We start from the raw sequence: 57,671 nt of genomic DNA, 5'->3' as shown, positions 1-57,671 counted from the left end.
GAGGATCCGGACAGCCAGACGGAACGGCGGAACAGGTGGGACAGGAGCGCCCGCGGCGACCGACGGGTCTTGATCCAGAGAACACCGAATCCGATCACGGCGGCGGCCAGGAGGTAGCCGACAAAAATGCGCTTTGTCGGATCGATGAAGAGACCCGCGAACTGTTCGAAATAATCCGTCGCGACTGTCGGCATGGCTGCCCGAAGTAAAACCTGCGCCGGGGCCTATCCCCGGCGCAGGGCTATTGGGTTTAGTCGTTTTCTGCGCTGGCGCCGCCACCGAGCGCGTCGGCCAATCCCGCCATGTCGCCCATGACGTCATTGTTGCGCGCCGTGATGCCGAAGGCGTCGACCATCAGTTTCTGAGCCTTCAGCATGTGCAGCATGTATTCACCGATAGCGGAGCCCTGGTCGCGCAGGTAGTTGCCGTCACTGTCGACGTCGACGACCTGGCTGGCATTCGGCAGCAACGGACCGAAACCGATCAAACGGTTCAGGCGGGATGCGACCTCACCCAGGTTTTCCTTGCCGCTCTGCAGCGCCAGGCTGAAGCCCTTCAACTCACCCCAGTGCTTGATGTAATCGGCCATGACTTCCGACGTATCCCCGCCGGACTCGACCACGGCCTTGAGCTTGGTCAGGTCCTTGTAGACCGACCCGGCATATTTGAAGACCGCTTCTGCCAGGACCTTTTCCCAGTTTGCGGCGATCACGGCGGCATGGCCACGCAGTTCCGCACGCTGGTCGTCGGTCAGCTTCTCGCCATTGGCGGCGGTGATCAGCTTGCGTCCGTCCAGGAAGGCCTGAACGATGCTGTGCAGATAGTTGGTGGCGTTTTCCTTGCCCGCCGTCGATCGGTCGAAGCCGGCCGCATAATAGGCCGGTCCGAACGCCATCTCGGTCTTGAGGTCGATGACGCCGTCCTTGTTGTAGTCGGCATCGGCGAAGGCCTCTTCCTTCATCTTGGCGATGGCGTAGACCTGATCCGCGGTCAGCGTCAGCGTGTGCGCCGGCGCACCGAAATAGCCGAAACCTTCGTCCCAGGAATGCTCCTTGCCGGTATAGGCAGCGCCTTCACTATAGGGCTGGTCGTTCGGCTTCTTTTCCGCCGACAGGTTCTCGTCCAGGTAACCATCGACGACCTGGTTGTAGAACACCGCGCCCATGATGAATTTGGAGATCAGCTGCGGATAGTTGTACCCGTTATCCAGGTCGACACCGCCATCCGCCGCAGCGGCCTTCTCGATCCAGAAATTGACCAGTTCTTCGCCGGTCAGATTGTTCGGCATGCCGGTGACGGTGCCACCATAGGTCTTGCCGGACAGGTTCGTATCGCTGAGTTCGCCGATCGTGGTCTGCTTGATCACGAAGGCGCCCTTTGTGGCCGGCGCGATGATTGCGCGATCCGCGCCCTTGCCAGAATAATAGGCGTTCAGCACGGCCAGCAGATCGGCATCGGCTGCGCCATTGCCCTTACTCGCCAGTTTCTTCAGCGAGTCGTGCAAAACGTGACGGCCGATCTGGCCGGAATAGGAAACCGACGTCGTCTTGTCGCCGGAATAGCCCTTAACGGTGATCGGGAAGCCGGCATACACCTTGTCGTCCGCCAGCGCGGAGCCGGCCAGCAGCGTCATGGTCAGGGCGGCAGTACCCGCAAAGATTTGCTTCCTCATCTCGTCCCTCTCTGTCGGATGGGTTGACCCTCGCTAATGAGAGTCATTAGCACCGCCCCTGCTTAATATGCCGCCCTCCCCCTTGCAAGGAGAATGCGTCGCAATTTCAAGAAATATGTTCCGTGACGGAATCTGTAGGCGCTCGCCCCCAATTTCGAACAAGAAAAACCCGCCCGCACCGGTCTCGGCGCAGGCGGGTCAGTCGGGTACTCACCAGGAGGAACGGAAACTCCTATTCTGCGGCGTGTGCGACCGGCCGAAGGCGGTCCATGGCCTGGCGGTCGGCGGCGACATGGGTCGCGACACCGTCCCGCTTCGCGCGGGCATAAATCTGTGAAAGGGTGTTCGCGATGCCGCCGATATGGTCGAAGGCCGCCTTGCGATCGAAAGTCGGACCTTCGTGATAGATATGGATCACCCCGCCCGCATTGATGACATAGTCGGGCGCGTAGAGGATGTCCCGCTCGGCAAGGCGGTCGCCATGGCGGTCTTCGGCAAGCTGGTTGTTCGCGGCACCGGCGACGACCTTGGCCTTGATGCGGTCGACGGTATCGTCATTGATCGAAGCCCCCAGCGCACAGGGTGTATAGACGTCGACATCGGCATCGTAGATTTCGTCCAGGCCGACCGCCTTGGCGTTCAGTTCGGTCTCGGCCTTCTGAAGCGCGGCACGGTCGATATCCGTGACCGTCAGTTCCGCGCCGGCCTCATGAAGCTGACGGGCAACATCGTAGCCGACATGGCCCAGCCCCTGGACCGCCACACGGATGCCCTTCAGATCGGTCGCATTCAGACGTTCGCGAACGCTGGCCTCGATGCCCTTGAACACGCCATAAGCCGTACCCGGGGACGGGTCGAAGCCGACCCCTTTCACGCCCCGCACATGTTTCGTTTCCTTGGCGATCTCGAACATGTCGTCCGGGGAGGTGCCGACATCCTCGGCCGTGATGTAGCGCCCGCCCAGGCTTTCGACAAAGCGGCCCATGGCACGCATCATCGCCGGCGACTTGTCGGTCCGGGCATTGCCGATGATCACCGACTTGCCGCCGCCCCAGGGAAGGTCAGCCAGTGCGTTCTTGAAGCTCATGCCGCGCGACAGGCGCAGGACATCCGTCAGTGCCTCTTCATCGGTCGCATAGGCCCACATGCGGCAACCGCCCAGGGCCGGCCCCAGAACCGTGCTGTGAACCGCGATGATCGCGCGCAGGCCGGATTCCGCATCGCTGCAGAAGGCGACATGTTCGTGATTGTCGAAGCTCCCGGATGAAAAAACGCTCATGATGTCCTCCTCGTTCGCTGCCTGAACCGCCGGGACCGCCCGGTCATTCACGGCAAGGCGTGAAATATTATTACTCCCAATATGGTCCTATATCGGGACTTTCGGAAGGCGGAATCGCGGTGACGTGAAAGAAAGACCGAATATCTCGAAGCACTGCCGAAAGGACGAAATCTTCGTGCGTCCGGGGGCATCGAATGATAATTCCGATACCGGAACGACCGAGGGACCGAACCGTGGAAAAGACCCGAATCTGGCTGGATTGCGATCCCGGACTGGATGATGCCGCCGCGTTGTTCATGGCCCTGGGCGCCGCCGACCGGTTGCAGTTGGAAGGCATATCCACGGTCGCGGGCAATGTCGGGATCGCCCCCGTCACACGCAACGCCCGCGGCCTCCTGGCGCTGGCCGGGCGGGAGGACATTCCGCTCCATGCCGGCTGCCCGCGCCCAATGATGTCGTCCCCGGTCGATGCGGCGCATGTGCATGGTTCCGACGGAATCGGCGGCGTCCCCTTGCCGGCCCCCTCCGTACCGCCCCGCGCCGGACACGCAATCGAAGCGATCGATGCCTTCTGCCGGCGCGGCATGACGGGCGCCAGGGGGACACTGGTGCTGACCGGGCCCATGACCAACGCCGCCCTGGCGATCATCCGGGCGCCGGACATGCTGGCGGGCTTGGATCGCATCGTCTTCATGGGCGGTGTTGCCTTCGGGGCGGGCAATGTCACACCCGCGGCAGAGTTCAACTTCGCCTGCGATCCGCATGCCGCAAAGATCGTCCTGGGCAGCGGTGTGCCATGCGTCATGATGGGGCTGGATGTAACCCGACAGGCGGAGATCACCCCGGCACGCATCGCCGCTCTCGCAGCGGCCGGCCCGCCTGTCGGGGAAAGCCTCGCCGCCATGATGACTGCCTATCACGGGCGGGTCGGCAAGCCGGTTCTGCACGACCCCTGCACCATTGCCTGGCTGTTACAGCCGGACCTGTTCTCCGGCTGCGACTGCCATGTCGATGTGGATTGCGAAAGCAGCCTCAATCTGGGTCGCTGTGTCGTCGACCTTCACCGCGTGACGGGCAAGCCGGCCAATACGTCCGTCATGACCCGACTGAACGCTCAAGGGTTCTTCGATCTTATGACGGATTGCGTCGGGCGGATCTAGATCGCCGGAAGCGCTGCATCCCAGTAGGGCATGTCTCCACCGAACCGCTCCCGCATGAACTCGATAAAACTGCGAACCTTGATCGGCATGTGACGGCGTGCCGGAAAAACCGCATACAGGGCCTGTTCCGAAAAGCCGTACTCGGTCAGGAGCGGAACAAGACGCCCCGCGGCCAGATCCTCCCCGCAAACGAATGTCGGCAACCGGCCGATCCCGGCCCCCGCCAGTACTGCGGACAGCAGGGCCTCACTGTTGTTGACGCAATAGCGCGCGGCGGTCGCGACCTGCACGTTTCCCGCAGGGCCGAGCAGGTTCCATTCCCGACCATCGCTTGCATTCGAGTAGTGCAGACAGTGATGCGAGGCGAGGTCCGCCGGCACGCCTGGCGTGCCCATCCGGTCGAGATAGGACGGCGCGGCGCAAAGGACGCTACGGATCGGGGCGATGCGACGGGCCACCAGGCCTGAATCTGCCAGCATTCCGCCACGGAGCGCGATATCGTAGCCGTTGGCCACGATGTCGACCACGGTATCGTCCATGACCATATCGACATCGATCTTCGGAAACCGGTCCAGAAAATCGGGAATAATCGGGGCGATATGCAGGCGCCCGAAGGACATCGGCACGTTCAGGCGCAATCGCCCCTGCGGCGTCGACTGCATCTCGGTAACAGAATCCTCAGCCAGGCGCGCTGCGGCCAAAGCCTCCACCGCATAGGCATAATACCGTTCGCCGGCTTCGGTGAGGCTCAGTTTCCGGGTTGTGCGATGCAACAGACGCACCCCCATGCGCTCCTCGGCCTGGGAAATGCGTTTGCTGACCGCCGATTTCGAGACACCGAGAATGCGGGCTGCTGGCGCGAAACCGCCCTGCTCCACCACGGCCACGAAGACCGGGATCACCCCAATCGGATCATGCATATCATCGTCAACTTTCACTCAACGGTAAAATTCAAAACTGACGGATTATAGTTCAATTAGAAACAACTAAATTCCCTCGCATCGGCCTGACACCAAAGGAGGACCCGATGCAGAGACTCGAGCATATCAATCTGGTTGTCGGCGATATCGCGGCGACCGCCGATTTCCTGATGACCGCGTTCCCGAAATGGCGCATCCGCGGGACCGGGACCCAGACCTGGGGCGGGAAGCCACGTCACTGGTCCCATGTCGGTGACGATGACACATACGTCACCCTGAACGACAATGGCGAAGGCCCCAACCGCGACCTATCCGGACATAGTCCCGGCCTCGCCCATATCGGGTTCGAAGTCGACGATCTGGACGCCGTCCTGAAGCGTCTTCTAGGCGCCGGGTATGAAATCGACATCGACGGTTTCGACCATCCGTTCCGACGTAACGTCTACTTCGTCGATCCGGCCGGCTTCCAATTCGAATTCATCCAGTATCTCAGCGACAAACCCGAGGAGAAGAACCGCTATGACTGACAATCAGACCCGACAACCGGACCGCAACGACCTGGTACATGCCCTCTACAGCACGGTCGACCGTCGCGACGCGCCCGGATTGGCCAGGTTCCTGACCGATACCATCGTGTTTCGCCTGGGAAACCATGACCCGATCGTCGGCCTGAATGCAGTCCTGGATGCAAATGAGGCCTTCTTCAGAACCATTGAAAACATGAGCCATGACATCGCCGGAATCTGGACTGTCGACGAAACGACGATCTGTAACGGCAACGTCCATTATGTTCGCCTTGACGGTTCCAGACTGACCCTGCCCTTTGCAACGATCCTGACCTTCCAGGACGAGCGGATTGCGGATTATCGGGTCTATGTCGATGTGTCGCCGCTCTGACCGTGACGTCAGCGGCCACCCAGCGTCGCATCCAGAAGTTCCAGCCGGTCCTGTCCCCAGAAGCCTTCGCCGTCGAGGGAGTACCACGGGACCCCGAAGCAGCCAGCGGCGAGCGCCGCCTCGCATTCGGCCGTCGCGGCCGCCTGGATCTTCTCGGACTGCGCCTGTTCGACCAGCCCGGCACCGTCCAATCCAAGATCCGTAGCGATGGCTTTCAGTTCGTCCCAGTCCGCCACATTGCGTTCGTCCTGCCAGACGCCCTTCAGGATGGCATGGGACAGTTCGCCGACATCCGCTCCCGCCTCCCGGGCGGCATGGGCGAGATACAGGGCCGGTCGATCATCCGCCGGAAAGAATTTCGGTTCGAAATTGATCGGCACGCCGAGATGCCGGGACCAGCGCTTCAGTTCCACCATGCGATAGGCACGGCGCTCCGGCGGGCGTTTGGCCAGCGGCAGGCCGCCGGTCTTCGGGAATATCTCGGCTACGGTGATCGGCCGGTAGGCGATGGTCGCGCCATGCTTGGCGGCAATATCCATCAACCGCCGATGGCCCAGGAAGGTCCAGGGCGATACATGACTGTAGAAATAGTCGATGGTTCGGGTCATCGGTGTCTGCCTCCCTCGGCATCCGTGTCATTGCTGATGAGTTTCAGATAGGCGGCGGCGATGGCCGCGCACTCGCAATCCGCGCGGCCGTCGATACGGTCTGGACGAAAGCGTCGCTGGAAAGCGGCAATACACTCATTCGCGTCCGGGTCGTAGCCGATCTCGGCAAGCAGTTCCGGCAACGAGCGATCTGTCGGCATGCCCAGATCAGGGAAGACCCCGATCCCGCGCCCTGCCAGATCCCGCCAGGGGAACAGTTCGCCCGGATCGGTCTTGCGGTCAGGTGCAACATCGGAATGCCCGACGATACCCGCCGGCTCGATCGGATGACGGGCCAGTATGGAAAGGCAGAGTGCGCTCAAGCTGTCGATCTGCGCCTCCGGAAAGGTGCGATAGCCGAACTCATGGCCCGGATTCTGAAGCTCGATACCGATCGACAGCGAATTCACATCGCGAACGCCGCGCCAGAAGGCCAGGCCGGCATGCCAGGCCCGCTGCGACTCATCGACGAGCCGATGCAGCGTTCCATCTTCTTCGATCAGGTAGTGCGCGCTGACCTCTGCAGTCGGGTCGCAGAGACGCGCCAGCGACTCCTCCGCGCTTTGCATTCCAGTGTAATGCAGGACGAGCATGGTCGGCCGTTCGACGCCACGGCGGGGACCGAAATTCGGCGATGGCGTGTCGACAACCCGCATCACGACGGTACCTTCGGCTGATGCGGCGCACCGCGCACGGCCTGACGCAGGGTCACAATGCCGACCCCGATCATGACCAGAATTCCACCGACGATCATGTAGGGTGTCAGTGCCTCATCCAGAATCAGGACGCCGCTGGCCACGCCGACGACCGGCAGCAGAAGCGTCAACGGGATGACCCGGCTGATCGGATAACGTTTAATCAGCCCGTACCACAGGCCATAGCCGACAATCACGACCATCACCGACTGGAAGAAGATCGCCCCCCAGCCCAGCCAGGACAGAGTCGACAGAATCTCCCAGTGATTGTCCTCGACCGCGAAAGAGATTGCCAGCAATTGCGGTGCCGCCATGGCCGCCATCCAGCCGTTCAGGGCGAAGGGACCGATTTCACCGATCTGTTTGACCTGAACGGCCGCAACGGCCCACAGGAAGGTCCCGCCGACAACCAGCAACGCCGGCAGCAGCCCCCCCTCAAACCGCGGTTCCCCGGCGATAATGGCACAACCGACGAAGGCGATCACGATGCCCAGAATGCGCCGCCACCCGGGATAGTCCTTGAACACGATTGCCGCCAGGATCACCGCCCAGGGCGTGTTCAACTGGCTCAGCAGCGCGACAGTCGCGGCATCGGCCATCGCCATCGCGTTGAACATCATCGCGAAATGCAGAACCCCCAATACGACGGAATAGGCCAGCAACGGCCGGAACTGACCTTTCGGCCAGCGGATGAAAGGCAGCAGGATCAGCGCCACCACGACGAAGCGCATCGCCATGAACAGAAAGGGCGGTATCTCCTGAACGCCAACTTTTACGACTACGAAATTGAGACCCCAGATCAGAATTACGAAGATCGCCGTCGCGAAATCCAGCGGCTTCATTGCGCCGCCCCGGCGCGCATCTGTCGAATCTGGTCATACGCCGCGTTGATCTTTGCCACACGTTCGTTTGCGACCGTGACAAACTCTTCGGGCATGCCTTTCGCAATCAGCTTGTCCGGGTGATTTTCGACCACCAGCGCCCGATGCGCCTTACGGATTTCCTCGTCACTGGCGCCGGCGGCAACCCCCAGGATCTGATAGGGATCGGCGTTGCCGCCGTCGAGCTGAAGCGCGGTAACCCGTTCGAAGGTCGCGCCATCAAAGCCGAAGATCTCGGATACGCTGCTTAGAAACTCCAGTTCGCCGGGATGGATCACGCCATCCGCCTTGGCGATATGTGCCAGACACCACAACAATTCCTCCAGCACCTCCGGAGAATTGCGGAACATGCCGGCGACCTGTTCGGCATAGGGTTCGAAGCCGCGCGCGTCCTTGCGGGCCTGGTTGAAGACCCGGGCAACGTTCTTCATCTCCGATTCCGGAACCTGGAAGACCTCCTTGAAGGCATCGACCTCGTCCGGCGTCACCACACCGTCGGCCTTCGCCATCTTGGCCCCCAGGACAATGACCGCGATGGTGAAGCCGACTGACCGCTTGGCGCGCTCCGGGTCCGGTTCCTGATCCGGGCGCAAACGGTCGACAAAATGCCCGCCGACGGCCCCGACGAGCAGGCCCAGCGGGCCACCCATCGCAAAGCCGGCGGCACCGCCGACGATTTTTCCCCAGATACTCATGTCGCTTGGTCTATTTCCGAACTTTCCGCAGTGCACACACTGTAGTCATACAGCCCTGAGCGGCAAGCCAAACGGCGATACCAGCCGCGGCATGCGACGCGATTTCCGGTCATGGCCGAACGGGATTCGGATCGCGGCCGACCCGCCCGATGCCCGGTACCAGGATATTCATGTCGAGGGGATCCACACCGACACTGAGGCCGAGAATGTTCAGTTCTACCCCTTCCCGTGCCGCCGCGGTCAGTCCCAGAACGCCGGCCAGACTGAACTGCAATCCGGTATGGCTTGGCGTCAGCGCCGCGAACCGATGGCGCCCCAGATAATCCTTGCCCACGGCCAGCGGCGGCATTTCCAGCTCCAGTTCCGGCACGGATCGCCCGATCCAGGCGATGAAGGTGTTGCTGTTCGGGCCCGGCCAGGCGCGATACTCCCCGGCATAGGGATAATCGGCAATCGCCTGCTCCACCTTGTCGATCAGCCGATCCGTCCCCTCCCCCCGCATGTCGAGAATCAGGCTGGGCGCGGATCCATACCAGTAGCGATCCGGGATGTCCTGCCGGCTGCGTACCTTGTTTCCGGAATACCAGCCGATCACGTGATGCGTCCGGTAGCTGTCGGCATGGGGCCGTTTGGTGGCTATCCAGGTGTGAACCGCGAAAGCCCCACGCCACCCGTAGGCGCGCGCCGCATAGACCTGAATGACAGCCCCGGCCTCGTCCTCCGGTAAGGGGGCCAGCCCGGCGCTGACCCGACTGGCGGTGGACCAGTTCCTCTGGTCCAAATCATTGGAGAAATAGACATAAGCCGGGCCGATCAACAGCAGCAGGACGAGCAGAAGGGCGCGGACGCTCCAGCGCAAGAGCATTTTCAATCCTTTGGTCAGCATGAAGGTCAGTCTGGTCTCCCATTCGACGGAAAAAACGGCATCCCCATGGCAAAACCTTGGATGGCACCGGAAAAATTGAGAAGCCCGAGATCACCCGTCGGGCGTCAATGCCGGATCCCCTTCCTGAACCCGGACGGCACGTATGACCGTTTCCGCCTGACCGTCCGTGAACGGTTCCCCCGGGGCGGCACAATAATAGCCCAGAAGCTGCCGGGTGATCGCGTCACTTTCCGGTGCAACGCCCTGGGTGAAGAGGACGCATATCTGCGGCCCCATCAGAAAGCGCCGCCACAAGACGGGCCCGACGGCATTTCGGCTTTCATACAGAACCTGGAAATCTAGCGACCTGGCCTTCAGGCGATCCCAGTATTGCGCGGCGCCCGACGGCGGCGGGGGCGCACCGATGGGGACATACTCCAGATGCCGGATTTCGATCAGCGACGCCTCCACGGCATTGCCTGGCGGCCCGCGCCATGTCCGCCGACGAAGCAGAAGCGCGTTCTCCAGATCCCGTCGCTCGTCATAGAAGGATGCGCTGTCGTTCAGCGTCGGCAGGTCCATCTGCAACAGGACTGGCGGTGCCGGTACAACGGTCCGATTCGCGGAAAACGTATCCGGGCTTTCCGGATCGAGCGGATTCCAACCAATTTCATCGCAGCCCGGCGCAACCGCGCAAGCCGCTAAAAACAATAGTATTTTAGTCAAATTTTGCATGCTACTATCAGGGGCTCCAACCTGAGGCGCTTGTATCAAACATCCGGGACGCCCAGAGTGAGGTGAGAAACCTTACGAGTCCAGCATGCGGCGCTTTCGGGAATGGGCGACCGGGGTTGGAATTTTCGGAGACGGCCGGGGGGCCGCAAGGTTTTCGAAAGCGGGGCGAGATGGCATGGTCCGGCGTAAATTGGATGGTTCGGCACGGCCTGATCCGACGGCCGGAGCAGGCTGTTCCGGCGAAGGCTGCGACCAACCCGACAATCAAGTCGGCGCCCGCATTGCGGATAGCGACATCGAATTCGAAGGGCACAATGGCCGAACAGGGTACAGTACCGGACCGGAACAATGAACAGGACGCCGCACGTTCGGCGGCGCCCGCCCCCAAGAAACGGGGTGACGCGCGCATCGTCGTCGTGGGCAATCAGAAGGGCGGATCCGGAAAGTCGACAACGACGATGCATGTCATCGCGGCGCTGATGTCCAGCGGCGCGAAAGTCGCCAGCATCGACCTGGATGCCCGTCAGGGGACGTTGTCGCGTTATATCGAGAACCGGCAGTCCTACATGGCGCGTACCGGGACCGAGCTTCCGATGCCGACCCATCGCGCCATCGAACCGTCGACCGTCGCATCGGTCGACGTGGCGCGCGCACATGATGCCCATGCCGTCGAAAAGGCGGTCACCGATCTGTCCTCGCGGCACGATTACATCGTGATCGACACCCCGGGCACGGACAATTTCCTGAGCCGCGTCGGCCATTCCTATTCCGACACGCTGATCACGCCGCTGAATGACAGCTTCGTCGATCTGGACGTTCTGGCCACCATAGATCCCGAGACCTACGCCATGGTCCGGCCCAGCAAATACGCCGAGATGGTGTTTCAGGTGAAGATGCAGAAGGCCCGGCGCGACAAGTCGAACCGGACCTTCGAATGGATCGTCATGCGGAACCGCACCGGCCAGTTGGATTCCCGCAACCAGCGCGCCATGGACGAAGCGCTGGCAAAGCTCAGCGGCCGGATCGGCTATCGCCTCGTCGCGGGGTTTTCCGAACGTGTCATCTTCCGGGAATTGTTCCTGGACGGCCTGACGCTGCTGGACCTGCGCAATCCGGGCACGGATATCAAGATGAACATGTCCCATCTGGCCGCCCGGCAGGAAGTTCGCGACCTGATGGCTGCGATCGGCTTCGACAAGGCGGAAGCCATCGGCGCCTGACGGAACGGCGGCACTTGGCGCCGCCACGCGAACCGTGTTGTTATCCGGCATGTTCGACTATTCCCTGCCAGACGCGACCCGCAAAATTCTCGACGGCTGCCGGATCGTGCCGGTCATGTCGCCTGACGACTCCCTTGGCGACCGGTACTTCAACCCTCTTCCCGCGTATCGGGAAAGCTACCCGCTGACCCACCTCGTCACGCGGGACGACCTGTTCTGGGGCGCGACCAGCGGCACGAACCAGCCATACGTGATCCGTACCGGACTGCCGGATCCCGTTGTCCTGGCCTATACCAACTCGGCCCCGGTCTACGCGTCCTATGCCATCCGTCCCATGACGCATGCGCTGGAGGAAGGCGGACGACGGGTTCGGATCGCCCCGCTGCATCACTATTCGGATTTCCGCTTTCTGGTGCGGGAAGACGGTCAGGCAATCTGGGATGGCACAGAGCCTGACCGGACGGAGCCCTTACGCGCCGCCATCGAAGACGGCCGCTCCTATCGCGTGGTCATGGAAATCGAGGACGGCACCATCCTGTCGCTGCCGGTCGACATTCCGATGTATTTTCCCGGCGACAACAGCCTGAACATAACCACCCATCCCGGGTTTCTGCCGACTTTCTTCGGCGACCCTCAGTCCCTGATCGATGGGTTGGCGGCTCACAACGCCAACATGCTGACCCTCAAGAGTGCGGCGGCGGAATCCGCCAATGTGACCGTGCCCGTCTTTCCGGTCTTCTTCTCCATCCGCTCGGACGGAAGCTATTTCGGCGTAAACGAAATCATGTCCGGTGACCCGAAGCGGTGGTCCCGGGTGAGATTGTTTGCGTATTGACCGTGCGGGACGTGAGTCCCGCACGCACGCATGGCATAATACCGGCATGGCAAGACCCCCGACACGATCCAAGACGTCCGGCACCGAAATCGACGCCTTTCTGGAAAAGGTACGCAATACCCCTGCGCCGGCCACATCCGGGCGCGGCAAGCTGATTTTCGCATTGGATGCGACGATGAGCCGGGAGCCGACCTGGGATACTGCCTGTCAGATTCAGGGCGAAATGTTCGAGGCCACCAGCGCCATTGGCGGGCTGGATGTCCAACTGGTGTTTTTCCGGGGCTTCGGCGAGTGCAAGGCGGGCAAGTGGCAGCCGGATGCAAAGGGGCTCGCCGGCCAGATGAGCAAGGTTCGCTGTCATGCCGGCAGAACCCAGATCGGCAAGATTCTGGCGCATATCAAACGGCAGGCCGAAGCATCCAGAATCGGCGCAGCGGTCTTCGTCGGCGACGCCTTCGAGGAAGATATCGACGCGGTCTGCCATACAGCAGGCGAAATCGGGTTGCTCGGCGTTCCGGTTTTCCTGTTCCAGGAAGGCCCTGACCCCGTGGCGCAGCGGGCTTTCCGGGAGATCGCGCGTCTGACAGGCGGGGCCTGGTGTCCCTTCGACCTGAGCAGCGCAGAGACGCTGAAATCCCTGCTGTCCGCCGTCGCGGTCTATGCGGCGGGCGGCATGAAGGCGCTGGAAGACTATGGCCGTTCCGGTCGAGGTCGCGAGGCTGTCGCGCTGATCGAGCAAATGTCCGGCCGTCGAAAAGGAAACACATCGCGATGAGTTTCTTCTTCCTGGGCCTTGCCGTTCTGGTAGGCGGGCTGCTGTTCGTGAACTGGTTCACCACCGCCAAGCCGAAATCCATTCTCAAGGGGGCCAAGTGGACCGCCCTTGCCATTGCCGTCGGCGTTGTCCTGCTGGTTCTTCTGACCCGCAATTTTCATCTGATATGGGCGGGTCTGCTGGCGCTGCTGCCCTGGATCAGCCGGTTCCGCATGCTACGCAACATCTGGAAGACGATGCGCGGTCCCAGCGCAGGGCAACGTTCGGAGATTTCCTGCCGATTCTTCGACATGCATCTGGATCATGACACCGGCGCGATGGACGGTCGCATTCGCGAAGGACAGTTCGCCGGGGCCCTGCTTTCGGAACTGTCGATGGTCGAGGGGCGATCCCTCTACGAGGAAATCCGAACGACGGGCGATGCCCAATCCCTGCGTCTGCTGGAAGCCTATCTGGACCGGGTGCACGGCGCCGACTGGCGCGATGGCGGGCAACGGCAGGACGCCGGCGACGAACAGGCGTCGGACCGTGCCGACGGCCCCATGACGGAATCGGAGGCGCTGTCGCTACTGGGCCTCGAAGCCGGTGCCACGGAAAGCGAGATCAAGGCGGCACACCGCCGCTTGATGAAGCAGGTTCACCCCGATGCCGGCGGGTCGGCCTATCTGGCGGCCAAGATAAACGCGGCCAAGGATTTCCTGTTGAAGCGACGATGACGGAACAATCGGCCCTTTCCAAATCCTGGTTCCGGACGTTAACATTGCGCCATGGGGGCAGTTCATCGATGCATTTCGTGACAGCAGGTTTAATCACTGAATCAAGCGGTTACCATGACGCCCGATGACCGTTCCGTGACCGCGCAGGGCGATCCCGATGACGATGCCGCCGAGGCGCCACGGGGCAACGGTCCGGCGGTAACGGTCAAGGCTAAAGCCAAACCCCGGAAGGCGGCCAAACGCAAAGCCGGCGCCAAGAAGGCGAAGGCCAAGGCGGCAGCGCAAAAGGCATCTCCCCAGTCAGCGAAACCAACGCCTGCGGATGCGGACCGGCCCGCCCCATCGGCCAGGAAAGACGGCAGGCCCGCGTCGGGCGGCGACGCGCTGCATATCCCCGCGAGCCTTCAGCACATGCCGGCAAACCTCTTCGGCGCTGGCCTAGGGATAGCCGGCTTTGCCACCGCGTGGCGTGAAATGTCGGTTGCTTTCGGCTTCGGCGAAACGCCTTCCATCGTGTTGGCGGGCATTGCCTGCGGGGTTTTTGTCGCACTGGTCGCCCTGTATGGGGTGAAGACCGTGCGCCATTTTGAGGCGGTCAAGGCAGAGATCCGGCATCCGGTACAGGGCAATTTCTTCGCGGCGGCAACCATGACCGCGATGATCCTGACGACAAATCTGGTGACCAGTCTTCCCGCCGCGGCCACCGTGATATGGGCCGTCGCGGCGATCGCCAATCTGGCGGTTACCGCGGTGATCTTCACCAGCTGGATTTCCCGGGATGTCGAGATCAGTCACGTCGCCCCGGTTTGGTTCATCCCGATCGTCGGAAATCTGGTCATTCCCATTGTCGGTGCCCCCCTGGGTTATACCGATATCGGCTGGATGATGTTCGCGGTCGGCTTGTTGTTCTGGGTAATCCTGTTCACGATCGTCTTCTACCGCCTGCTGTTCGAGCGCCAGTTGGAGGGGCCGTTGCGGCCGTCGTTGTTCATCCTGATCGCGCCGCCATCCCTCTGTTTCATAGCCTACGCCGTTCTGAACGGCGGCGTTGTCGACGGGCCGGCGCTCATGTTTCTGGGCATCGCCCTGTTCACGCTATTGATGCTGCTGCCGCAGGTCCCCACTTTGCTGCGCCTGCCCTTCGGCCTGAATTGGTGGTCCTACACCTTCCCGCTGGCGGCCCTTTCCGTGGCGTGCACGCTTTATGCCGACGTCGCCGACAGCGAGACCGCCCGCGTGCTTGCCGTCGCGGTCTTTGCCGTCACCGCCCTTGCCGTTGCGGTCGTAACGGTGCAAACGATCCGCTACATCCTGGCCGGCAAGGTCTTCCAACCGTCCGAACCGACCTTGCCGAAACCCTGATCCGATCCAGATTTCTGACCAACAAGGCCGAAACGCATGCCCCTGTCGACCGCCCGCATCACCGCCCGCATCCTGATCGAGACACAGTCGGTTCTGTTCCGTCCGGAAGATCCGTTCACGTTGACGAGTGGCCGGGCCAGCCCGGTCTATGTCGACTGTCGCAGACTGATCGCCTTCCCGCGCGCCCGACGGCGGCTGATGAAGATGGCAGCGGCAACGATCGAGGAGAAGGTCGGCTTCGAATCCCTGGATGTCGTCGCCGGCGGTGAGACCGCCGGCATCCCCTTCGCGGCCTGGATCGCCGATCACCTGATGCTGCCGATGTGCTACATCCGCAAGAAGCCGAAGGGATTCGGCCGGAACGCCCGGATCGAGGGCAACCTCGAGGAAGGTCAGCACGTTCTGCTGGTCGAGGATATGGCGACCGACGGCGGGTCCAAACTGTCCTTCGTCGAGGGCATTCGCGAAGCCGGCGCGACCTGCGGCCATACCTTCGTGATCTTCCATTACGGCATCTTCCCCGAAGGCGAGAAGATGCTGGCCGATTCCGGTGTCTCGCTGCACAGCCTCGCGACATGGTGGGACGTCCTCGCCTGTGCCAAGGAAGAGGGTTATTTTGCCAAAGGTCAGGCAGAGCAGGTGGAAGCATTCCTTCACGATCCCAAGGGCTGGTCCAAGGCCCATGGCGGCAAGGAGGACTGACGTGGCACGGGAGGCCGAATGGCGACGAATAGGAAGCGTCTTGGCGTAGCGCTGATTGGCGCCGCCCTATCGATGATGCTGGTGACCTCCGGCGCAGCCGCCGCGACCAAGGAGCGGCTGACAATAGGCCTGAGCCAGTATCCGGCAACGCTGAGCCCGGTTTTCGAAACCATGATGGCGAAGGCCTATGTACTGGCCATGACGCGTCGTCCGATCACGGCCTACGATCAGGACTGGGAACCGATCTGCCTGGTCTGTACCGCACTGCCCTCTGTGGAGGACGGCACGGCGGTCTGGAAAACCGCGGAGAACGGCAATCCGGGGATCGCGATTTCCTATACGCTGCACCCTGACGCCGTTTGGGGGGACGGGACGCCCGTCACGACCGACGACGTCCTGCTGTCCGTCGATATCGGCCAGGACCCGCAGACCGGCGCCCTGAATGCCGAGCTCTTTCGGCGGATCGAGCGGGTCGACGTCCAGGACGACAAGACCTTCACCCTGCATCTGAACAAGCGGACCTGCAGTTTCGAGAGCATTTCCGGCCTGGCCCTGCTACCGAGCCATATCGAACGGCCGATCTATGAAGCCGACCCGGAATCCTATCGCCGTCGCACGGCCTATGACGCCGATCCCACCAACCCGGGACTGTGGTTCGGACCGTACCGCATTGCCCGCGTGGCCGTCGGCCAGAGCATCCTGCTGGAGCGCAATCCCGAATGGTGGGGCCCGGAACCGTATTTTGACGAGATCGAGATCCGCGCGATCCAGAACACCTCCGCCCTGATTGCCAACCTGCTGGCCGGAGATATCGACATGATTGCGGGCGAACTGGGACTTCAGGTGGATCAGGCGCTGTCCTTCGAAAGCCGCAACGGCGACGACTTCCAGTTCATTTATCGTCCGGGCCTGGTCTACGAACATATCGACGTCAATCTGGACAACCCGGCCCTGGCCGATCTCCGAGTCCGGCAGGCGCTGATCCACGCCATTGATCGCAAGGCCATCAGCGAGCAATTGTTTCAGGGCAAGCAGCCGGTCGCCCACGGCAACGTCAATCCGCTGGATAAGTGGTACGATCCGGACGTGCCAAAGTATGACTACGATCCGCAGAAGGCCGTGGAATTGTTGAAGGCCGCTGGTTGGGAAGCGGGGGCTGACGGTATCCGGGAGAAGGACGGACAGCGTCTGACGATACCGTTCCAGACGACGGCCGAAAACAAGACCCGCGAACTGGTTCAGCAGGTGATCCAGAACCAGTGGCGTGCCATTGGGATCGAAGCCGAGTTGAAGAACCAGCCGCCGCGCGTCTTCTTTTCAGAGACGGTCACCAAGCGGGCATTTGAAGGCGTGGCGATGTATGCATGGCTCAGCGCGCCCGAATCGGTCCCGTTGACCACCCTGCACTCGAGCCAGATTCCGACCGAACAGAACGCCTGGCAGGGTCAGAACTATCCCGGCTATGCCTCACCTGAAATGGATCAGACGATCGACCGGCTGGAAACCGACTGCGCGGATGAAGATCAACGCGCGCTCTGGTCCGATCTTCAGAAACGGTATGCGGAGGATCTGCCGGTCCTGCCGCTGTATTTCCGGGCGGAACCCTACATTCTGCCCAAGAACCTGACGGGGCTGCGCCCGACCGGCCACCAGTTCCCGTCCTCTCTCTGGGTCGAGGAATGGCGCCTGACGGAGTGACGGCGGGATGTTGAACTACGCGGCAAGACGGCTGGCGGAAAGCCTGCTCGTACTGCTGGTCGTCTCCTTTGTCAGCTATGTCCTGATCGGACTCATGCCCGGGGATCCCGTCGACCTGATGTTCGCGGACGACCCCGAAATTACCGCCGAGGACATCGCCCGCCTCAAGGCGCTCTATGGCCTCGACCGCCCCCTGCTGGAACGCTACGGCCATTGGCTCGGCAACGCCCTGTCGGGGGAATTCGGCTATTCCAGGCTGTATCAGCAGCCGGTCGGAGACATCCTGCTGCCCAGATTGGCAGCCACACTGCAATTGTTGGGAACCAGCACGGTGCTGGCGCTTCTGCTCGCCATTCCTTTGGGAATCTTGGCGGCCTCCCGGCCGAATTCCCTCTCCGACTATGGGATCAATCTGATCAGTTTCGCCGGAATTTCCGTGCCGCCTTTCTGGCTCGCCCTGATGCTGATCGCCTATATCGCGGTTCCCATAAGCTGGGTGCCGGCGGGCGGCACCGCGGAACCCGGTAGCGGCCTGTTGGAAACCTTGCGTTACATGATGCTGCCGGTTCTGGCGCTTACCCTGGCGGAGATCGGCGGTTTCACCCGTTTCATGCGCGGCGCCATGCTGCAGACGCTGGGGCAGGACTATATCCGGACGGCACGGGCGAAGGGCGCATCGGCCCCGCGCCGCCTGTTCGGGCACGCACTGCGCAATGCGCTTCTGCCGATGGTTACGGTCATCGCGCTCAGTTTCGGGACCCTATTCTCGGGCGCGCTGATAACCGAGGCGATCTTCGGCTGGCCGGGCATGGGCGTCATGATCTACGAGGCGATCATGGGCAACGATTACAATCTGGCCCTGATCGGCCTGATGATCGCCACTGCGTTCACCCTGCTGGCCAATATCGCCGCCGACCTGGCCTATGCGGCCCTCGACCCCCGGATCGTCTCACGACATCAGGAGGAAACGTCGTGACGGTCGGCATTCGGCGCAGTACGCGCATCCGGAACCGCTTCCTGGCCAACAAGATGGCCATGGCATCCGGTGCGGCTCTGGTGTTTCTGATCGCGGTTGCCCTGCTGGCCCCCTGGATCCTCGATTTGCTGGGTCTGGACCCGCACGCAACGAACCTCTTCGCCCGCAATCAGCCCGCCGGACCGGGCCATCCACTGGGCACGGACGAGGCCGGGCGCGATATCCTTGCCCGTCTCATTCTGGGAAGCCGCGCTTCGTTGAGCGTCGGGCTGACCACCGCTGTAACGGCCGCCGTGATTGGCACCATGATCGGTCTTGCTGCCGGCTATTTCGGTGGATGGGCGGACCGTCTGCTGATGCGCTGTACAGACGGTGTCATCAGTCTGCCGCTGCTGCCGCTGCTGATCGTCCTGTCGGCGGTCGATCTGAAGAAGCTTGGGCTCGGATGGGTCGACGGCGGCTCCGGGCTGGCACTCATCGTTTTGATCATCTCCCTTGTGGCCTGGCCCACCGTCGCGCGCCTCGTCCGCGCCGAGACGATGAGCCTGAAATCACGCGAATTCGTGGTGGCGGCCAGGGCCCAGGGCGCCCCGCCGCTCTATGTCATCCGGCGCCATATTCTGCCGAACACGCTGTCACCGATCATCGTCGCAACGACACTGTCCGTCGGAAAGATCATCCTGCTGGAAAGCGTGCTGAGTTTCCTCGGCCTGGGCATTCAGCCGCCGACCCCGAGTTGGGGCAATATGCTGACCAATGCGCAGGACTATCTGTTCGCGACCCCCGAATTGGCGCTCTGGCCAGGACTGGCCATCCTGACGGCGGTGATCGCCTTCAATTTCCTGGGGGACGGTCTGCAGGATGCCTTCGACCCGCGACGGGACAGGATGTAATTCTGAAGCGGGCCCTCCTTCTGAGGTTTAGATCAAATGCTGCCTAAACCTTGAGTTTTCCGCCGAATTAACCTATATTTTCGAGTATCCAGATGTCTGATGAGTGCCATCTGGCACTTCACGGTATCAGGGTAGCGCGAACGAAAGGACCAACGGCTCCTTTGGCATTCGCAGAATAATGAGGTGACGGTATGGCCGACATCGGTGGAATTGGCGGATTTAATCCGGGCACGACCCGCAGTTTCTTTGACGCGGAGGCCGCGGCGCAAAGGCGCGCAGAGGAATCCCGGTCTCAGGAAGCCGCCCGGGAAGAGCAGCGTGTAGAGGCTGCGGCCGAGGAAGAGGCCCGGACTCAGGAAGCTGCCGCCCAGGAAGAGAGCGAGTCCCAGGCCGCCCTGGAAGATCAGGAAGACGCGGTTGTCCTGAGCAATGCCGCGCAGGAATTCCTTGTCCGGGCGCAGGACGACGCGCAGCCCGCGAATGATGATGCGACGGTTGGCGGTATCGAGGCCGTGGCTCAGTCCACGCAGGTCGGTGGCGTGAACGGCACCAATCAGCAGGCCGTGGACGAGGAGAACTCAACGACGGTCAACGGCAACCAGGATCAGCAGTCCGAACAGACGCGGGCGCTGGGTCAGTTGGTGGATCAGTTCGCCTGACCGACAGTACGACTACCTGTCCGTTAGATCGCAGATCAAGAAGGGCTCGCTCGATGCGGGCCCTTTTGTTTTCCACGCCTGGTTTGATTTCATAGGTCTGGTTTCATGGGCATGATTTCGCGATCCCAACAGACTGAATCGCGGTAGGCGTCTGGCATCGGCAACGAAACGGAGCCTCTTGGATGGCGCAACTTTTCATGTTTCTGGCAGGGCTCGCGGGCGCCGCAGGCGTCGCATTTTCCGCCATGGCCGCCCATGCGCTTCAGGACACCCTGGCGCCCAAGGAAATCGAATGGATCGAAACCGGCGGAACCTACCTGCTTCTTCATGCCCCTGCCCTGGCACTTTGCGCGCTAATCGGCCTGCGCAACTCCGGCAGGCTGGTGACTGCGGCGGGGGTCCTGTTCAGCATCGGCCTGATCTGTTTCAGCGGCGGCCTTCTGGTCCTCGCCTTGACGGGCTTCCGGCCAGTCATCGCGATTGTCCCCGTCGGCGGCAGCCTTCTGGCTATTGCATGGATCGTGTTCGGCGCCATCGGCCTGAACTGGTTTCGAACCAACCGGAAATCGCAAGAAAATCCTTCCGAATCGGGTGCGAATCGGTCTATCGACTCCACCGGGCAGGTTTAATTCGGAGCGAGGGCAGATCATGGGCTTTTCCAACAATGGAACGCGCAGGCCGAAATCGGCGCGCTGCATTGCATGGGCCGGAACCCTGGCCATTGGACTGACAGCCACAGCTGGCCTTCAGGCTGATGAAATGGCCAACGAAAAAGCCTGCTACGTCCGACATCACGCGATGGAGGCGCAGGGCGACGGCATGAATGGTCCCAGCCCCGACGCGTTGGACGACGCCTATGCCTGCTTCGAGGAGCAGCTTCTGGCCGGTTACGCCCAATCGAAACACGTCCTTGCGCGCATCTTTGGCGAATGGGAGCGCTCCTCCTACGCGCCGTTCAAATACGACGAGATCGGATCCCGCTATCTTGTCGTCTACGGCAATGATCGGGCTGTGGGGGAAGAAACGACCCTGTGGCTGGACCGGGACCTGCCGGTCGGCGCGACCGTAGCGGCCGCCGGATTTTCCATTGCCGAAGACGGCCGGCTGGTGGCCGAACCACTGATGCTCTACGAAAAGATGAGCCAGGGTTACACCTTCGGGCGCGGCAACTGGCGCCAGACCATGATCGGCCCGGACGGCTCTATCATCGGCGTCACGAAGGGTCCGGGAGCCGACGCTCTGACGGTGTGTCAGGATTGCGCAGCCCCCTCTGCGGACCGGATTTACCTGGCATTGCTGAACGACGGCATGATGCCTGCCAACGCGCCCGAGCCGTCGCCGCCGATCACGGAAAACGACCTTTCCGATGGTGGCGCACCGTTGGATCCCGGGGCGATCCTGTCACCGACCGACAGCTCCGCTCCGCTTGATCCACTGGCCCCGCCGCCGGCTTCGAGTTTCGATCCGAACGCCACTCTGCAGCCGGGGATATCTCAGGATCCTCTCGCACCGCTCGATCCGCTGGCCCCGCTGGACCCGTTGCAGCCGCTTGATCCGAACGCGCCGCTCGACCCTCTGGCCCCGCTGGAGGAGAATGAGCAAAGCCTCGAGCCGTCGCTCCAGATCGAACAGGAAACCGCAGCTGCGGAACCGCCCCCTCCGTTGGAAAGCGAAGAAACCATGGGTGAAATGCCCATGGACGACACCGACATTTCCGAGGCGCCGGCCCCCGCGACGCCGATGACCGGACTTGATCTCGAACTGTCGGAAGCGACGGACCCGCTGTTGCCGATCCCGCAATTGGAAGTCGACCCGCCGCCTTTCCTCGAAGATACGGAAAACGGCACGGGGATCTGATCCACCGCGCCGTCTGACCGTCGTTCGGCTTCTTCTACTCCCGCACTATCAGGACCGAGCAGGTCGCCCGCGCCACGACCTTGGACGCGACCGATCCCAGCAGCGCGTGATCCATACCCGGCCGGTGCGACCCGATCACGATCAGATCGGTCGGCACCTGCTTTGCCGTTTCCAGGATTTCCTCCGCCGGGGAGCCGTGCTTCACGATATGCTGTACCTTGATGCCCTTGGGCACGTGGTCGGCCACGAAGGCGTGCAAGCGCTCGTTAGCCTCCTTCAGCGCCTTCTTTTCGTAATCGGCGGGAAAGAACGAGCCGACGATCGTCATACCGAAATCGGGCACGACCGTCATGATATGGAGCACCCCGTCCTGACCGCTCAACAGGTTCAGGGATTCCGGTAGCGCCCGCTGCCAAGACAGGTCCTCGCCGAGATCAACGGCGAGCAGAACGTTCTTGTACATATCCTTCCCTCCCTATGCGGTGGCCAGGGATTTCTGGCGACGCGACTGCAGCAGCGCGACGAAGCCCAGAAGCACAAGCGCCGGAATCCAGATCAATTCCTTCGGCGGTTGATCAGCCGGCACCTTCACATCGACGATCTTCTGATCCCAGTCGAAGACGCCCTGCTCATCGGCCGGGGAATCGAATGAGACATTGTCGATCGTCACATCGTTGCCGTCGATCAGCAGTTCCAGCCCGAAATTGGCAATCCGCTCCTCGCCGGTTTCCCCTTCCGGGACCTCGACGATTGCGGTGAAGGATAGCGGCTCGCCGACGCTATCCAGCCCATCGACCTGGAAGCGCAATTCTGTCCCCGGTTCTGCCCTTTCGAACTGCTCGACGATGCTGCCCGGCGGGACGCTGTTCGTCGGCTCGATGATCATGTCCATCCAGAAGCCCGGTCTGAACAGCGAGAAGGCAATCAGGATCAGCAGCACCGATTCATAAATCCGAGATCGAGCAAGGAAGTAGCCCTGGAATCCGGCTGTGAATATCAACATCGCCGCCGTGGCAACCACGAAGACAAGGACCGCCTCCGTCGGCCCGACGTCGATCAGCAGCAGATCGGTGTTGAAGATGAACAGGAACGGCAGCAGTGCCGTGCGCATGGAATAGAAGAAGGCGACAAAGCCCGTCTTGATCGGGTCCCCGCCGGACACGGCCGCAGCCGCAAAGGACGCAAGTCCGACCGGTGGGGTTACGTCCGCCATGATCCCGAAGTAGAAGACGAAGAGGTGCACCGCGATGAGCGGAACGACCAATCCGTTCTGCTGCCCCAGCGCGACCACGACAGGGGCCAGCAACGACGACACGACGATGTAGTTCGCCGTCGTCGGCAGGCCCATGCCCAGGATGAGGCTGAGGATCGCCGTCCAAATCAGGATCAGGATCAACTGTCCCTGGGACAGAAGTTCCACAAGATCCGCCAAGGCGCTGCCGATACCGGTTTGCGAGACGGAACCGACGATCACACCGGCGGCGGCCGTGGCGATGCCGATCCCGATCATGTTCCGGGCACCGGCGATCATGCCGTCGACCAGATCCCGGACACCTTGCCCAAGCTGGCCGCCGGTCTGTCCGCGGAAGAAGGCAAACAGACTGCGCTGCGTGATCAGGATGAACATCATCAGGGCTACCGCCCAGAAGGCCGACAGGCTGGGCGACTTGCGCTCCACCATCAGCATCCAGATCAGCAGCAGAACCGGCAGCAGGAAGTGCAGGCCCGACATGATGGTCGGCTTTGGAAGCGGCAGAGACACGATCTCGGAATCCGGATCGTCCGGTTCCAGATCCGGATAGGTCGCGCAGATGCGCACCAGGAAGGCATAGACCAGGATCAGCAGCAGCCCGACGATCCAGGGCAGCAGGAAGCCCAGCCCGGCGCCGTCCAGCCCCTGTTCCAGCGCATCCAGCAGATACATCAGGAAGAAGCCGCCGACGATGCAGTACCCGACCACCATCGTGAAGGTCGAGAACACCGCTGCCTTGGTCCCTTCGGACGCGGAAGCGGAAATCCCTTTGCACAGCGCGATGAGCGCGACCAGCGCGACACCAGCCGCCAGCATCAGCTCAGGGGCCGATTGCAGGGCCAGATAGGCATCCGCCAGCCAGGCAACGCCGCCACCGATGGCAACGAACATCGCCGCAGTCATCAGGAAGGACAGTATCTGCAGTTTCACCGGCTTGGCCTCTGTCGCGCGCGGCAGCGCCTGCATGTTCTGCTTCATTGCCTCTAGATGGACGATATAGACCAGCGCGATGTAGCTGATGATCGCCGGCAGGAAGGCGTGTTTAACGACGTCGAAATACGGAATATTGACGTACTCGACCATCAGGAAGGCAGCCGCGCCCATGACCGGCGGCATGATCTGCCCGTTCACCGAGGATGCGACCTCGACTGCGCCGGCTTTCTCGTTGCTGAAGCCGACCCGTTTCATCATCGGAATCGTGAAGGTCCCGGTGGTCACGACATTGGCGATCGACGAGCCGGAAATCAGCCCGGTCATCCCGGAGGCGACGACGGCCGCCTTGGCCGGACCGCCGCGCAGATGCCCCATCAGGGAGAAGGCGACCTTGATGAAGTAGCTGCCCGCCCCGGCCTTATCCAGGAGCGCGCCGAACAGGACGAACAGGAAGACGAGATCGGTCGACACCCCCAGTGCAATGCCGAAGACGCCGGATTGCGACAGCCACTGGTGATAGGCCATCGCACCGAAACTGGCGCCCTTCCATTCCAGCAGCCCCGGGAAATACTCCCCGAAATAGGTATAGAGCAGGAAGAGGATACCAAGGATCGCCAGAGGCGGCCCAAGGCTGCGGCGCGTCGCCTCGAACAGGCAGACAATGCCGACGCAGAAGACGACGATATCGAACGTATTCGGATTGTTGGGTCGGTCGCTCAGGCGGGTGCCGAAGATCTCTCCGACAATCGCCAGATCGGCGGCGAACAGATAGAAGGCCGCGAATGCCCCGGCAATGAGAAGAATCCAGTCCGTGATCGGGATATACGATCGTGGCGACCGCTTGAAGGCCGGATAGGCCATGAAGCAGAGGATCAGGGCCAGGGCCAGGTGGATCGACCGCGCTTCCCGGCTGGAGAAAACCCCGATACCGACTTCATAGGGAATCGGTGAGGCAATCCAGACCTGGAACAGCGCCCACAGGAAGGCAATGATCGCCATCGCCTTCAGAATGCCCTTGTTGGAGGGATTTCGGCCGCCCGTATCGGTGGAGGCGACGAGATCGTCCAACTCCTCCTGGCTCATCCCCGAACCGCTGTTCTGCTCGCTCATGCCCTATTCCCCCTGCTCGACCGACTGCGTTTTGTTTCCCGACGCGTTTCGCGCTTCCAAAAATTGACGAACGAATAAAAAGATGAAGGGGCTGCGGCGCCGGACCGGCTTCGGGCCGGCACCGCAGCGCCCTCCTTATCGGCTACTTGGACAAGGCCGGATTACATCCAGCCCCGTTCCTTGTAGTACTTGACCGCGCCGTCATGCAGCGGAGCGGACAGGTTGTTCGTGATCATCTTCGCTTCTTCCAGGTTCGCGAATGCGGGGTGCATCTTCTTGAACCGGTCGAAATTGTCGAAGACGGCCTTCACGACCTGGTAGACGGTCTCTTCGCTGGTCGCGGTGGACGCAACGAAAGTGGCACCGACGCCGAAGGTGGTGACGTCGTTGTCCGTGCCCTTGTACATGCCGCCCGGAATCGTCGTCATCGCGTAGTACGCGTTGTCGGACGCCAGTTTCTGGACGACGTCGTTGTTGACGTCGATCAGCACGGAATCACAGGTCGTCGTGGCTTCCTTGATGGTGCCGGCCGGGTGGCCGACCGTGAAGACGATCGCGTCGACCTTGTTGTCGCACAGCGCGGCCGCCTGCTCCTTGGAGTTCAGGTCGGACGCCAGCGAGAAGCTGTCCATCGTCCAGCCCATCTTTTCCATCACGACTTCCATCGTCGCACGGGCACCCGAACCGGGATTGCCGACATTGACGCGCTTGCCCTTCAGGTCTTCGAACGTCTTGATGCCGGAATCGGCGCGGGCCACGACGGTGAACGGCTCCGGATGGACGGAAAACACCGCGCGCAGTTCTTCAAAGGCACCTTCCGGGAACTTGTCCGGCGCCGTGCCGTTATAGGCGTGGTACTGCCAGTCGGACTGGGCAACCCCCAGATCCAGATCACCATTCCGGATACCGTTGATGTTCGACACCGACCCGCCGGTCGTGTGCGTGCACTTGATTTCGTGATCCGACGTGCCGCGGTTGACCAGACGGCAAATCGCGCCGCCGACCTGATAGTAAACGCCCGTTTCGCCGCCGGTGCCGATCACGATATTGGTTTCGGCGGTCGCGGCGGTGGAGAACATGGCGGCGCCCATGAGAGCGGCCGTCACGCCCAGCTTCTTGATCATCATGTTATGAACTCCCTTCTTGTAATCACTCTTTGGGTTTCCCTGTACCAGTCTGCGGGTTGCCCCCCGGTTCTCTTTCTCGTTGCGGGTTGGCGCAGTCTCCGCCGCGGCCAACCCCTTTCCACACCCGCCGCCAATCGGCGACGCGCATTCCTTGCGGGCGCGTCAGGCTAGTTCTGCACCAGCCCGACCTCCCTGAAGTATCGCTCCGCGCCGGGATGAAGGGGCGCGGAGAGCCCTTCCGCTACCATCGTCTCCGGCTCCAGCCGTGCCAGCGCGTCGTGCTGCACCTTTACCCCTGCCAGATCGGTAAACACCGCACGCACCATGGCATAGACATCATCGTCGCTTGTCCGGCTGGAGGCGACAACCGTCGCCAGCCCGCCGAAGCTTGGCACCGGCTCTCCCGACCGGCCATACAATGCAAGATCGATCTCGACGGGACCGAAATTCCGGTCATCCGCAAGAATCGCCGCGACTTCCGGCCCATCGACGGGCACCAGATAGCTGTCGCAGGTAAACAATGCTTCGCGAATGGACGCGTTGGGATGGCCGACCATGAAGACGATGGCATCGACCTCTCCGTCGCAGAGCGCCTGCGCCTGGTTGCGGGATGTCAGTTCGGATGCCGAAGCGAAACTGGCCATCGTCCAGCCCAGACCCGCCATCACAGTTTCCATTACGCTGCGCTGACCGGAGCCCGGATTCCCGATATTGACCCGTTTCCCCTCCAGGTCCCGCAATGCGGTGATGCCGGATCCGGCGCGGGCGACAACGGTAAAGGCCTCCGGATGCAGCGAAAACAGGGCCCTGAGATCCCTTTGCGGGGCGCCGGCGAAGGGTCCTTCGCCGCGATAGGCCTGAAACTGAACATCGGATTGGACGATCGCCAGATCCAGATCCCCGTCCATGACGGCGCCGACATTGTAAACCGACCCCGCCGTTGCCTCGACGGAGCATCGAATGCCGTGGTCCTTGCGCTGATTATTGATTACACGGCACAGAGCGCCCCCTGCGGGAAAGTAGACGCCCGTTACGCCGCCAGTACCGACGACCACGAATCTCTGCGCCGCATGGGCGGGCATGGCGAGGGTGCCGACCAGGACAAGGCCGATCACTACCAGCGCCAGAATCCCAGAGATCCGGCATAAAGGGCGGCGGATGCCAAGATGCCCGCCTGCTGCCCAGGCGTTGTCGGCGAGATTGTTCACCCTGTTCCTTACCCGCATTTCTTGCCTCTGAGGTATGTCCCCATGAAGCCAGTTCGCGGTCAATTATCTTCTTCTTGGAAAAAGTATGCCGTGCCGCCCGAATGACGTCAATCGACGCGGACTGCCTGCCGGTAAGGTTGAGAGAGGACGAGCGACTACTGCCCGCCTGCCCCGAGCGCCTGAGCCGCCGCAGGATGCAACGGAGCGAAGGATGACGCGGTCGTCAGGTCCTCGACACGGATTGTTGAAAAGGCCGGATGCGACGCATTCAGTCGGTCCAGCCCCCGCGTGATCGCCGTCGTCAGCGCCCCGACCAACGCCGGGTCGGCATCAACGGTCGTCGCCAGGACCGGTCGCAGTCCGACCGTACGCACCGGCACGGTCTGGCCGGGATAGGTCTTTGCCGGGATGATCACTTCGGCATAGCCAAGCAAGGCGCCCAGCATCTCCGAAACTTCCCCGTCCGCAAAGGAAAGCGGGGCGATCCCGCAGCGGCGCCCGGCCGAGGTCAACAGCTCGGCAGGATGCACGGCCATGACCACAACGGCATCCGTTCGCCCATCGCAAAGCCGTTCAATCGCGTCGACGACGGGTTCACCGCTGGCTTCGGCCAGATCGTCCCGGTCCAGCCCGGCCGCGTCCAGCGCCACATCCGCCATGATACCGCGATAGCTGCCGGAGGGACCGACACTCACGCGCTTGTCCTCGAGATCTTCCAGACTGGCAATCGGTCCGGTTGCCTTGACGAATATTGTAAAGGCTTCGGTATAGAAGGCGGCTACGGCTCGAAGGTCCTCCGACGGGCCGGTTTCCTGGTAGCGGCTGGTGCCATGAACCGCGTGGTGCAACCAGTCGCTCTGCACGATGGCGAACGGCATCTCACCAGAGGTCAGGGCATCGATGGCCGCCGCACTGTCGGACAGGCTGGCGACAGCGCAGGGCTGCGGATTTGCGCCGGTTTCAATCAGCCGGCACAGGGTTCCGGCCATCGGAAAATAAAGCCCGAAAGGCAGCCCGCCGCCGATCAGCAACCGTTCCCCGGCACCCGGAATGGCGAGATCGACGCTCGTCGAAGGCGATTGCGCCGACGCGCTGCCCGCGGCAAGCCCGCCGAGAGCCAGTCCCATGGCCGTCAGCGCGCCCAGCGCCGTTTTCCGAATGCCCAACATCGTTCCCCCTATTTCATCCCTAGTACTTTACGGGCCGCTGCCGGACCGGCGAGTTCCCGCCCCACCAGTTCCGCCTGATTTGCGACCTGCTCGATCAGGGCCGCATTGTCGGGTGCGACCTCTCCATTCGCAAGGTAGAGATTGTTCTCGAACCCAATTCGACTGTTTCCGCCCAGGGCAGCCGCCGTCAGCGCACAGGCCGCTTCCTTGGGCCCGAAGGCGCAAACGGCCCAGTGTACCTGCAACGCCTCATCCTGAGCGGCAGTCAGAAACGGCAGCAGATCCGAGGGTTCGGATGTCTGCCCCTTGCTGTACCGACCCAGCACGTACAGAACGAAAGGCGCCTCATCGGTGATTACACCACGGCGGCGCAGATCGGCATATCGGCGCACATCCTTGTCGTCATACAGAATGTATTGCGGCGCGATACGTTCGGAACGCATCCAATCGGCAAATTCGGCAAAGTCGCGTTCGCTATCGGCATCGGGCACCAGTTCCCGGATTGCCAGTGATACTGCCTCCGGCCGAACGTCACGTACCATCGAACGCTGCTGCTCGGCGGCATAGATGCCGACAGCTTCGGATGTGACCTGAACGATCATTCCGTCCCCGGCTTCACGACGAACCGCCGCTATGGCATCTCGATATAGCTCGGCATCCAGCGTGTGGGTGCCTTCGGCGTTGCGCACATGCAGATGGATCATCGACGCGCCGGCGTCCTGACAGGCCGCCGCGGTTCGACCGATCTCGTCCGCCCCCATGGGCAATGCCGGATGGTCGGCCTTCGTCTTGCGCGCACCATTGGGTGCGACCGCGAGAATCAGCGGTGGCAGACCTGCGGTCTTGTCCGACGAAGACATGGATCAGGTCAGCCCGGCACCGGCCAGGGCATCATCAACCGCACCGCCCAGTTTCTCGACGATTTCCTCGACATGGCTGTCATCGATGATGAAGGGCGGCGCCAGCAGGATGTGATTCCCGAGCTTGCCATCGATCGTGCCGCCGCCCGGGTAGCACATCAGCCCGCGTGCCATGGCATGTTTCTTTATCGCCGCATGAATCTTCAGCGCCGGATCCAGCGGCTCCTTCGTTCCACGGTCGGCAACGAGTTCAAGACCGATGAACAGGCCCCGGCCGCGTATGTCGCCAACATTCGGGTGGTTGCCGAACCGGGCCGTCAGACGCTCCATCAACTGCACGCCCCGCTTTCGAACATTTTCAAGCAGGTTGTCCTCTTCGATCACCTGCTGCACCGCGAGGGCGGCTGCGGCAGCGGTGGGATGCGCCATATAGGTATGACCATGCTGGAAGAAACCCGACCCGTCACGGATCGTGTCGTAGATCTCACGCGTGCAAAGCGTGGCCCCGATCGGCTGATACCCGGCGCCCAGCCCCTTTGCTGTCGCCAAGATGTCCGGCGCAACGCCTTCCTGCTCACAGGCAAAGAGACTGCCCGTCCGTCCCATGCCGCACATGACCTCATCCAGGATCAGCAGGATGCCATGACGGTCACAGATTTCGCGGATTCGCTTCAGATATCCCGGCGCTGGGACCAGCGCCCCCGCCGTCGCACCGACCACCGGTTCCGCGACGAAGGCGACAACATTTTCCGGCCCGACTTCCTGCAGGCGGGCTTCCAGTTCGTCGGCCGCCCGTCTGCCGTATTCTTCCAGGCTCTCACCGTCCTTCTTTTCGCGATACGCATAACAGGGCGAGATATGCTGGGCGTCGATCAGGATCGGCGCGAACTGCTCCCGCCGCCACATGTTGCCGCCGACGGCCAGCGCCCCCAGCGTGTTGCCATGATAGCTCTGGCGCCGGGCGATGAAGTGACGCCGCTGACCTTCGCCCTTTTCCCAGAAGTACTGATGGGCGAGCTTCAAGGCGGCTTCCATGGCCTCGGACCCGCCCGAGACGAAATAGACATAGTCGAGGTCGCCCGGGGCGCGTTCCGCCAGGAAGCTCGCCAGCTTCTCCACCGGATCGTTCGTGAAAAAGCCGGTATGAGCAAAGGCGATGGCGTCGACCTGATCCTTGATCGCCTGAATCACCTTGGGATGAGAATGGCCGAGGCAGCTGACCGCAGCCCCACCCGATGCATCCAGATAGCGCTTGCCGTCCGCATCGACGATATAGCAGCCGTCGCCCTTCACGGCGGTTGGCGGCGGTGCGCCGCAGGCCCGATGGAATACATGCGTCATGATCGCTGCTCCCGGCGTTAAGACCTCAGTCACCCGATGCGGAGTAGATACGCTGTCCTTCCTCAAGCGTCCAGCCGACGATCCGCTTCAGGGTCTTCCCCAGGGCCTCATCGAACCCCGCAATGATGTCGACCATGGACGATCCCGGCGCCGGCAGGACATACTCGATCGTGCGCGATCCGGCGATGGTGCGTTGAGGCATCTTGACCAGTTTGGCATTCATCCGAATGCGGATATTCGGCGGCGATCCTGACGGCAACGGATTGCCGTTCTCGTCCATGAATTCGGCCTGGAACTCCCGAAGGTCGGTCTTGAGGATAAAATCCGAGCGCAGACCGATGGCCTGTCTGCCGACCGACACGATCTTGTTGGAGTTTTCGAAGCTTTCGATCATGAGCGTCTGGATCATGGCCGGCGCGCTATCGGTCCAGGCGGCCCGTGCGAAATATTCAAGCTCGATCAGCGATCGACGCAAGGCAATGCGTGCCGACGATATGCCGGCCGCCGCCTGCGGCGGTTCGATCAGCAATTGCCAGTCGACGTTGGGAATCTCCTCACCGAATGTGCTCTTCGGCGTTAGGACGTAGATACGCGGTGGCGCGCCGCTTCCGGGAAGCGCGACGGAACAGCCGCCAAGCAGCAACGCCGCCCCCATTCCGATGCCCAGTTGACGCCGGGTCGGCACATGCATCTTCGAGAAGCCTGAAAAGTCTCGGGAACGCGTCATTGGACCTCATATCCTTGCTGCGAGTCTCCGAAGAAAAACTGTGCCGGATCCCGTTCGATCTGATTGGTGATGCGGCTCAGCGATGCGACCAGCGTCCGCATGTCGGCCAGAAGCTGCGTAAACTCATACAGGCCCGTGCTGGTGAAGCTGGTAACCGGGTCCCGGTTCTCCGCAATCAGGTTCTTTGCTTCGTCCGCCGCGGCAGCAATGTTCGTCGCCGCCAGTCTGAGATCAGCGGAAATCGAACTGAAATTGGCCACGGCGGAAGAGGCGTCACGGGCAACATTTTCGACCATCGGGGCAACCGAACCGGCCAGATCCGAATAATCCGTCAGCGTTGCCTCCGCAGTATCCGCGACGTCGTTGATCCGGTTGTCGGCGGTCTTCAGGGTCGTATCGACATTGGCAAGCGATTGCTGTGCCCGCTCCAGAAGCATGGCGATTCGCGTGTCGGTCTTACCAATCATGCCGTCCATTCGGTCCAGCGTGTCGGAAAGCTGCGACGCCAGTCTGGCTACCTCGCCGCGCATGTCTGCCCCCAGATCGGCATATCCCTGGATCATGGCGTCCGCATTTTCCAGCACCGGCGTCGCCTTCATCGCCAGCGAGTCGAGGCGCTGGGTGAAGGCGCGCATGTCCAGGACCAGGGCCTGGGCCTCCATCACCGTCGTTTCCGTAGCACTGGCCAGGGATTCCGACCGGTCCGCGAAGGCACCGACAAAGCGCTCCGCTTCGGACGCCGTCCGACGGAACTGTTCCATCGTGCTGGCACCTTCCTGCAGGATCAGGGCGACATCCTCGGAACTGTCGCCGAGGGCGTTCGAGAACCGATCGATGTTGGCGAGCGTGTTCTGGATATGGGCAACATTCTGATCGTTCAGCAGTTTCGTCGCCTGTTCCGCGAGGACCTCAAGGTCAGCCATGATTTCCGGCGCCGATTCGAAAACCTGCTGAAGGGAGGACTTCTCGGAACGGATTTCTGCTCTTTCCTGTCCCGTTTTGGCGGTCAGTGGCGGTGCCGATTCGGTTCCGCCGTCGATCTGGATGAACCCGACGCCGGTAATCCCCTGATACTCCAGCCTGGCGACCGCATCTTGCCGAATTGGCGTGTCCTCTGGCACTTCGATGATTACCTGAATCTCACCGAACCGGTCTTGACTGATGCGCATATCCGTCACGATACCGATGGGAATCCCGCCATAGCGGACCGGGTTGCCGACCGACAGGCCGGAAACGGACCCTTCGAAGAAGATGTCGTACAGCACCACATCGTCGTCGATGTCGACATCCGCCAGCCATACGACCGCCAAGACAATGGCAACGAAGAACGAGAGGACGAAGGCCCCGACTATGACGAAACTGGCACGTGTTTCCATACGCTTAGGCCGTCCCCCGTCTATTCGGCCGCAACGCCGCCGGCAGCCCGGGCGCGCGGTCCGTGGAAATATTCCTGAAGCCACGGATGATCGTCGCGCATGAGCTCCGCCATGGTACCGACCGTGACTTGTTTGTCTACAAGGGCTGCAATCCTGTCACAGATCGCGGCCAGGCTGTCGAGATCGTGGGTCACCATATAGACGGTGAGCCCCAGACTGGCCTGCAACGAGCGGATCAGCTGGTCGAAGGCGGCGGCCCCGATCGGGTCCAGACCGGCCGTCGGTTCGTCCAGGAAGACGACATCTGGATCCAGTGCCAGGGCGCGCGCCAGCCCTGCCCGCTTCCGCATGCCCCCCGACAATTGCGACGGCAGCTTCGACCCGGCTTCCGGCGGAAGTCCGACCATCGCGATCTTCAAGGCGGCCAGTTCGTCCATCAGGTTTTTCGGGAGGTCGAGATGCTCGCGCATCGGCACCTGAATATTCTCGGCGACGGTCAGGGACGAAAACAGGGCGCCATCCTGAAACAGAACACCGATCCGCGTGCGCATTTGCGTACGCTCGGCGAAACTCGCATTCCAGACATCGGTGCCCAGCAGTTCGATTTGACCGCCGCTTGGTCGTTGCAGTCCGATGATCTCACGCAGCATGACCGACTTGCCCGTCCCCGAGCCGCCGACGACGCCGATGACCTCACCCCGGCGTACGTCGAGATCCAACCCGTCATGGATCACTTGGGATCCGAATTGGGTGCGCAGTCCGCGAATGCGAATGGAGATGTCGTCGTCGGTCACCGCATTAGATCCCCAGGGCCGAGAACAGGATGGAGAACAGGGCGGTGGCGACGATGACGAGGAAGATCGATTCCACGACCGAAGTCGTCGTCTGGCGCCCGACGCTCTCTGCGGTGCGCTGCACTTTCAGACCCTCGTAGCAACCGACTACCGCAATGATGTAGGCATGTACCGGCGCCTTCACCATGCCGACCAGAAAATCGTTCAGTTCGACAGCGTTCTTCAGGGCGGTGACGAACTGGGTCGGTGTCAGGTCCAGGGCCAGCACGGTCATCACGCCGCCCCCCAGAACCCCCATGATATCGGCGAAGAACGTCAGGACCGGCAGCGTGATCATCAGGGCTATGATACGTGGCAGCACCAAAACCTCGATCGGGTCGAGGCCCAGCGTCCCCATCGCGTCGATCTCCTCATTGACCTTCATCGTGCCGATCTGAGCGGTGAAGGCGGACCCGGAACGCCCGGCGATCATGATGGCCGTGATGAGAACGGCGACTTCGCGCAGCATCGATAAACCGACAAGGTTGACGGTAAAGACCTCCGCCCCGAACTGGCGCAGCTGATCCGACATCAGATAGGCGAGCACAACCCCGACCAGGAAGGAGAGCAGCCCCACGATCGGCAGCGCATTGAGGCCGGTCTGTTCGATCTGGGTTACCAGTGCCTTCGGGCGGAACCGCCCCGGAGAGGCAAATGCGCGAAAGAATACCAGGGTGACCATGCCGATGAAGTTCAGCAACTCCATGCCCTTGGTCAGCGCCTCGACAGTACCGCGCCCGGTTCTCTCCAGCAGCAGGAACAGGGCGTTCGGACGAGGGTCGGGCGCCGCATCCCCGTTCTGGCGATCCGCGACGATGTCCAGCAGCGGCTGATGCTTTGAAGAAACACCGGTGAAATCCGCCTCGATACCTTCTTCCCGCAGGCGCGATGCCGTCCTGAACAGCAGCCAGGCCCCGGCGCTGTCCAGCCGCTCGATCCGGGACAGATCGAAAACGACCCGCCGGGCCGCCCCCGTATTCAGGCTTTCCACGACTTCATTGAGAGATGCGGAGCCTGTCACTGTCCAGGACCCGCCGGCAAGGACGGTCAGTGCCCCTTCGCCGCTTTCGGTGCGCATCCAACCGTCGGCAGCCATTGTCATCCCCTCTGCCACACGCGTTGCAGCTCCATGGTAACGTCTATAGGATGCGCGCGTTTCACTCCCCAGCTAATGCGGACTTTAGAGGCAGCGATGGACATTGCGCAACATATCCGAACTGTGCCGGATTTCCCGAAGCCCGGCATCCTGTTTTACGACATTTCCACGCTGCTGGCACATCCTGAAGCCTGGCGGTCCTGTGTCGACCAGCTGGCCGAAGTCTGTCGGACCTGGGAGCCGGAACTCCTGGTCGGGATCGAAAGCCGCGGTTTCCTTACCGCTGCACCGCTCGCCCTGGAACTGGGGCTCGGCTTCGCAATGGTTCGCAAGCAGGGCAAACTGCCGGGCAAGACCGTAAGCCACGTCTATGAACTGGAATACGGCACGGACACTGTCGAAATTCAGAACGACGCGGTCAAGCCGGGTCAGCGCGTCGTCGTCCTGGACGACCTGATGGCGACCGGGGGCACGATGAGCGCGGCGGTCGACCTGATTCGAAAGGTCGGCGGCGAAGTCGCGGGCGTGGCCTGCATCATCGAACTGGACGGGCTGGGCGGAGCCCAGGAAATCGACGTGCCGTTTCACTCCCTAGTGAAGTTTCCGGTCTGACGCCCCCCCGGGAGAGGTCAGTCCAACAATGGGGCAATGCCGTCCACGGCGTTTCCGCAGCACGCATCCGCCATCGCCAACAGCATATCGTCCGCCCCCGGCGCGCCCATCAGGGACAGTGCCACCGGCATGGAATCCACCTTGGCGACGGGCATGGATAGCTGCGGAACGCGGGCAAGCGGCGCGATCCCGGACAGGCGAATGATCTTGGCGCGAACGGAATCGGACGCGACTGCCGCCTGACCGGCAGGAATCGCTGGGCCGGGCGCAACCGGCATCACCAGAACGGCGCCGTCCCGCGTCACCTCATTCACACGATCCGTGATCCGATCGCGTTCCGACTCCGCCGCTCTTCGGGCGTCGGCATCAATGCCGGAGCACCATACGAGCCGTTCCTTGATTCCCGGCCCGATTTCCGGTTGTACCTCTTCGATCCAAGCGCCGAGCGTGCGCCAAATCTCGGCGCCCTGAGCGACCCGGAAGGTCTCGAACCAGCGTTCCAGACCGTCACTTTCGCTCAACCGGATCGGCTCGGCCGGGCCGAAACGGCGTTCGAACTTCTTCAGCGCCTTGCCAAGAGCGGTCCGGGTTTCCGGGTCCGCCTGCTCCCAGGCATCCGTGGGATAAACCAGTCTTGAAGGCTGCGTCGTGCTTCCTGCCTTCCCGGTCAGCAATACCGAGCCGATGCGCCGCATCAATCCCGGTTCACGGGCGAACCAACCGGCGGTGTCAAAGGATGGTGCCAGCGGAAACACCCCCTCGAGGGATACCCTTCCATGGGTTGGTCGAAGACCGAAAAGGCCGCAGAAACTCGCCGGGACCCGCACCGACCCACCTGTATCCGTCCCGAGAGCGAAATCGACACGGCCACCGGCGACTACGGCAGCAGATCCGCTGGACGAGCCGCCGCAGACGCGGCCCGGCGCATTCACGTTTTCCGGCGTCCCGAAATGATGGTTTTCGCCGACGATCGAAAAGGCGAACTCATCGGTGATGGTCTTGCCGCGCACGGAGGCGCCGGCGGCAAGCAACTGGCGAACAGCTTCGGCATGGCTTACGGCCGGTCCATGGGTTCGTCCCCAATCCGGATTGCCGCATTGCGCGACCGTGCCTGCGATGTCGTATAGGTCCTTCACGGCAAAGCTTGTGCCGCGCAGCGGTCCGTCAGCGGCGCCGCCCAGCGTCAGTTCTTCATCCGTATAGGCATTCAAACGACCCGCCATACCGTCCCCCACGATCCGTGTGAATTTCTTGTTCTGCGCCCGGCCAGCCGGGCGTCCACTTGTTAACGTTCGTTGAGGGCGTTGTCCCGCGCCTTGAGGATCGGCTTCAAGAGATAATCCAGCACGGACTTTTCGCCGGTGATGATATCGACCGTGACCGTCATGCCGGAAATGATCGGCTTGTCCTCGCCGAGACTGGTCTCGTTGGTGGTCAGTCGAACGCGGTAATAGGGCTCACCATCCTCGTCCAGAATGGTATCGGCGGAGATATCGACCAGTTCGGCATCCAGTCCGCCATGGATGGAGAAGTCATAGGCGGAGACCTTCACTACCGCGGGCAGTCCTGGATACAGCTGCGCACGGTCGGATGGACGAATGCGCGCCTCAACCAGCAGCGAGTCTTCCAGCGGCACAACCTCCGCCACCGGATCCCCGGGTTTGACGACCCCGCCGATCGTATTGATCAGGATCTTGTTGACCGTCCCGCGGACCGGCGAGGTGATTTCCGTTCGGCGCGCCCGATCCTGGCCGGCGCTCAGTTCCTCGCGCAGCCGCTCGGCGTCAGCGCGAACCTGGCTGAGTTCCTGCTGCGCCTTGGCTCTGAAGGCCGAGAGTTCCTGCTGGATCGTCGTTGTCGCTTCCTGAATCTGAGACCGGATGCGCGGAATGGACAATTGGACATCTTCCAGCTCCGCCTCAAGCTGAACCACCGTCCGTCGTGACGTCAGCAGTTCCTGTTGGGAGGCCGCGCCACTGGCCACCAGCGGCTGGACCAGTGCCAGTTCCTCGCGGGCGATCGCCAACTGGTTCTCGATCTGGGCGACCTGCGCCGTCTTCTGACGCAGTTCCTGCAGCGCCTGAGTCCGTTGCGTTTCACGAATGCGGATCTTGCCCTGCAGTTCCGCCAGATTGGTCTGGAAAACGTCGATCTGATCCCGGGCGCGGTCCGGGGCCCGCTGCAGAACGTCCTCGGGGAAATTGATGCTCTCGGCACCGGTGGCTTCGGCCTGAAGCCGCGCCGCCTGCGTCTGCAGGCTGAGGAACTGCTTCGTCTTTTCGGCCAGTTCGGCCTCGGCCAAGCGGTTTTCAACGCGCATCAGAACCTGGTTCGCTTCGACGATCTGGCCTTCACGCACCGGAATCTCGGCCACGATGCCGCCTTCGAAGTGCTGCACGACCTTGGTCTGTCCGGACGGAATGATTTTGCCTTCACCACGCGTCACTTCGTCGAGAACCGCGTAATAGGACCAGGTCAGGAAAAAGACGAAGAAAGCGGCAATGGCAAACAGCAGAACATGCGCCCAGAGCCGCGCGCCGCGACCGACACCCGACTTGCTTTCGGCTTCAAAAATGCCGTCATCCCAACTTCCAGCAGACATCTGTTTCGTCCGTCCTCGATTCGTCCCCTGAATTTGGGCCCAACGCGGTCAGAAGTCTATACTTTCGCGGCCTGGATCCGCCCGGACGCCAAGGCTTCCATGACGATTTCCTTCGGACCGTCGGCGACGATCCGACCGCCATCCATGACAATCAACCGATCAACCAGGGTCAGCAGAGACCCACGGTGCGTGACCATGATCAGGGTCTTGTTGGTCAGAACCGTGCCCAGCCGCGCCTTGAACCGACCTTCGGTCGTGTTGTCCATCGCGCTTGTCGGTTCGTCCAGCAGCAGGATCGGTGGATCCAGCAGCAGCGCGCGGGCCACAGCGACGGCCTGGCGCTGACCGCCGGACAGGGTCATGCCGCGCTCGCCAACCGGCAGGTCGAGGCCCAGCGGATGCCGGGATACGAATTCATCCACACCCGAAATGCGCGCCGCGCGCAGAATGGCCGTGTCATCGGCATAGGGGGCGCCGATGGAGATGTTTTCCTTCACCGATCCGAAGAAAAGATAGATGTCCTGCGGGACGACACCGACCGCACGCCGCAAGTCCGCGGGGTCGATCTGCCGAACGTCGGTCCCGTCGACCAGAACGGACCCCTGATCCGGGTCGTAGAGTCCCAGCAGCAGCCGCTCAATGGTCGACTTCCCGGACCCGATCCGCCCGATGATGCCGACCTTTTCCCCCGCCTCGATCTTGAACGACACATCGTTCAGCGCGGCGGTCTTGGCCTCAGGATAGGTGAAACTGACGTTCTTGAATTCCAGCGTGCCGTTGAATTCCGGCCGGTGTACGAAGGTCCGCCCCTCGGGGCGTTCGACCGGCGTCTGCATCATCTTGTCGAGCGCGATCAGAGACTCCCGCGCCTGGTTGAACCGGGTTGCGATGGCTGCAATCTGCGACAGCGGCGCCATAGCGCGGCCCGACAGCATGGTACAGGCCACCAGCGCACCGACCGACATGTTGCCTTCCTGAATCTCATAGACCCCGGCGAAGACGACGACGACGGTGACAAACTGGGTGAACAGGCCACTGAGATTTGTCGCGAACTGGGAATAGCGCGTGGCCTTCATGGCGGAGCCCGCCGTCTTGCCGACGAAGGTCTCCCAACTGCGCTGCATTCGGCCTTCGGAGGCCGTGGACTTGATGGTCTCCGCGCCGGATATCGCCTCGATCAGGATTGCGTGCTTCTGCTGCGCCTCGCGGGTGGTCTCCTGCACGATCTTGCGCATCCGTATCTGGACGACCAGGCCGACCAGAATGGCGACAAATACCATGATGGCCGGGATCGCAACGATTTGCGGCGTTCCGACAAGCGCGATGACACCCAGAAACAGGAAGATGAACGGAAAATCGATCAGCGCCGTCATGGTCGAGGACGTGAAAAACTCCCTCAGACTTTCGAATTCCCGCATCGTATTGGCCATGGCCCCGGCCGATGGCGGCCGGTTTGCCATCTTCATGCCCATCACCTGCTGGAACAGGCGCGAGGCGATCTTGGTATCCGCCGTCTTTCCGGCGACGTCGACCAGATAGCCGCGGATGAGCTTCAGCAGGAAGTCGAATCCGTAGACGATGGATATGCCGAGCGCGAGGACCCATAGCGTTGCTTCCGCAAAGTTCGGCACCACGCGGTCATAGACGTTCATCACGAAGAGCGGGCTGGCCAGGGCGAAGCAGTTGATCATGATCGCGGCGATGCCGACTTCGATATACAGCTTCCAGGACGACAAAAGCGTCCCCCAGAACCAACCCTTGGGATCGGCGACACGATCGTCCTGGGCGCGTCGGTCGTACTGAAACTCCGGCCGCGCGAACAGGGCGTAACCGACATATTCGTCGGTCAATTCCTTGTAATCGACGTCCCGGGTTCCGGCGCCCATTTCCGGAAGGATGATGGTCGCACGCCCCTCATTGCGCTTGATATCGGTCAGTACGCAGGCGCGCTGCCGGCTGAGCAACAGGACACAAGGGAGAGAAAGCTTCGTGATGCGATCGAGGTCGCGACGCTGAAGACGCGAGGAAATCCCCGCGCGCTCCGCTGCGCGCTGGAAGAGTTCGGGCGTCAGCATGCCATCGACCAGCGGCAGGCCGGAAGTCAGCGCCTCGGACGAGATGTTCCGTTCCAGCAAAGTGCAAAGAATGGTCAGACAGCCGAGAAGCGGGTCATCCTTCGTGCCGGGGGTGGGACGAATTTGCCACCCTGTGCCGCCCTTTCGGCGATCCTTGCCGTCTCTTCCGCGCGAACGGCGTTCCGTTTGGCGGCGTTCGGCGGCCATGGATTCGGTTTCTTCTTCGCCCGCGGGAGGGGCGCCATCGCGGTCACGGCGCCGCGGCGCAACGCCCGCCGCTTCGGAACCTTCCCGCGCGGCTTCGCGCAAGACCTGCGCCGTATCATTGGCGGCGTTGGATGTATCGATATGGCGCTGCAGTGCCTCGGGCGACAACAAATCCCGGTCGGATCGGCCTGCGTGAGGATCGGAACGGCCATCATCCACCGGCGCCAGAAGCCCGGCACCGCGCGGATCGGAGTCAACGTCGACCCGATCCGGTGGCGTGGTCTCAACGCCCTTCCTGGAATCTTCCGCCGTATAGGCGGGCGGGCGCTTGGCCTTTCGCCGCGCGTCGTGATCCGTCTCGCTCGCCATCTATCGAACCGCCACTCCCAAGGCACCGCGCCTCCGACACGCAAAATGCGGCGCTTGAAGGCGCACCGCCCCGATCACTTAAGCACGATTCAGGCCAAAGTTCACCCCGGCCGCGGAAAAATTTGCGGCGCGAACGTGAAACGGCGGGGCCCGGGCTGGGGCCACCGCCGTCTCGTAACGAGGGGTACTGTGTTAAGCGAGACCGGGACTTACCCGTTCTGAGGGTCCTCGTTCCCGCCGGCGTCGGTCAGACCGGGTTCAACCGGTGCGACCATAACGATACCGGCATCTCCGGCAGCAGGCGGGGCGGTGTTGTCGCCCTGCTCGCCACCATCGGCCAGCACGTCATCTCTCAACTCCATCAGTTCGTCGATGTTCAATGCCCCGCTGCCGTCGGTATCGGCGTCGTAGGAGGCAATGTTCTCGTCCGTCCCGAAGAGATCCGCATCCACACCGACCAGCTTGATCGCGCCGCCATCGCCGAGGCTGATGATCGTGTCGTCGCCATCCTTGACGATCGTCATCTCGCCACGGTCATAGCCGCTGATGAACAGCTGGTCCGTGCCCATTTCGAAGTCGTGGATCGTGTCCACGCCGTCGCCGCGGGCGTAGAAGAAGGCATCCTTCTCGCCATCGCCCGTGCCGCCGACTTCGCCACCCCAGAGCTGGTCGCCAGCCTGGAAGTCCGCCGCCGTCGGTGCCGGACGAACCGACAGGATGGCGTCGTTGAAGTCCTGGTCGCCGCCATTCAACAGGTCCTCGAAGCCGATCAGCGTCTCACCGGCACCACCGACGACAACCTCCGGATCGCTGGAGGCCGGGAAGCCGTCCACCGTCTCGTAGGTCAGGTCATTGCCGTTGCCCGACACATCTTCGACCGACTTGCTGCCGCTGTCGTAGCCGCCGAAGCGATAATCCGCGACAACGTTGTCGGCATCGTCCGGAAGCGCTTCGCCGGCACTTTCGGCGATTTCGACCGGGTCACGCAGATCGTCGAACAGACGGGCCTGGGTATAGGTGCCGGAGAACACCTGGTCGCTGTCGTAACCGCCACCATTGCTGTCCTGCTCCTGCCCGAAGACCAGCGTACCGCCGCCCTGGATCGTTTCGCCCTGGGCAATGCCGGTGGTCGAGAAGCCTTCGACGCCGTCGACATAGACCTTCAGGTTGCCGTTGCTGCCGTCCCAGCTGGCCGAGATCATGTGCTCGTCCCCATCGAACAGCCCGGAAGCCAGGATGTTCGTGGCCACGGAGACACCGGCGACGAGGATCGTCAGGACACCGTTCTGCGCCCCGATGGTGAACTCGTTTCCGTTATTCCGGCCGGCCGAATAGGACAGGATCGGCGTGAAGTTGTCGCCCAGCTCCGTCGACTTGAAGCCGACTTCGGCGGTGACCTGCTGCCCCGAGAAGCCGACATTGTCAGCACTCAGGACGCCGTCCTTGCCATCGCTGTTGATGGTCAGGCCGACACCGTCGAGGATTTCCGTGACCTGGGTGTGGTCCTGGCCGTCGACGTTCAGGCTGGCCGGATTCGAGAAGTAGGCGTCCGCGTCCTGACCCTGCAGGGCCTGACCGTCGGCATAGACCGTGACGGAGCCGTCCTGGTTCTCTCCGAAGGTCACCTCGGTCCCGTCCGTCAGACCGGCATTCTTGTCGCCGCCATCCGGGATCAGGAAGAAGCCGACATCGTCCTGGTCGAAACCGTCGAGCAGGATCGTGTGGGTCGAACCGACATCGGTCTGATGCAGGTTGGCCCAGATGACCTCACCCGTTTCCGGTGTTCCTTCATCATCCAGGACATAGTAGCCGACCGAGTTCGAATACCCCGCGTCGGTCCCCTCGAAGGTGACGGTGATCGCCTGCGGCCCTGTCGAAGCGGACCCGCTGTCGCTGCCGCCCATGATCCAGTCGCGACCGGCACCGCCCGCGACGATGTCGTTGCCGGCACCGCCCTGAAGGATGTCGTTGCCGTACTGGCCATGGATCTGGTCATTGCCCGTGCCGCCGTGAATGACGTCGTCATAGGACACGGAACCATCCGGCGTGTCGGGACCGTCGGTTACCACCGGTTCGGCCTCGATCGCCTTCAGCAGGAAGTCCGAGTTGTGGCCGCTTTGGCCCGCCCCGTCATCCACCGGAGCCAACTCGATCCGCGTGATCGGGAAGCCGGTATCGATCGTGGCGCTGGCCAGACCGTTCACCGTCCCATCGATGACACCGGTCGCCGTCTGCCCATCCGGACCGAAGGCGGTCCAGCGAGCCTGCTCCAGGTAGCCCGGATCGAACGGACCGTGATCCGCCGTATCTTGGGTCTCCCCGTCGAACAGGGCCGAGACGGTGACTTTCACAGAGGCCATCGGATTATCGAAGGTCATCCGCATGACTTCGGTTCCGGTGGCGTCGCTGCCGTCCTGCGTGTCGATCTCACCGCCATCGATACCACCCGCGACCGAGATGCCGGCGTAGCTGTAGCTGCCGTGCAGGCTGGTGTCGTCGGTGTGGTTCGACGTGATGGTGAAGCCGACATTCTTCGTCGAGAAGGACGCATTGCTGTAGCTGTCGGTCCCCGCGTCGTACCGCAGCGCCTCCAGATTGACACCGGCGGCATCCCAGCTCGCCACGACCGCGGCCGTGTCGATATTGGTGCCTTCGATGTCGAGGTCCACGCTCTCCGCACCAGAGCCGCTGCCCAGATTCTCGATGAAATACCCGGTTCCGCTGTTGACCATCGCGGCCACTTCCTGAGCACTCAGCGCGCCGTCGAAGAGGGCCGGACTGTCGATCTTGCCACTCAGGTAATCCCGCAGGTTGTTTGCGGTGTCATCGCCGCTATGCGTCTGCGACGCCGCGAAGGTCCACGGGTTCTGGTTGGCAGCCATGTTCCAGTCGGAAGCGACGCTGTCGACCAGGTTGCCGTCGACGTAGAGCGACACGGTCGTGCCGTCCCAGGTCACGGTGGCATTGTGCCAGTTCTGATAGTCGATGTTGCCGCCTTCGAGATAGAAGCTCTCGCTTTCGGTCTGGAAGCGCAGCTTCACCTCGCGGTCGCTGTTGACCTCCATATCGAAATGGCCGCCGTCGTCGTAGCCGCTGGAGTCCTTCGAAGCCAGCGTCCCGTTGTTCCACGCCAGGAAGTCGATGGTGAAGGTCCCGGTCTGGGTTTCCATCGCGGCGTTGTGCGGCACTTCGATATAATCGCAGTCGCCGTCGAACTGGGCCCCGCCGCCATCGGTGCCGCCGGTCGCGCCGGTGCCGCCCTTGGCGGTGCCGGTCAGGCCGCTGACACTGTCGGTGACGGTCTCGTTGCTGCTCCAGGTCACGTCATCCAGACCGAAGTGGAAGATGGCGTTGACGTCGGAGCCGGTATCGCCCGTATCGCCGGTACCGCCGACCATGCCGGTCACTTCGATATCGGTGAAGCGGACCGTCATCTCCTCGCTCTGGGTCGTCTTGGCGTTGTTGTACCCGCCGAGCGTGACCGAATGCGCCCCTGGCGACAGGTTGCCGATATCGATCGTGACCGTCTGCCAGCCACTGTCGAAATCATCGCCGCCATTGCCGTTGCCGCTGACTTTCTGGACATAGTCATTGCCGTTCAGCATGACCTTCTGGCCGTCGATGGCGACCCAGACCTCACCGTATTCATTCGACTCGTAGTCACGGTCGAAGGTCATGCGGTAGCTGAAGGTCAGCGTGCCGTCGGTCGCGGCCTCATCCACGGTGAAGTTCGTGGTGTAGCCACCGGCCATGTTGCAGATGTCGCAATCGTCCTTGCCGCCGATCTTCACGACATAGTCGCCGCCATCCGTGTAGCCCCGGGCATAGGAGTCGCCGTTGCTGGGATACAGGTTCAGCGGATCGTCGGAATAGCTCGGCGTCGACAGACCGAAAGTGACTTCCTGCGGCTGGGGTTCCGGTTCGGGTTCCGGATCGCCGCCAGGCGCCTGCATGCCGGGCCCTTGATCGCCATAAATGACGTCGTCACCCTGCTGACCGTAGATCGTGTCGGCACCACTGCCGCCCAGGATCGTATCGTCGCCCGGAACGCCGGTTCCGCCCGACGTGTCCGGAATGTCGATATCGATCGTGGCCGAGACCGTGCCCGTATCGGTTTCACCGCGATCCGGATCGGTATCCAACGAGGTGACTTCGACCGTCAGGGTGAAGTCGCCCGTACCGTTCGGCACGCGGATCTGCAACCCGTCCAGTTGATCCGGCGTCAGGACGTGAACCTGCGAGCCCGAGAAAGTATCGCCGGCCGTGTTGAACAGCGTCGCCCCCTGCGGGATGGCACCGATTTCAACCGTCAGGACTTCGGACCCGTCGATGTCGTTGTCACCGACGGCGATGGATACCGGCGCGGTGAAGCAGCCGTCATAGCCCAGCCCCATCGGGTCGTCGCCGTAGATCACATCGTTGCCCTGCTGGCCGTCGATGTAGTCGTTGTCGGCACCGCCGTAGATCGTGTCGTTGAAGCTGTCGCCTTCGATACCGTCGACCACCTTGGTTCCGGTATCGGTCAGGATAATGTTGTCCAGCGACATGCCACGGCCGTAGCTCTGATCGTGTTCCGAGGATTCCTGGAACATGATCCGCATCGGCTCGCCGGTTCCGGTGAACTTCACGGTGACCGTCTGCCAGTCGTGATCCGTCGCGTGCTCCATATCGTGGGCGTATTCGCCCAGATCGACGCCATCGACGGAAACCGTCATCTGGTTGACCGTATCGTCATAGCCCGGACGACCCGAATAGCTGAAGGTCAGTTCGTAGACCTTGCCCGCCTCGGTCGGGACATCGCGGTAGATGCCGTCGGAGTCGGAGAACGCGTCGCTCGGAACGTTGTTCAGTTCGACGAAGTTGTCACCATCCGCCGCCGAGGTCGTACCGTCCGGCTGATCGCCCAGATCGCGGACCATCTGATCGGTCCAGATCTCGACATCCTCCGCCGTGGTGTGCCAGCCGTCGATGCTCTGCGCGAAGTAGCTCGGATTCGACTGCTGGACATCATCCGGCAGTTGCTCGAACGAGCTCTGGAAGATCACACTCGGCTGGCCGACCACAACCACGCCGCCCTCACCCGCATCCGGACCGCCGTCGCCGTAGATCGTGTCGCGACCGCCTTCGCCCAGCAGGGTATCGTCGCCGCCCATGCCGGTGATGGTGTCGTCACCGTCTCCACCGGTGATGATCTCATCCGCCGCCGTGCCGACCAGGACGTCGTTGCCGTCAGTGCCGGTGATGTCCGCGTCGTTGGACGGCGCGTCGATCGTGTAGCGCTCGACGTTCATGTTGACGTCATTGAAGTCGTTGTCACCGCCGCCCGGGATGTCTTCCCAGTTCTGATTGCCGACAACGGCATTGTCCTGGGTGTAATCGAAGTTGCCTTCGTTCAGACCCGGGGTCGAGAAGATGACCGGATCGCCCTGACCGGACAGCGGACCGTTCGCCGTATGGGCGACCCAGTTGCCGCTGCCGTCCTGCTGGAAGGTCACTTCGGTTCCGTTGGCAAGACCCGGATTCAGATTGGCGCCGTTGGAGATCACGAAGAAGCCGACATCGTCCGGGTCGACGCCTTCGATTTCCTTGGTGACACCGATTTCCTGCTTCGTGTTGGCGAACAGGATCTGACCCACCGTCGGGACGCCGCCCGCACCGATGACGAAGTAGCCGTAGGTGTTGTGATAGGCCGCGCTTTCCTGACCCATATTCGTCACACGCAGGCCTTCGCCCGGCTCATTCGGATCGTTGCACGGCACCGCCGTTGCGTCCTGGACGGCCAGATCGATCTCGTCGACGACCGGGGCGACGAAGACCGTGAAGGTTTCGCTGTCCGTATCGGTATCACCGTCGACATCGGTCGTGGTGACCGTCAGGGTCAGGTCGATTTCACCGGAGAAGTCTTCCGGCGGCAGGATGCAGACGCTCGGCAGCTCCGCCGCCGTCGTCGTCCAGACACCCGGCTCGACTTCCGTCCCCGGATTCAGGCGCGCGCCTTCCGGCACACCGGTGATCGTGATCGACACCGTATCCGGCCCTTCACTGGTCAGCAGCGCGCTGTCCATGTTGAGCTGGATCCACTGATCTTCCAGACCGTTCGCCGGGGCCGCGATGGCGTCGACTTCCGGATTGGTATCCGCGATGTCGATCGTCGCCGTGGCCGACGCGGTGTCGCCGTCACCGTCGGTGATCGTATAGGAGAAGACCTCCTGCTCGATCTGGCCGTCGGTGTCATGCACCACGCTGTCATTGGCCGTGAAGCTGTATGCGCCGTTTGCCTGAACCGTCAGTGACCCGGTCTGGGTCGTGACCGTGGAACCGGCACTGGCCGTCTGCTGATTGCCGTTCGCGTCCGTGTAGGTGAACGAGGTCAGCGTCGAGCCGTCGGCGCCCAGATCGTCATTGTTCAGCAGGTTGCCGGTGATCGCCTGACCACCCTCGACGGTGCTGTTGGCATCGTCCACGGCATCCGGGACCGTATCGCCGACATTGATCGTCAACGTGGCATCGTCGCTGCCGTACTGGTTGGTCACGGTATAGGTGACGGTCTCGTTGAGATCGCCGCCGCTGTGGTCTTCCGACGGGTCGGACGTGTAGGTGTAGCTGCCGTCCGCCTGAACGGTCAGTTCGCCATAGATCGTATCGACCGTGTCGCCCGCGGACGCCGTGCCGGTGGTGCCGTCTTCCTTCGTGTAGGTGAAGGAGGTGATCTGGCCGCCGCCCGTTTCGTCGTTGCTGAGCAGGTTGCCCGTCGTCGTCTGACCGCCCTCGATCAGGGAGTCGGTGTCGTCGTTCGCATCCACCGGGTTCGGCAGCGGCGGGCCGTCGAGCACGACGTCTTCCCAATCCTGGACGGTAATGCCCAGGGCCTCGAAGGTCCGCTCGGCCCCGCTATCGGTGAGCGGGTTGGAATTGTCGGCAATGAACTGCTGGATTTCACGCAGTTCCTCGACAATGGCCGGGTTCTGGAGATCCGCGTCGGTGTACTTGATCCGCAGCGTATCCGTCCCGGTGCCGCCGTCATACCGCTCGCCGACACCACCTTCACCCACGGTGAACAGACCGACATCGTCTTCCGAGCCGGCATGGACATCGTCGATGCCCGTACCGCCGTCGACGGTATCGCTGTCCGCACCGCCACGCAGGATGTCGTTGCCCTTGTCACCGTAGAGCTGGTCGTTGCCTTCTTCGCCGTAGAGCGTGTCGTTGAAGGTCTCATCGCCGCCCGGCGCCGTCCCGTACTGGTACGTGATGTTCGTGATCCAGTAATCGGAGCTGTCGGATGTCGTGGACTGACCGCCGGCATAGGGCTTCGCGGAGAAGACCAACTGGTCGATCGTCACACCGGTCGGCAGGTCCAGCGAAAGGGTGGCCTGGTTCTGGCCGTCCGGTGCGATGAAATCACCCTGGGCGACGACATTGCCGTCCTTGTAGGCAACCCAATGTCCAACTTCGCCGCCGCTTTCCGTCTCGTAGTGGTTGGCCACGGAGAAGGTCACGCCGCTGACGTCCTGATCGAAGGTGACGATCAGTTCCTCGGAGGCCTGCTCTTCCGCATCGTAGCCGAGCTGACCCGCCGGCCCGCCGGTATTGCCGCGGACACCGAAGGCCGCACCGGCCGTGCTGTTGCCGGTCGAGACATTGTCGACCGAGGCTTCGGTCAGGTTGCCGTTCTCGTCCAGCGAACGCGCGGTCACCGTGAAGCCGGCGCCGGTTTCGTTGTAATTGTCCGCGGTGATCTCGCCTTCGCCGAATTCGCCCGTCGGGACCGTCGCGGTGAAGGAGAACGGATCCGGCAGCGGGTCACCGCTGGTACCGTGATCTTCATCATGGTCGGACGTGTAGCTGAAGCTGCCGTCGGCATTGACCGTCAGCATCCCGTACTGCGTGTCGACCGTGACACCGTTGGTGGCATCGACCAGCGCCGTCAGCGCCTGACCGTCTTCGGCCGTGTAGGTGATCGACGTCACCACACCCGTCCCGACGCCGGCCAGCGTGCCGGACACCGTGAAGCCACCTTCGGAGACATGGCCAGCCTCGCCCGGTTCGCCGATATCGCCGTTGCCGCTGTCATCCCCGATGGAGACGAACGGACCACGATCGGTCACGAAGACCTGCTGCGTGCCGCTGACGATCTCGTGGTTCGGCGGGCAGGCATCCGGCCCGTCGCCGTGCAGGATATCGTCGCCCCGGTTGCCGTAGATCGTATCGTCGCCGGCGCCGCCGGTGATCGTGTCGTCGCCGTAGCCATCGCCGCCCGGCAGGCTGACACTGATGGTCTGGATTACATCCGCCGACGTGTCGGTGGTGTTGTTATCCGCATCGGTGTCGACCGTCCGCGCCGCGACCTGGATGTCGAACGCGTCTGTTCCGGCCGGGAAGGTAATCGTCAGGCCCTGCAGATCCGCCACGGTCAGCTCGGCCGAGCCGTTGGTGACCGTGATCGCTCCAGTGTCGGAGTTCAGCGCGGCGCCTGCCGGCAGACCGCTCAGGGTGAGGGACGCCACTTCCGAGCCGTCCTGGTCGATCAGGCCGACATCGATGTTGAGCGCGGCGGACATGATGCCGTCATACTCGTCCCCGATCAGCAGGTCGTTGCCGCCCTGCCCTTCGATCGTGTCGTCACCGGCACCACCCAGCAGCGTATCGCTACCCGCGCCGCCGATCAGGATGTCGTCGGTCCCTTCATCGCCTTCCGCGACCACATCGGCCGTGACGGTCAGGGTCGGGCCGTCCGCGATCTCGTGGACCGTCACCGGCAGCGGCATCGGGTCGGTGGTGAAGGTCTCGCCGGTGACCGTATGGGTCGCCGTCGCCGTCACCGTGATGCCGAAATCGTCGGCCGAGTGCGGGCCGGCCTGGATCGTCAGACCATCCAGATCGTCCGGCGTCAGCGTATAGCTGCCCGCCCCCGTCAGGGTCTGACCGGTCCCGGTCACAAGCACCGCATCGGTCGGCACGTTGTTCAGTTCGACCCCCACGGTCACCGCATTGTTGGCCTGGGCCAGATCGGCGGAGATGGACAGGCCGATCGGCTGATCCTCATAGCCTTCCGCCGGGCCGATCTGCAGCGACAATTCGGGCAGCGTGTCTTCGATTTCGAAGCTGTGCGTCGCCGTGGACGTGTCGCCATCCGCATCGGTGATCGTGTAGGTGATCGCATCCGTCACGGCATCACCGTTCGGATTGTCGACCGACGTGTTGGACGTGTAGGTGTAGCTGCCGTCGGCATTGACGGTCAGCGCACCGTGTTCGGTCTGGACTTCCTGCCCGACCGCACCCGTCTGCGTGTCGCCGTTGACGTCGCTGTAGGTGAAGGAGGTAACCGACGCGCCGTCCGCACCTTCCACATCGTTGCCCATCAGCTGACCGGTGACGGTGACACCGCCTTCGTCCAGCGTGACTTGGCTGTCGTCAACCGCCAGCGGCACGTCATCGACCACATTGACCTGGAAGCTGTGGGTGAACTGCACGCCGTCGAAGCTGGCCGGATCGAAGTCGAAATCCTCGGCCGAGGCCGCCGCGGCGGCAGTCGGGATCCCGATCAGTCCGAAGGCCAGCGCCTGGACATTCTGGCCGGAACCGCTCTGGTGGTCGATGGAGTCCTTCAGCGTGAAGGTGAAGGTTCCGTCGGCATTGAGCTCAACCGTGAAGACCTCACGCCCACCGGCCGTGGCCGTCAGAACGTCGCCATTCTGCTGATACGTGACCGCATCGCCTTGGGAGGTCAGACCCGCCGGACCTTCGATGGTAAAGGTCAGGTCGCTGTAGCCCAGGCCGCTCGGCGCGCCATCGGCGGCACCATCCGCACCGTAATCGATGCTGATCAGCTCTTCGCCCACCAGGCCAAGGTTGCCGTTGACCGCAAGGGCACCGGCATCCGGGCTGCTGCCGTCGGCCAGATCGTCTTCATCGACCGTCGGGATCGTCGTCGTGGTGATGACCTCGACATTGATGTTGACGTCGTTGAAGTCCTTGTCGCCGCCACCCGGGATGTCCTCCCAGTTCTGGTTACCGGCAACTTGGTTGTCGACCGTGTAATCGAAGTTGTTCTCATTCAGCGCGGGATCGTCGAACAGGACCGGATCGCCCTGGCCCGACAGGCGGCCACCATCGGCCACAGCATGCCATTCGCCGCTGTTGTCCTGCTCGAAGGTAACGGTCATGCCGTTCGAGATGCCCCCGTTCAGGGAGGCGCCATTGGAGATCACGAAGAAGCCGACATCCGCCGGATCGTGACCTTCGATCGTGTAGGTCTCACCGATATCCTGCTTGGTGTTGGCGAAGATGATCTTGCCTTCGGTCGGCTCACCGTTCGGGCCCTTCACATAGTACCCGTAGGTGTTGTTATAGGCCGCGCTCTCCTGGCCCATATTCGTGACCTGGATGATCTGCTCTTCATTGCCGCCGACCGGAACGGTATTCGCGGTTGCGACCGGCACATCGTCCTTCACATCGACCAGGATCGAACCGGACGCCGCGTCGCCGTCACTGTCGGTCACGGTGACCGTGAACGGCAGATCGGCAATCAGGTTTTCGCCCTGGCCCGCGGCATGATCGAGATTGCCCGTCAGGTCGAAGGTCCAGCCGAAGCCGTCCGTCGCGTTGCCTGTCAGGGTCATGGTGAAGACGGTCTCGCCATCGGCCGAGGCCGTGATCGTCATACCGTCGCCGGACACTTCGTAGCTCACCGGCTGGCCGCCCGAAGTCAGATTCCGCCCCTCGAGCTCCTGCGGAACCGACAGAGCGATCGACCCGAAGCCGTCTTCGCCCAGCGTAAGCTGAATGTCGCCGCTCACCGAGGAAGGCTGGTTCTGATCCGTGCCCTGGTCGGTATCGCCGGCTTCGACGCCCAGATCGTCCTCGTCCACGAAAGCCCCGTCCGGACCCATGTTCGGATCGTCGTCGCCCGGATAGAAGATTTCGATTTCCGGCTCATCATCGTCGGTAATCGTGACGTTCAGGGTCGCGGAGGACGTATCGCCATCCGCGTCCGTCAGCGTGTAGCCGAAGCTTTCGACATGCGTGTCACCGCCGCTCACCACATTGCCATTGGCCGTGAAGGTGTAGCTGCCGTCGGCCATGACCGTCAGCGTGCCTGCGTCGGTGGTTGCCGTGCCGCCATTCTGCGGATCGACCGCGACATCGACCGTCTGGCCGCTGCCGTTGGTATAGCTGAAGGAGGTCACGGTCGCACCATCGGCGCCTTCGGTGTCGTTCGACGTCATGACATTGCCCGACACCGAATGGCCTTCCTCGACCGGACCGGCGCTGTCATCCAACGCCGTCGGGACATCGTCCACGACATTGACCTGGAAGCTGTGCGTGAACTGCACCCCGTCGAAGGTCGCCGGATCCAGATCGTAGTCGGTGATCGTGCCGGCATTCGGCACGCCCGTCAGACCGAAATTCAACGCCTGGACATTCTCGCCGTCGCCTGTGGCGTGATCGATCGTGTCCTTCAGAGTGAAGGAGAAGCTTCCATCGGCATTCAGCGTCACCGTGAACACTTCGCGGCCGCCCGCCGTCGCAACCAGCTCACCCGGGGTCGAGTTGTCGTAGGTGATCGCTTCACCCTGCGACGTCAGGCCCGCCGGGCCGTCAATGGTGAAGGTCAGGTCGCCGTAGCCCAGACCCGACGGCGCACCGTCGGCCGGACCGTCCGCGCCGTAATCGATCGTCACCAGTTCCTCGCCCGCGAGGTTCAGGTTGCCGTTCGCCGTGAGACCTTCCTTGTCCAGATCGGACCCGTCGATCAGGTCGTCCTCGTCCAGCGTGACCTGTTCGGCAACGACGCCGCCGCCTGTCACCGTCTGCTGGAACTGCACCGAATGGACCAGGAAGTCATGCCCGCCGCCGCTCGGCGCCGTGAACACGATGCTGTTGAACGGACCGCCATCGTCGGCCGTGGCAGTGAAGGCCGCGTCGATCTGGTCGGTGACACCGTCCACCGTGGCCGTACCCACCGGCTGCCCGTCGCGGTACAGGGTGTAGGTCCCGTCTTCCCCGCTGTGCATCCAGGAATAGGCAATCGTCACTTCCGTGATCGGCTGATCGAAGTCGATATGCAGCTCTTCCGAGATGCCGTGACTGTTGCTGTAACCGATTTCGGAATCGGCGCCCGATGCGGCCCCCGTTACACCGAAGCCCGGCGGGTTGGCGTTGGTCGAAACCAGGTCGCCCGACTTGTCGGTCAAAGTACCGTCGGAATTGATCTGGCGGCCCGTTACCGTGAACCCTGCATCGGTTTCGTTGTAGTTGTCCTTGGTAATCGTGACGGTCACGATCTCCGGCTCGCCGGTCAGATCGTTGGCGGTCGCGACCGGTACGTCGTCAACGACGGAGACCGAGAAGGACTGCGTCACGCTCGCCGTATCGAGCCCTTGGACCGGGTCGCCGTCGCCGTCGACCGCCGCGGCAATCGCTTCGGCACTCGGCACGCCGGTCAGCGTGAAGCCCAGATCCATGGCGTTCTGACCCGCGCCGTCGGCGTGGTCGAGGCTGTCCTGCAGATCGAAGGTGAAGCTGCCATCGGCATTCAGTTCGACCGTGAAGACCGTGCGGCCGCCCGCCTCGGCGGTCAGCACATTGCCATTCTGGGTATAGGTGACGGGGTCGCCCTGAGAGGTGAGGCCCGCCGGTCCTTCGATGGTGAAGTCCAGATCGCCGTATGCAATGCCCGCCGGGGCCCCCGCTGCCGGCCCGTCCGCGCCGTAATCGATGGCGATGACGTCACCCGAACCGAAGCCCAGATCGCCGGAGACGGAGGTCGACTGACTTCCGTCCGTGCCGTCGGCCAGATCATCCTCATCGACCGAGACGGATTCCGCCTGTCCGATGACGGGCGCGTCGTTGGCAACCGCCGGCACGTCGTCCACGACAGACAGGGAAACCGTGCCCGAAGCCTGGCTGCCGTCGCTGTCGGTAATGGTGATCGCCACCGGCATGTTCAGCACGTTCTCACCCGCACCGGCCGGATGGTCCAACTGCCCGACGAGGTCGAACGTATAGGACATCGTCCCGCTGGCCGGATCGCCGCTCAGGGAAACGGTAAAGACCGTCTCGCCGTCCGCACTGGCGGTCAGGGTCAGACCGTCCGACGAGACCGTGTAGGCGATCGCATCGCCACCGGAAGTCAGGCCCATATCCTGCAGGGCCTGCGGAACGGACAGCACGATCGGGTCGGTCGCCGCCGGCCCGTCGGCGCCGTATTCGACGTCGAAGGACTTGGTGATTGTCGACGCCTGAGTACCATCGGTGCCATTGACCGAATCGCCGGCCGCCGTGGTCAGATCGTCCTCGTCCAGCGTCGCCGTCGCGGCAGCACCCAGATCGATACCGATGCAACCGTCCTTGATCACGATGGTCTGGCTGGCCGTCGACGTATCGCCGTCGCCGTCGGTCAGGGTGTAGGTGAAGGTATCGCTGGCATCGCCCGCGTCATTCGCCACCTGCTGATCGACCGTGTAGCTCCAGCTTCCGTCCGAATTGACGGTCAGGGTGCCGTGGATCGTATCGACCGTCTCACCGGCCTGTGCAACATGCGACTGACCGTCTTCACCGGTATAGGTGAAGCTCGTGATCGCCGCACCGTCAGCGCCCAGCTCGTCATTCGCCATCAGGTTGGCCGAGCCCTGATCCGTCCCGACCGTGACCGAGACGGATGTGCCGTCGGACAGCAGGCTCGGGTTATTCGGGCCGATATACATGCCGTCAAAGGCGTCCGATGCGTCCCATTCCACGTCGGCCTTGGCCGCGGTCGGCAGGTTCGCCGCTGTGTAGCCGTCATCGGTGATGAACAGCTCACCTTCACCGGGACCATAGCCCGGCGTGGCATTGTTACCGGCCTTGACGGTCAGGCCCGCGACCAGAGTTGCATTCGGGTAGTTGGTGTCAACGAACTGCTGGATCGGCAGGTGATCCGGGTCGCGCACGCCATCCATTTCATCGAAGGCTTCAATCTTCACCTTGATGATGTCGCCGGTCGTGTTGTCGGCCAGATACAGCACGATATTCGAAATATCGTGATCCATTTCCGGCAAATCGCCACCGCCGCCGGTGGTGCACTCGCCCACCGTGACCACACCATCGTCATGCGCCGTCGGCACATCGTCGACCACGTCGATCTCCAGCGTCGCCGTCGCGGTGCCGCCGTCGCCGTCGGTCACCGTGATGTCGAAGGGCAGATCGTTGATCACGTTCTCGCCCTGGCCGGTCGGGTGGTCCAGCACCCCGGTCAGGTCGAAGTTGAAGCCGTAGCCGTCCGTCGAATTGCCCGTCAGCGTCAGGGTGAAGACAGACTCGCCCCCTGCAGAACCGGTAATCGATTGACCGTCCTGCGACAGCGTATAGGTCACAGGCGTCCCGCCGGACGTCAGGTTCATATCGACGAGGCCCTGCGGAATGCTCAGCACAACACTGGCAATGCCATCAGCTCCGCCGTCGATATCCAGCGTACCGGAGGTCGAACTATCCTGACTGCCGTCCGAGCCGGTCGCCAGATCGCCCGCTTCGCTGCCCAGATCGTCTTCGTCGACCAGGAATTCACCGGCCCCGATGGACGGATCATTCTCGTCACCCGGGGGCGGCGAGGTCGGAGGCGTCGGCGGCGTGATCGTGGGACCATCATCGGTGATCGTGAAGGCCTGGACCGCCGAAGAACTGTCGCCGTCATTGTCGGTAATCGTGTAAGTGAAGCCTTCGGTCAGCGGCTGGCCGTCCGTATGGGTCTCGTTCGCATCGGACGTGTAGGTATACGAACCATCCGACGCGATGGTCAGCGAGCCGTATTGCGTGTCGACCGTGACCCCGTTGACCGGATCCACCGCCGTCGTCACCTGCTGGCCGCTTTCATCCGTATAGGTGATCTCCGTCACCGTGACCGGATCGTCCGCACCGCGGATGTCGTTATCCATGACGTTGCCGGAGACGGATTCGCCGCCTTCTTGCAGCGTCTTGGTCGGGTCATCCACTGCGGTCGGGACATCGTCCACGACCGAGATGTGGAACGTGTTCGACGCCGTCGACCCGTCGCTGTCGGTCACCGTCACCGTGAACGGCAGGTCGACTTCATTCGTACCGTCGCCTTCCGGATGATCAATCTGACCGGTCAGTTCGAACGCATAGCCCGTACCGCCGCCCGTCAGCGTCATCGTGAAGATGGTCGTGCCGCCGGCCATGCCGGTAATCGTTCCACCATCGTTCGAATAGGTGATCGGGACACCGTTCGACGTCAGCGCCGGCAGGTCGCCTTCGTTGGTGAACGCAACACCACCCGGACCGTCATTGCCGTAGTCGATGTTCAACTCGCCCGTGACGGTCGTGCTTTCCTTGTCGGTGTCGGAACCGTCCGCGAGGTCATTCTCGTTCACACGGCCGGCATTGATACCGATCTCCGGATGATCCGGATCTTCCTCACCAACCGGCGGCTCGCCCGGGGGCGGCGGTTCCGGCGGGTTCGGCGGTTCCGGCGTCGGCGGGTCGATCGTCGGGCCCGTATCCTTGATCGTGAAGGCCTGGACCGCCGAAGAACTGTCTCCATCCGCATCGGTGATCGTGTAGGTGAAGCCTTCGGTCAGCGGCTGGCCGTCCGTATGCGCTTCATTCGCATCGCTCGTGTAGGTGTAGGAGCCGTCGGCATTGACCGTCAGCGTGCCGTACTGCGTGTCCACCTGGACACCGACAGAACCGGTTTGCGACGTGCCGTCCTCCGCCGTGTAGGTGAAGGAGGTGACGACCGCACCATCCGCGCCCTCGACATCGTTCGACATAACATTGCCGGTGACCGTCTCGTTGCCCTCAGACAGCGTGACCGTCGCGTCATCCACCGCCGTCGGGACATCGTCCACAACGGAGATATGGAAAGTGGCACTGGCCGTCGAACCGTCCCCATCCGTCACGGTAACCGTGAATGGCAGGTCGACTTCATTCTGATCCTGGCCTTCCGGATGGTCGATCGTGCCCAGCACTTCAAAGCTGTAGCCCGTGCCGCCATTGGTCAGCGCCATCGTGAAGACGGACTCGCCCCCTGCGGAACCGGTGATCGTCTGACCGTCATTGGACAGCGTGTACTCGATCGCCACACCGCCCGAAGTCAGGCTCGGCAGTTGCGCCGTATTGGTGAACTCCACGGAGGCAACGCCATCCGCACCACCATCGATGGTCAGCGTGCCGGTTGCCGTGGTCGGCTCCTTCGACGTGTCCGAACCATCGGCCAGGTCGTCTTCATCGACGCGCCCGGCATTGATGCCGATCTCCGGATGATCCGGATCTTCCTCACCTACCGGCGGCTCGCCCGGGGGCGGCGGTTCCGGCGGGTTCGGCGGTTCCGGCGTCGGCGGGTCGATCGTCGGACCGTCATCCTCGATCGTGAAGGCCTGCGTGGCCGACGACGTGTCGCCATCCGCATCCGTGATCGTGTAGGTGAACGAATCCGTCAGCGGCTGACCGTCGACGTGATCTTCGGCCGCATCGCTCGTGTAGGTGTAGGAGCCGTCGGCATTGACCGTCAGCGTGCCGTACTGCGTGTCCACCTGGACACCGACAGCACCGGTCTGCGTCGTGCCGTCCTCCGCCGTGTAGGTGAAGGAGGTAACGACCGCACCATCCGCGCCCTCGACATCGTTCGACATAACA

The 57,671-nt window shown here is 62.5% G+C and carries 41 protein-coding genes (2 of these 41 only partly in view); 16 read left to right on the top strand and 25 right to left on the bottom strand.

Annotated features, from left to right (window positions below):
* The 3 genes from R8L07_14360 to R8L07_14350 all read right to left on the bottom strand — a co-directional run.
* Positions 1–194: the start of an extracellular solute-binding protein gene (locus R8L07_14360; GenBank protein MDW3206715.1), read on the bottom strand. 1,828 nt of this gene lie to the left of the window's left edge; only the first 194 of its 2,022 coding nucleotides appear in the window; its start codon is at positions 192–194; its stop codon lies beyond the left edge, outside the window.
* Between the two features lie 56 nt (positions 195–250).
* Complete coding sequence (locus tag R8L07_14355; protein MDW3206714.1) at positions 251–1,672, bottom strand: DUF4856 domain-containing protein; 1,422 nt, start codon at positions 1,670–1,672, stop codon at positions 251–253.
* A gap of 232 nt (positions 1,673–1,904) precedes the next feature.
* The gene (locus tag R8L07_14350; GenBank protein MDW3206713.1) at positions 1,905–2,951 is read right to left on the bottom strand and encodes a Glu/Leu/Phe/Val dehydrogenase dimerization domain-containing protein; all 1,047 of its coding nucleotides are present in this window, start codon (positions 2,949–2,951) and stop codon (positions 1,905–1,907) included.
* A gap of 233 nt (positions 2,952–3,184) precedes the next feature.
* Between R8L07_14350 and R8L07_14345 the strand changes: the two genes are divergently transcribed.
* Positions 3,185–4,111 carry a nucleoside hydrolase gene (locus R8L07_14345; GenBank protein ID MDW3206712.1) on the top strand — a complete coding sequence of 309 codons (927 nt, stop codon included), beginning with the start codon at positions 3,185–3,187 and terminating at the stop codon, positions 4,109–4,111.
* Here R8L07_14345 and R8L07_14340 read toward each other — a convergent pair.
* Positions 4,108–5,031 (bottom strand): LysR family transcriptional regulator, encoded by a 924-nt coding sequence (locus tag R8L07_14340; GenBank protein ID MDW3206711.1) that lies wholly within the window; start codon positions 5,029–5,031, stop codon positions 4,108–4,110. The genes R8L07_14345 and R8L07_14340 overlap by 4 nt on opposite strands.
* A gap of 107 nt (positions 5,032–5,138) precedes the next feature.
* On the opposite strand from R8L07_14340, the gene R8L07_14335 reads away from it, so the two are divergent.
* Positions 5,139–5,558 (top strand): VOC family protein, encoded by a 420-nt coding sequence (locus R8L07_14335; GenBank protein MDW3206710.1) that lies wholly within the window; start codon positions 5,139–5,141, stop codon positions 5,556–5,558.
* Positions 5,551–5,928, top strand: a complete 378-nt coding sequence (locus R8L07_14330; GenBank protein ID MDW3206709.1) for a nuclear transport factor 2 family protein — start codon at positions 5,551–5,553, stop codon at positions 5,926–5,928. The genes R8L07_14335 and R8L07_14330 overlap by 8 nt, the downstream gene beginning before the upstream one ends.
* A gap of 8 nt (positions 5,929–5,936) precedes the next feature.
* On the opposite strand, the gene R8L07_14325 is transcribed toward R8L07_14330, so the two are convergent.
* The 6 genes from R8L07_14325 to R8L07_14300 all read right to left on the bottom strand — a co-directional run bounded on the left by R8L07_14325 (position 5,937) and on the right by R8L07_14300 (position 10,293).
* Positions 5,937–6,536 (bottom strand): 2-hydroxychromene-2-carboxylate isomerase, encoded by a 600-nt coding sequence (locus R8L07_14325; protein ID MDW3206708.1) that lies wholly within the window; start codon positions 6,534–6,536, stop codon positions 5,937–5,939.
* The gene (locus R8L07_14320; protein MDW3206707.1) at positions 6,533–7,231 is read right to left on the bottom strand and encodes an N-acetylmuramoyl-L-alanine amidase; all 699 of its coding nucleotides are present in this window, start codon (positions 7,229–7,231) and stop codon (positions 6,533–6,535) included. Before R8L07_14320 ends, R8L07_14325 begins: the two co-directional genes overlap by 4 nt.
* The gene (locus R8L07_14315) at positions 7,231–8,112 is read right to left on the bottom strand and encodes an EamA family transporter (protein ID MDW3206706.1); all 882 of its coding nucleotides are present in this window, start codon (positions 8,110–8,112) and stop codon (positions 7,231–7,233) included. Before R8L07_14315 ends, R8L07_14320 begins: the two co-directional genes overlap by 1 nt.
* Complete coding sequence (locus tag R8L07_14310; GenBank protein ID MDW3206705.1) at positions 8,109–8,846, bottom strand: TerB family tellurite resistance protein; 738 nt, start codon at positions 8,844–8,846, stop codon at positions 8,109–8,111. Before R8L07_14310 ends, R8L07_14315 begins: the two co-directional genes overlap by 4 nt.
* 109 nt (positions 8,847–8,955) lie before the next feature.
* Positions 8,956–9,711, bottom strand: a complete 756-nt coding sequence (locus tag R8L07_14305) for a DUF3750 domain-containing protein (protein MDW3206704.1) — start codon at positions 9,709–9,711, stop codon at positions 8,956–8,958.
* 111 nt (positions 9,712–9,822) lie between these two features.
* The gene (locus R8L07_14300) at positions 9,823–10,293 is read right to left on the bottom strand and encodes a hypothetical protein (GenBank protein ID MDW3206703.1); all 471 of its coding nucleotides are present in this window, start codon (positions 10,291–10,293) and stop codon (positions 9,823–9,825) included.
* Positions 10,294–10,616: 323 nt separating this feature from the next.
* Here R8L07_14300 and R8L07_14295 point away from each other — a divergent pair, with 323 nt between their 5' ends.
* The 12 genes from R8L07_14295 (at position 10,617) to R8L07_14240 (ending at position 22,139) form a co-directional block, all read left to right on the top strand.
* Positions 10,617–11,666, top strand: coding sequence for a division plane positioning ATPase MipZ (locus tag R8L07_14295; protein ID MDW3206702.1), 1,050 nt, complete (start codon positions 10,617–10,619; stop codon positions 11,664–11,666).
* A gap of 49 nt (positions 11,667–11,715) precedes the next feature.
* Positions 11,716–12,501, top strand: coding sequence for a hypothetical protein (locus R8L07_14290; GenBank protein MDW3206701.1), 786 nt, complete (start codon positions 11,716–11,718; stop codon positions 12,499–12,501).
* A 46-nt stretch (positions 12,502–12,547) separates the two neighbouring features.
* The gene (locus R8L07_14285) at positions 12,548–13,276 is read left to right on the top strand and encodes a VWA domain-containing protein (protein MDW3206700.1); all 729 of its coding nucleotides are present in this window, start codon (positions 12,548–12,550) and stop codon (positions 13,274–13,276) included.
* Entirely contained in the window at positions 13,273–13,992 is a 720-nt protein-coding gene (locus R8L07_14280; GenBank protein MDW3206699.1) for a DnaJ domain-containing protein, read from the top strand. The genes R8L07_14285 and R8L07_14280 overlap by 4 nt, the downstream gene beginning before the upstream one ends.
* Before the next feature lie 114 nt (positions 13,993–14,106).
* Positions 14,107–15,354: an SLAC1 anion channel family protein gene (locus R8L07_14275; GenBank protein MDW3206698.1), complete on the top strand. Its 1,248-nt coding sequence runs from the start codon at positions 14,107–14,109 to the stop codon at positions 15,352–15,354.
* A 36-nt stretch (positions 15,355–15,390) separates the two neighbouring features.
* A complete protein-coding gene (locus tag R8L07_14270) occupies positions 15,391–16,056 on the top strand; it encodes an orotate phosphoribosyltransferase (GenBank protein MDW3206697.1) in 666 nt (221 codons plus the stop codon).
* Between the two features lie 18 nt (positions 16,057–16,074).
* Complete coding sequence (locus tag R8L07_14265; GenBank protein ID MDW3206696.1) at positions 16,075–17,754, top strand: peptide ABC transporter substrate-binding protein; 1,680 nt, start codon at positions 16,075–16,077, stop codon at positions 17,752–17,754.
* A gap of 7 nt (positions 17,755–17,761) precedes the next feature.
* Positions 17,762–18,730: an ABC transporter permease gene (locus tag R8L07_14260; GenBank protein MDW3206695.1), complete on the top strand. Its 969-nt coding sequence runs from the start codon at positions 17,762–17,764 to the stop codon at positions 18,728–18,730.
* Entirely contained in the window at positions 18,727–19,623 is an 897-nt protein-coding gene (locus R8L07_14255) for an ABC transporter permease (protein ID MDW3206694.1), read from the top strand. The genes R8L07_14260 and R8L07_14255 overlap by 4 nt, the downstream gene beginning before the upstream one ends.
* Positions 19,624–19,814: 191 nt before the next feature.
* Positions 19,815–20,282, top strand: coding sequence for a hypothetical protein (locus R8L07_14250; GenBank protein MDW3206693.1), 468 nt, complete (start codon positions 19,815–19,817; stop codon positions 20,280–20,282).
* A gap of 182 nt (positions 20,283–20,464) precedes the next feature.
* Positions 20,465–20,911, top strand: coding sequence for a DUF423 domain-containing protein (locus R8L07_14245; GenBank protein MDW3206692.1), 447 nt, complete (start codon positions 20,465–20,467; stop codon positions 20,909–20,911).
* 130 nt (positions 20,912–21,041) lie between these two features.
* Positions 21,042–22,139: a hypothetical protein gene (locus tag R8L07_14240; protein MDW3206691.1), complete on the top strand. Its 1,098-nt coding sequence runs from the start codon at positions 21,042–21,044 to the stop codon at positions 22,137–22,139.
* A gap of 34 nt (positions 22,140–22,173) precedes the next feature.
* On the opposite strand, the gene R8L07_14235 is transcribed toward R8L07_14240, so the two are convergent.
* The 11 genes from R8L07_14235 to R8L07_14185 all read right to left on the bottom strand — a co-directional run bounded on the left by R8L07_14235 (position 22,174) and on the right by R8L07_14185 (position 35,171).
* Entirely contained in the window at positions 22,174–22,602 is a 429-nt protein-coding gene (locus tag R8L07_14235; protein ID MDW3206690.1) for a universal stress protein, read from the bottom strand.
* A 12-nt stretch (positions 22,603–22,614) separates the two neighbouring features.
* A complete protein-coding gene (locus tag R8L07_14230) occupies positions 22,615–25,434 on the bottom strand; it encodes a TRAP transporter permease (GenBank protein ID MDW3206689.1) in 2,820 nt (939 codons plus the stop codon).
* A 161-nt stretch (positions 25,435–25,595) separates the two neighbouring features.
* The gene (locus R8L07_14225) at positions 25,596–26,561 is read right to left on the bottom strand and encodes a TAXI family TRAP transporter solute-binding subunit (protein ID MDW3206688.1); all 966 of its coding nucleotides are present in this window, start codon (positions 26,559–26,561) and stop codon (positions 25,596–25,598) included.
* Between the two features lie 167 nt (positions 26,562–26,728).
* On the bottom strand, positions 26,729–27,676 hold the full coding sequence (locus R8L07_14220; protein ID MDW3206687.1) for a TAXI family TRAP transporter solute-binding subunit: 948 nt from the start codon (positions 27,674–27,676) through the stop codon (positions 26,729–26,731).
* 248 nt (positions 27,677–27,924) lie between these two features.
* Positions 27,925–28,938: a TAXI family TRAP transporter solute-binding subunit gene (locus R8L07_14215; protein ID MDW3206686.1), complete on the bottom strand. Its 1,014-nt coding sequence runs from the start codon at positions 28,936–28,938 to the stop codon at positions 27,925–27,927.
* Between the two features lie 8 nt (positions 28,939–28,946).
* A complete protein-coding gene (locus R8L07_14210; protein MDW3206685.1) occupies positions 28,947–29,798 on the bottom strand; it encodes a 3-keto-5-aminohexanoate cleavage protein in 852 nt (283 codons plus the stop codon).
* A 3-nt stretch (positions 29,799–29,801) separates the two neighbouring features.
* Positions 29,802–31,139 (bottom strand): aspartate aminotransferase family protein, encoded by a 1,338-nt coding sequence (locus R8L07_14205; GenBank protein ID MDW3206684.1) that lies wholly within the window; start codon positions 31,137–31,139, stop codon positions 29,802–29,804.
* Between the two features lie 25 nt (positions 31,140–31,164).
* Positions 31,165–31,866 (bottom strand): ABC-type transport auxiliary lipoprotein family protein, encoded by a 702-nt coding sequence (locus tag R8L07_14200; protein ID MDW3206683.1) that lies wholly within the window; start codon positions 31,864–31,866, stop codon positions 31,165–31,167.
* Positions 31,863–33,242: an MlaD family protein gene (locus R8L07_14195; protein ID MDW3206682.1), complete on the bottom strand. Its 1,380-nt coding sequence runs from the start codon at positions 33,240–33,242 to the stop codon at positions 31,863–31,865. Before R8L07_14195 ends, R8L07_14200 begins: the two co-directional genes overlap by 4 nt.
* Before the next feature lie 20 nt (positions 33,243–33,262).
* On the bottom strand, positions 33,263–34,036 hold the full coding sequence (locus tag R8L07_14190) for an ABC transporter ATP-binding protein (protein ID MDW3206681.1): 774 nt from the start codon (positions 34,034–34,036) through the stop codon (positions 33,263–33,265).
* Positions 34,037–34,040: 4 nt separating this feature from the next.
* Positions 34,041–35,171 (bottom strand): MlaE family lipid ABC transporter permease subunit, encoded by a 1,131-nt coding sequence (locus R8L07_14185; protein ID MDW3206680.1) that lies wholly within the window; start codon positions 35,169–35,171, stop codon positions 34,041–34,043.
* Between the two features lie 96 nt (positions 35,172–35,267).
* On the opposite strand from R8L07_14185, the gene R8L07_14180 reads away from it, so the two are divergent.
* The gene (locus R8L07_14180; GenBank protein ID MDW3206679.1) at positions 35,268–35,783 is read left to right on the top strand and encodes an adenine phosphoribosyltransferase; all 516 of its coding nucleotides are present in this window, start codon (positions 35,268–35,270) and stop codon (positions 35,781–35,783) included.
* 17 nt (positions 35,784–35,800) lie between these two features.
* On the opposite strand, the gene R8L07_14175 is transcribed toward R8L07_14180, so the two are convergent.
* The 4 genes from R8L07_14175 to R8L07_14160 all read right to left on the bottom strand — a co-directional run.
* Positions 35,801–37,006, bottom strand: a complete 1,206-nt coding sequence (locus R8L07_14175; protein MDW3206678.1) for an amidase — start codon at positions 37,004–37,006, stop codon at positions 35,801–35,803.
* Between the two features lie 62 nt (positions 37,007–37,068).
* Entirely contained in the window at positions 37,069–38,385 is a 1,317-nt protein-coding gene (locus R8L07_14170) for an HlyD family type I secretion periplasmic adaptor subunit (protein MDW3206677.1), read from the bottom strand.
* A 56-nt stretch (positions 38,386–38,441) separates the two neighbouring features.
* Positions 38,442–41,036, bottom strand: coding sequence for a type I secretion system permease/ATPase (locus R8L07_14165; protein ID MDW3206676.1), 2,595 nt, complete (start codon positions 41,034–41,036; stop codon positions 38,442–38,444).
* Positions 41,037–41,245: 209 nt separating this feature from the next.
* Positions 41,246–57,671: the end of a DUF5801 repeats-in-toxin domain-containing protein gene (locus R8L07_14160; GenBank protein ID MDW3206675.1), read on the bottom strand. It continues 17,903 nt past the right edge of the window; only the last 16,426 of its 34,329 coding nucleotides appear in the window; its start codon lies off the right edge, out of view — the gene reads right to left on this strand; it ends in the stop codon at positions 41,246–41,248.

This window comes from Alphaproteobacteria bacterium (assembly GCA_033344895.1).
Lineage (GTDB): Bacteria > Pseudomonadota > Alphaproteobacteria > UBA8366 > Aestuariispiraceae > Pacificispira.
This window is presented reverse-complemented; position numbering and strand designations above follow the sequence as displayed.

Bases quoted from the DNA above. Each gene is read 5' to 3' on its own strand.
- R8L07_14335 (MDW3206710.1), top strand. From the start codon at position 5,139: ATGCAGAGACTCGAGCATATCAATCTGGTTGTCGGCGATATCGCGGCG.
- R8L07_14165 (MDW3206676.1), bottom strand. From the start codon at position 41,036: ATGGCGAGCGAGACGGATCACGACGCGCGGCGAAAGGCCAAGCGCCCG.
- R8L07_14225 (MDW3206688.1), bottom strand. From the start codon at position 26,561: ATGATGATCAAGAAGCTGGGCGTGACGGCCGCTCTCATGGGCGCCGCC.
- R8L07_14300 (MDW3206703.1), bottom strand. From the start codon at position 10,293: ATGGACCTGCCGACGCTGAACGACAGCGCATCCTTCTATGACGAGCGA.
- R8L07_14215 (MDW3206686.1), bottom strand. From the start codon at position 28,938: ATGTTGGGCATTCGGAAAACGGCGCTGGGCGCGCTGACGGCCATGGGA.
- R8L07_14185 (MDW3206680.1), bottom strand. From the start codon at position 35,171: ATGGCTGCCGACGGTTGGATGCGCACCGAAAGCGGCGAAGGGGCACTG.
- R8L07_14230 (MDW3206689.1), bottom strand. From the start codon at position 25,434: ATGAGCGAGCAGAACAGCGGTTCGGGGATGAGCCAGGAGGAGTTGGAC.
- R8L07_14320 (MDW3206707.1), bottom strand. From the start codon at position 7,231: ATGCGGGTTGTCGACACGCCATCGCCGAATTTCGGTCCCCGCCGTGGC.
- R8L07_14205 (MDW3206684.1), bottom strand. From the start codon at position 31,139: ATGACGCATGTATTCCATCGGGCCTGCGGCGCACCGCCGCCAACCGCC.
- R8L07_14340 (MDW3206711.1), bottom strand. From the start codon at position 5,031: ATGCATGATCCGATTGGGGTGATCCCGGTCTTCGTGGCCGTGGTGGAG.
- R8L07_14315 (MDW3206706.1), bottom strand. From the start codon at position 8,112: ATGAAGCCGCTGGATTTCGCGACGGCGATCTTCGTAATTCTGATCTGG.
- R8L07_14200 (MDW3206683.1), bottom strand. From the start codon at position 31,866: ATGACGCGTTCCCGAGACTTTTCAGGCTTCTCGAAGATGCATGTGCCG.
- R8L07_14295 (MDW3206702.1), top strand. From the start codon at position 10,617: ATGGCATGGTCCGGCGTAAATTGGATGGTTCGGCACGGCCTGATCCGA.
- R8L07_14240 (MDW3206691.1), top strand. From the start codon at position 21,042: ATGGCCAACGAAAAAGCCTGCTACGTCCGACATCACGCGATGGAGGCG.
- R8L07_14355 (MDW3206714.1), bottom strand. From the start codon at position 1,672: ATGAGGAAGCAAATCTTTGCGGGTACTGCCGCCCTGACCATGACGCTG.
- R8L07_14265 (MDW3206696.1), top strand. From the start codon at position 16,075: ATGGCGACGAATAGGAAGCGTCTTGGCGTAGCGCTGATTGGCGCCGCC.
- R8L07_14245 (MDW3206692.1), top strand. From the start codon at position 20,465: ATGGCGCAACTTTTCATGTTTCTGGCAGGGCTCGCGGGCGCCGCAGGC.
- R8L07_14290 (MDW3206701.1), top strand. From the start codon at position 11,716: ATGTTCGACTATTCCCTGCCAGACGCGACCCGCAAAATTCTCGACGGC.
- R8L07_14270 (MDW3206697.1), top strand. From the start codon at position 15,391: ATGCCCCTGTCGACCGCCCGCATCACCGCCCGCATCCTGATCGAGACA.
- R8L07_14305 (MDW3206704.1), bottom strand. From the start codon at position 9,711: ATGCTCTTGCGCTGGAGCGTCCGCGCCCTTCTGCTCGTCCTGCTGCTG.
- R8L07_14330 (MDW3206709.1), top strand. From the start codon at position 5,551: ATGACTGACAATCAGACCCGACAACCGGACCGCAACGACCTGGTACAT.
- R8L07_14280 (MDW3206699.1), top strand. From the start codon at position 13,273: ATGAGTTTCTTCTTCCTGGGCCTTGCCGTTCTGGTAGGCGGGCTGCTG.
- R8L07_14175 (MDW3206678.1), bottom strand. From the start codon at position 37,006: ATGGCGGGTCGTTTGAATGCCTATACGGATGAAGAACTGACGCTGGGC.
- R8L07_14210 (MDW3206685.1), bottom strand. From the start codon at position 29,798: ATGTCTTCGTCGGACAAGACCGCAGGTCTGCCACCGCTGATTCTCGCG.
- R8L07_14350 (MDW3206713.1), bottom strand. From the start codon at position 2,951: ATGAGCGTTTTTTCATCCGGGAGCTTCGACAATCACGAACATGTCGCC.
- R8L07_14180 (MDW3206679.1), top strand. From the start codon at position 35,268: ATGGACATTGCGCAACATATCCGAACTGTGCCGGATTTCCCGAAGCCC.
- R8L07_14250 (MDW3206693.1), top strand. From the start codon at position 19,815: ATGGCCGACATCGGTGGAATTGGCGGATTTAATCCGGGCACGACCCGC.
- R8L07_14195 (MDW3206682.1), bottom strand. From the start codon at position 33,242: ATGGAAACACGTGCCAGTTTCGTCATAGTCGGGGCCTTCGTCCTCTCG.
- R8L07_14310 (MDW3206705.1), bottom strand. From the start codon at position 8,846: ATGAGTATCTGGGGAAAAATCGTCGGCGGTGCCGCCGGCTTTGCGATG.
- R8L07_14235 (MDW3206690.1), bottom strand. From the start codon at position 22,602: ATGTACAAGAACGTTCTGCTCGCCGTTGATCTCGGCGAGGACCTGTCT.
- R8L07_14285 (MDW3206700.1), top strand. From the start codon at position 12,548: ATGGCAAGACCCCCGACACGATCCAAGACGTCCGGCACCGAAATCGAC.
- R8L07_14260 (MDW3206695.1), top strand. From the start codon at position 17,762: ATGTTGAACTACGCGGCAAGACGGCTGGCGGAAAGCCTGCTCGTACTG.
- R8L07_14275 (MDW3206698.1), top strand. From the start codon at position 14,107: ATGACGCCCGATGACCGTTCCGTGACCGCGCAGGGCGATCCCGATGAC.
- R8L07_14170 (MDW3206677.1), bottom strand. From the start codon at position 38,385: ATGTCTGCTGGAAGTTGGGATGACGGCATTTTTGAAGCCGAAAGCAAG.
- R8L07_14325 (MDW3206708.1), bottom strand. From the start codon at position 6,536: ATGACCCGAACCATCGACTATTTCTACAGTCATGTATCGCCCTGGACC.